We start from the raw sequence: 57,671 nt of genomic DNA on the forward strand, positions 1-57,671 counted from the left end.
TTGCTGAAATGAATAATTCTGAGATGTACTATCCCGAGATGAACCATCCCGAGATGAACAATAGAGAATGGCAAAAGACATCGCGGGTTGTGACCGTTCGTTTTTGTCTGTGGTGGACATCATTTCAAAGGAGGCGGTATCAAATAAAACTTGCCAGACCTGCTGGCCTTCGGGGAGCGTAAACAGGATTGATTCCTTGGTGCGGTTGATCAGGTACAGGATTTCGTCACCGTTATCTTCAATCCCCAAATGCAGCGAAACACGATTGAGTTGGTTCCAGTCGTCCTGTGTCATCAGCGAGCCATCTTCTTTACGCCAGAAAACGCGGTTTGAGTTGCGAGAATCGCCGCTGAATGCCTGGATAAACGGTACCATATATTTTTCTCGGGCGGTGACGAGTTTGCCCAGCCAATTCTGAAACTCTTGTTCATTCTTATCTAACTGCCATTTGAGCCAGCTAATCTCGTTATCCTGACAGTATGCATTGTTATTGCCTTGTTGTGTATGAGATAGCAAGTCGGCAGTCAGGAGGTGCGGGATCCCGAATGAAAACAGAACCGTGGCCATAAAGTTGCGTTTCTGCTGCATCCGGACGTTGTTAATCTCCGCATCTTGGGTCGGGCCTTCAATCCCATAATTTTCAGAGCGGTTATCGCCGTGACCGTCCCGGTTCTGTTCGCCATTCGCTTCATTATGCTTGTGTTTGTATGACACCAAGTCTTGAAGGGTAAAACCGTCATGATAAGTAATGTAATTGACGGTGAGTTTGAAAGGCCAGTTTGCGGCACTGTATAAATCCCGTGACCCCATGATTCGGGTTGCAAATTCTTTGAGGTATCCTTGATCACCACGCCAGAAGCTGCGACTGATATCTCTGAGCTTATCGTTGGTTTCGTTCCAGCCGAACGGGAAGTTACCGACTTGATAACCGTTCGGTCCAATATCCCAAGGTTCTGCGATCAGTTTGATTTGCTTGAGTACGGGGTCTTGAGCAACCGCTTTAAAAAACGGCGCATTCGGACTGAAGGTTTCTCCGGAGCGGCCGAGGGTTGCGGCAAGATCGAAACGGAAGCCATCGATGTGATATTCACTGACCCAATAGCGGAGTGTATCCATAACCAGATTGAGAGACGGCTGATAAGCCAGATCGACGGTGTTGCCACACCCGGTAAAATTGGCATAAGAATTATTATTCGTGATGTAGTATTTGGGATCTAATCCTCTCAGGTTGAAGAGCGGCCCATCAGCGCCACCTTCGGCAGTATGGTTGTATACCACATCCAGAATTACTTCAATACCAGCTTTATGCAGCGTGCGAATTACCGTTTTCAACTCTGTGACCGGGTCATCAATCGCGTAGCGCGGATCGGGAACCATAAATAGATACGGATTGTATCCCCAGTAATTGACCTGTTGCGTCTCTAATAGATGAGATTCATGCATACAAGCGGCGATGGGCAGGAGCTGGAGCGTTTGAATATGCTGCTTTTGATAAAATGCCATCATCGCCGGGTGAATCAGTCCGAGATATTTTCCTCGCAACTTGGGCGGGATATCCGGATGTTGTTGTGTCAAACCTTTCACATGGGTTTCGAATAAAACAGTCTTTTCCCGTGGAATATGGGGGGGCGATGTCATCTGCCAGTCAAAGCGGTCATCGACAACCACACATTTGGGCAGTTGAAAACTTGATTTGATGGTGAATGGCGGGGTATAGCTGAGTGGCCCATCTAGTGATTTCGCATAAGGATCGGAGATATATTGCCACTTTTTTTGTTCTGGCTGTTTGATGAGATAGCCGTATTTTTGACCGGTGCGAATCGCAGGAATATAAGTAGAGCGGATGCCGGCATATTCATCGTCGAGAGGATATGTGTCGTAATGTCCTTGTTCATCGAATAATGCGAGCCGAATAGCCGGATTCCCCGGTGCGTAAATAGAGAAATTGCATCCGTAGGCATCCAGTGTGGCACCTAAAGGATAAGGTTGAGATTGGACCGTATCGTTCACTTTATGCATTTAGTTTTCCACCCGGTTATCCTTGCTCGTGTTGTTTCCACTAAACGGTTCTAGTAAAAAACTTTGTTGTGCATTGGTCAAGTATTCATCACAAAATGTACATAGATCACGCGATTGTCAAAAGATTAACGCAAGCGGAGGTGATGCACGCTATATGTTTTAGTTATATTTTAGTTATATATTTCATATATCACAGGATTTATTTTTTGCTGTGGAAATCGATGAAAGTCCGTCAGAAGTGACAAATCTTCAATATCGATTCTCATCCTTATTTTAGGTGGACATCACTTTGTGGGGAAAATGACTCGCATGATTACATCTGTTGCTGATATTCTTTTTGATATTGGAATCATCAGGCATCAGAGTCTGATTGCTCTGCTTTGCAACCAACCAGAAATAGGCATGAATGAATATTATCGGATTTTTAATGGGACTGGCTGGTCTATCACTGATTTTATTGGTGTCTTGGATGATGGTCCTTTCGGTAAAACAAAAACGGCTGGAGGCTGAACGTCAGGCAAGGGAAGACTTAGGGCGTCGTGCGAGAGAGAAAGCCGTGGCAGAAGACCGGAAAGAGCGCCAGAAAAAAGCTGAAGAGGGCCATGTTCCGACCATTCTTTATTTGGCCAAAGAAGCCGAAAAACGCGATCTGCGGGAAGCATTGCATTGGTATGAGAAGGCGGCATCTCTGGAAAATATTACCGGCATGTATGGCGTCGTGCGGATTTGTCAGCGTTCACGCAAGGATACGGTATTGGAAGAAAAAGCAAAATTCTGGGAAATGTATATTCGTGGTCTGGAAGGGGATTTACATGCACTTTGCGAAACTGCGAAGGCCTATTTCTCCGGTATGGGGATTGCTGTGGATACCGAAAAAGGGGTCCGGATTCTCGAAAAGGTGGCCATGTCAAACTTCATTCCGGCCCAACTGAGTTTAGGAGACTGGTATCTTTCCCGCGACAATCCGGTCCCGAAGCCTGAAGATGCTTGTTACTGGTATTCTAAGGCCGCCAGACTGGATAGTTCGGAAGCAATGATGAAATTAGGCTTGAGTTATCTCAAGGGCAATGGTGTGAGCCAAGATCATCGCAAAGGCTGCTACTGGCTGGAATGTGCCGGAGAAAGAGGCAATGCCGAGGCGATGTATTATGCTGGGAAAGCGTGGATGGATCATGGCGCGTACGGTAATTCGGTGGCTTATATTTGGCTATTTTTATCGGCGAATTGTGGTTATGAACCGGCAAAAGGGATGCGGGATGATGTCGGTAGCCGACTTGGGGTCGACTCAATTGTGTTATTGCAAAGTTTTGCCAAACCATTGTTGAAAAAAATTCAGGCAGGAACGATCGGGAAGCATCTGATTATTCGGGCTTTTAATAAATTATATAAACGCAATGTTCCTATTCCCCAACGTGAATATCCAGATGATGACTTGCCGTCAACCAATGACAGCGATGCGCTGGTTGCAGAAATGGAAGAATTGTTGCCCGTCCCGCATGACAATACAACAAGCGGTGAAGCTCAAGCAGATGCTGAAAAAGGCGGGGGTGAGGAAAAGCATCTCAAACCGGACTTTACCGATAAGCATATGCACTGAGGCTTCGCTCATCAATCGATCCGTATTGATAGGCACCATCCTGCCGAAGGGCAGGATGGTGAAACAAAAGCATCAGACTGTCTTCTGATGTTCTGACTGACAAACTGCTGCGGTGAACACAACGTCTGTTGAACTATTTAGTGCGGTTTCTGCTGAATCTTGAATGACCCCGATAATAAATCCAACCGCAACGACCTGCATCGCCACATCATTGGAGATGCCGAAAAGACCACATGCCAGCGGGATCAGGAGCAGAGAGCCCCCGGCAACACCCGAAGCGCCACATGCCGAAATTGCCGCAATGAAACTAAGCAGTAATGCGCTCATCATATCGACTTCAATGCCCATTGTATTCACTGCCGCCAGTGTCAGAACTGTAATCGTGATCGCAGCCCCCGCCATATTGATTGTCGCGCCGAGAGGAATGGATACGGAGTAAGTATCTTCATCCAATCCGAGTTTGTCACACAAGTTGAGGTTGACCGGAATATTGGCAGCACTCGAACGGGTGAAGAATGCAGTCACACCGCTTTCACGCAGACATTGCAGAACCAGTGGATAAGGGTTGCGACGCGTTTTGACATAAACGATGAGCGGATTGACAACGAGGGCAATAATCAGCATTGATGCCAGCAAGACCGCAAGCAGATGGGTATAACCGACAAGTGCCGAAAATCCGGTTGTCGCAAATGTTGAAGCCACCAGACCAAAGATACCGAACGGAGCGAGGCGAATGACGAAGCGAACAATCATTGCCACACCGTGGCTGAGATCTTCAAGGACGGCTTTGGTTGATGCACTGGCATGATGTAAGGCTAATCCCAAACCGATTGCCCAAGCCAGAATACCGATATAGTTGGCTTGAATAATGGCATTGATTGGATTATCGACAATCTTGAACAGAAGAGTATGAAGCACTTCTGTGATGCCTTGTGGTGGTGTTGCGCCATCGGCACCGGCAACCAGTGTCAATGTGGTTGGAAACATGAAACTTAATACCACTGCAGTGATCGCAGCGGTAAATGTTCCCAGTAAATACAATCCCACGATAGGACGCATAAAGGTATGTTGGTTTCTTTTCTGATTGGCAATAGAAGCCGCAACTAAAACGAAAACGAGAATGGGTGCGACGGCTTTCAGTGCGCTGACAAAAAAGCTGCCCAACAAGCCGGCTTTTGTTGCTGCTTCGGGTGCGAATGTCGCCAGAAGTGCGCCGAAAACAATGCCTGCAATGATTTGCAGCACTAAGTTGCCTCGGGCAAAACGAGCGAAGATGTTGTTGCTTTGCATACTAATTCCTGCGGTTTAGTGATGTAGGGATGTTGATCATCGGGGTTGATTTTTTGCCGGAAAAGGCTTGTCTCTGTCGCTGATCACATCCGGATTCGAATTATAATGTTTCTGAACGGCAGTGAGACTGAAGTCGTGTGCTGTGATTCGTGCCACTATTCGTGTCACTAAAGTCCAGAAAAGTCATATTATAGTGACAGAATGATGTGTCTAGAATTAATTAAATATCAGGTAGGAAAATTGTTAATTAGGCAGAAAAACGTATGATTTTGTTGCAGCTGTTGAATTTTTGTGACTAAAAATTCTGCGGTGTGTTAATTTTTCATAAGTGCATTTGACTGCATATAGTCATGGGGAAGTCATACTTCCCCGAATCGACATGCGTTTGCGATGAGTTATCCTTGTGATGGGCGGGCAAACTTTTCGAGTGCCAGTACCAGGACAATCGCGCTACACATCATCACGATTGCCAGCAACAGTTGCGCGGATTGAGATGTGAGTTGTTCATACGCCATTGGCGACAGATTGTGTTGCACAAGCGGGACTTGCTCGCCATGAGAATTGGTACGCCAAGTCAGCGTTTCTTTCCACGGCCAGATTTTCGGCAATGTGCCGACCATAAGCCCCGTCAGGCCTGACAACGTGATATCCCGGTAATGATTCAGTAACCAAGAGAGTAGATGAGAGAAACTTAATAGCCCTGCCACACACCCGACCAAAAATACCATAAGGATATCGATTTGCATTGTTTTCACTGCATCAAGGATTGGTGTATACATGCCGAGCAGCAGCAGAATAAAACTCCCGGAAATTCCCGGTAGAATCATCGCGCAGATCGCGATACACCCTGCAATAAAAACATTGAGCAGTGAGGGGTCTAAGTTCAGCGGTTGCAAAACCGTGATGGTATAGGCGAATGCTAAACCGGCTCCCCATGCGACGAGGTCTAATAAACGTTTGCGTTCAATTTGTCTGAAAATATGGTAGACGGAAACCAAAATAAGACCGAAGAAGAATGACCAGAGTGGGATCGGGTGGGTGTCCAGTAACCAAGAGATCAGTTTGGCCAGTGTGAGAATACTGACAAAAATGCCACCGAACAGACTGAGCAAAAATAGCGCATTGATATGACGCAATGTATCGGCTGCGCCATGTTGACGCAGGTAGGAAATAAGTCTGGGATTAATGCGACGAACACTTTCCAGTAGTTTGTCATAGATACCGGTAATAAAAGCAATCGTGCCACCGGAAACACCTGGCACGACATCTGCGGCGCCCATGGCGAGGCCTTTTAAGAAAGTGATGAAATAATTCATTGAGTCAATCAGATATAAAGAGTCATTGGGCATTCAGTATATCGAATTCTGCTGGCGATCCCCATAGGCTTTGCAAAATTGGTGTTTGAATTCTGTTTGCTTTTTGCAAGATGAGGATATTTCTTTGCAAAGTGCAATTCATTTATTCGTATGAATGCATTCACTTCTGGGCCATGCTATCTAATTTACTGTATTTTCTGGTTATTTAAAATTGGCATGGGATGTGCACTAATGTTCATGACCCTTAAGCCGAGGGTCACCTAGCCAACTGACGTTGTTAGTGAACCCTGTTGTTCACATTGATTGTGCCAAGTGCGGATTGCACTTGGCTTTTTTTTGCGTGATGTTCTGGTCAGTTGAGGGCTTGCAGGCAACGCAATATCTTCTGTGCATTGCATTGTCCTTGATTTGGCTTTCGAACGGTTACTCTTCGATACAGACTTGGTTACGGCCGTTTGCTTTCGCGCGATAGAGCGCTTTATCCGCGCGATAGAAGGTGCGCTGCGTGTTCTCACCTTCCCGATGTAACGTAATGCCAATACTGACGGTTAATCCTCTTTCTCCCAGAATCTCTTGCCAGTTGAATTGGTATATATTTTCACGGAAGTGTTCACCATGGGCTTGCGATTCTTCCAGCGTTGTTTCTTCGAGAATCACCAAAAATTCCTCACCACCAAAACGTACACAGGAGGCCTGTTGAAAGCTGAAATACTCGCTGAGCAGTCTAGATACATTGACAATGGCTTTGTCTCCGACAAGGTGACTGAGCTCATCATTAATTGATTTGAAATGGTCAATATCGACGACAAGAAAGGCGAAGGGAGTTTCATGGAGCAGTAAATCCTTGAGCTTCGTATCCAGCCAGCGGCGATTATGGAGTTTGGTCAGCGGATCGGTAAATACATCTTGCTGGAGTTGAGCAACGGTGTTCTTTTGATTTTCTGTTGTTTCTTTGAGTTCCCTATTTTCGATCTCTGACAAAATCAGTTTCAACTGAAGTTCAAAGCGAGATAGCCGACGCAGCTGCGTTGTGCCCAAATCGCCGATCGGAATCCGTTTCATCAAATCGACTTCGACCTGAAAAGCGCGCTTTTGACAGTCTAGTGCTTGTTGGTATTTATGTTGGTATTCATAGATATAACTGAGAGTCTGATATAGATCTTTTTTCAATTCCGGATGGGTAAATGACGCGATTTTCTTATTCTGACTAAGGAGCAGCATTTCTGCGAGATGGGCTTTCCCGATTTGGGTGAAGCAAAGCGCCAACTCGATTTTGATTAAGCACGAGAGTGAGATCAGGTAGTTATGTCGTGTGGTATAAGGGACAGAGGCGATAATGTGTAAAGCATCGGAAACATGATTTCTGGCGAGACAGATTTTTGCTTTGTATAACAGGATCTGACCCGTCAGCGTTTTGTCACTGACCAGTATACTGAGTTCCTCACACTCTTTGATGAGCTGTTCTGCATGCTGATAATTTTTAAGGTCGATACAGCAGGCGAGCATCGATATTTTATAGCGAAGACGAAGCACACGACTGGAAAGTGCATGATCAATACTATCGATTTTTTGATAAAAGCGCATTGCTTTAGCTGGATCACCATAGTGATAACAGAGTGAGCCCATCCCGAGGACAGCCTGAGCGTATTCATCGATAAAACCGTACTCAACAGCGAGGTTTGAAATAGAAATATACGCTTGTAAAGCGGTTTGATAATCCCCGATTGTGATAAAACGTTCACTTAAACTGATTTCTATCGATAAGATTTTGTCAGCATCTTGTGGGAATTGCAGTAATGCCCGGGCGGCTTTGAGTTCTTCGATACTTTGCTGAAACTGATTGAGCGATACGCGGTATTCCGCGCTGATAATATAGCACTGGGCTTTTTGCCATGGTGATGAGGCAATGTCATTTTTGACTTGTTCCCAAAAAGTGATGGCTTCTTCTCCACTGACCGCAGTGACATCAAGACCTGCATCTTTTACTTTATCGAGTAAGTCCTGCATTTTACGACCCTTTCAGTGGTAATTCAGTAAGTTGATCTAATGTAAATGGGAAAGAAAGAATATTATGTAGTGATATATCCGGAAGGTCACCTGTCAGACCTTTTCTTCCCCAAGGATAGATCTGAATCATCTGCTGTAAAATATTGAAAATCTGCTGCGCATTGTCACCGGTGTCTGCCAGTAATAGCCCTAGTCGGTCTGAGCTCAGGCGGGAGACCAAATCCTGTTTTGAACAGAGTGAGTGGGTTAACTCGGTACAGGCGTCGATATACCGGGGAGTCTCATGATAGATAATAATGACGGAATAGTTTGCTGATTTCAGTGCGGTTTTAAATAAGACCAGTTGTTCCCACCAGTAGGTTTCCGAAACGACATTGCTCAGGTGCTTTTCCGGATCATATTCATACTGACCCCGGATTCGGTTGATGAGCTTTCTTGCTCTTTGTTCCAACTGTTTCTTCGAGTTACGGACTTGGTCTTTACTTTCCCGCTTATTTTGAATATCGAGCTGCGATGTGGAATAACTGCGGTAGCGTTTAAAAGCCGCTAATGCACTTTGATAATCTTCTTGCTGTTCAGCAACCAAAGACTGTTGAAAATAAACTAACGCTAACAACTCATCATTGGCTGATTCTCGGGCTGCCTGTTCGGCTTTATCGAGCAGTGTGATTGCTTCTGTCATATTCTGACGGAGCATCTCCAAGCGGGCGCGGTTAATGTAGGAGTGTGTTTTTACCCAAGAAAGATTATTGGCCTCAGCCAAATCATGCGCATATTGAGCCGCTTGTTCGGCATCTTCTAAACGCCCTAATCCCAGCAAGGCAAGGGCCCGGAAATCCCAGACTTCCGCAATTTCCTGAAGACAGTTGTTGTCTTCCAGAACTTCAAGCGCGCCATCTAAAACCGTTAACATATCGACATAACGGTTGAGCAGATATAAATCCCAAGCCCATAAAATTCTGGCTCTGCCTTCGAGTGACTCCAGACGGGTATTATTGGAGACTTGGACTGCCAGTTCATGGGTTGCGCAGGCGAGGTGATATTCGTGGGTACTCCGCCAGATATTACCGAGTCCGAGTAGACTTTCGATCAGAATCTGGATGTCTTCTTCAAGCGTTGCCTGTTCTAAAGCATGAATCCAGTGTTGCTGGGCGGTATAAAATTTCCCATCTTCCCACGAATGTAAAGCATGGAGGTGCAGAATTTCCGGCAAATATTCGTCATTGTCGAGCTCATTCTGAGTCGCCAGTGCTTCTTTGGCATAGCGGATGCCCTGTGCGTGTTTTCCGAGGATCAAAGCACATCGACACATGAGCATCAGAGATTGAATTGTCCCTTCAGCGAAGTGAATTTGTTTGGAGCGTATCAGACACTGTTCTGCTTGATGCAGAACATCTGTTGGCGCAATTTCGAGACGGCGCTTGAGTTGCTCTATTTCAATTTCAAGGAGATAAAGGCTTTTTTCCAAACTTAATTATTCCTTTGTTACGTCACTCCGACAAAGTACATTGATGAGCTTAGTTGAAATTATCAATGTGATCGATTTTGGTCATAGTCTTCAGTCAGGGAGCATTTTACAGACTTATCTGATCGTTCAAATGATGTATTTTATTAGCATAAAATATGCCAATAAAAGATAATTGCCGCTAATGAATGCTCCACTTATCTACTTTTTCTTGTATGTACAGTCATTATCATAAGATGATTTTAAAAAGGTGAGAAATTTTTCTGATCGATATTTTGATTGGGGCAGAATTAAACGGTCACACGTAACTTATACATGATTTTTTTTTGTACAATCTGCTATCATTGTTATACATCTGTATTTTTTGTATAACTATTTTTATAACGACAAGTTCTAGAACGATGAGTTGTATGACGATGAGGGCGGAATGATGGAAACGAAAATCCCAGTGGGTGTAAGTAGTTGTGTGACAGGACAACAGGTCCGTTTTGACGGCGGGCATAAGAAAAGCCATTTTGTGATGGGTGAACTGGCACCATTCTGCGAGTTTATTCCGGTTTGCCCAGAAGTCGGCGCTGGCATGGCGACTCCCAGACCAACTATTCGTCAGTACGAGAAACACGGTGTGATCCGATTAGTGGAAACAAAAAACGACACGGCTGATTATACCGAACAAATGGCAGAATTTACCGACAGAGCCCTTCAGGAGCTCGGTCAGTTACAACAACCGTTGTGCGGTTATGTGGTTGCGGCTAAATCACCGACCTGCGGGATGAAGCAAGTCAAGGTTTATCATGACGGTGGTGTGCGTAAAGAGGGCGTCGGTTTATACACACAGAAGCTGATGGCGACGATGCCTTGGTTGCCGGTTGAGGAAGATGGCCGCCTGAATGATGCCAACTTGCGGGAGAACTTTATCTTGCGCGTTTTTTGTCTGCACGACTTGTATCAGTCAGTCGGCCATGACCCGACACCGGCCAATGTGGTTGCATTTCACAGTCGTTATAAATTTACGCTGATGGCGCATAGCCCGGAAGCTTATCGTTCGATCGGTAGAATGGTGGCTCACACGGGAGATAAGACACCCACGGAATTTTTTGAACAGTATCGGCTGGCACTGATGCAAGCACTGGCGAAACCCGCCAGTCGAAAAAATAGTACCAATGTGTTGATGCATCTCCAAGGGTACTTTAAGCGACGACTCGAATCGAATCAAAAAACAGAGCTGACACGCATTATTCATGAGTATCGTCAGGGACTTGTTCCGTTATTGGTGCCGGTTACGCTGATTCAGCACTATCTCACGCTTTATCCGAATCCTTATTTGGCACAACAGCATTATCTAAATCCTTACCCACAAGCATTGAAGTTACGTTATGGACTCTAAAGAAAAACGTTATGCAATTCGTGAAGTCTCTGCGATCACCGGTGTAAAGCCGGTGACGCTCAGAGCATGGCAGCGCCGCTACCATTTAGTCGAGCCGGGCAGAACAGAAAAAGGACACCGATTATATAGTGAACAAGATATCCAGCAGATCCAGCAGATTCAGAGTTGGTTGGCGAAAGGTATTTCGATTGGTCATGTCGCACAACTGCTCCAATCGCCGGACGCGTCGAAATTTGATCTTCCCGGTTCCGAGGGACTGGAAGAGTGTGAGTCATTTCTTTCTGCATTGGCTCAGTTGAATCGCGGTAAGGCAGAAGCTGTCATGGTGGCAGTATTGAAAAACTATCCGTTGGAGATTGTCAGACAACAATTCGTGATGCCGGTCGATGAGGCGCTGTTGCGGATGAAAAGCTCCCAGCAATCGCTTCAGCGAGGGTTGTTCCAATCCATGTTAATCGGACAATCTGCCTGGATGATTACCACTGCGAACCGAGCCAGTCATTTGGGGAAGTGTCTGTGTGTCAGTCTCGATCCGGTGGGTAGTATCTGGGCATGGCTACACGCGTTGCAGATTGCTGAGCAGGGATATTTTACAGCGTTCCTCGATGGTGTTGAGGAGCTGTCCGGACTACTCGAACATGCCAACAAAGGGGCATTTCAGCGCATCGATTTTTTCTCTAATCGAGCGTTGACGGGGAAGCAGCAGCAAGTGATTCGTCAGCTACAGCAGTTGCAAGTGCAGAGGGTAGGTCTACCTGAACAGATACAAGGACAGACACCGTTGGTTGTGACTAGTGATGGTCTATTACAATCATTTGATGCGAAAGCGTGATATCGCTAAATATGGATAGCTTATAAGGGGAATAAGCATGAAGTTGGTTTGGTTCAGACGTGATTTGAGGACAATTGATCACACAGCACTGAATGCGGCAATTCGCAGTGGTGAGCCGGTTTGTGCCATCTTTGTTGCCACACCGGAGCAGTGGCGACAACATGATATGGCACCGATACAGGCTGATTTGATAGCACGGCGTTTGCCGGTAATTCGTGATGAGCTGCGACAATTGAATGTGCCTTTATACTATCGGGAAGTGTGTGATTTTGCTGCGAGTGTCGAGATAGTTGTTGCTTTGGCCCGGCAGCTGCGGGCGGATACGGTTTTGGTCAATATTGAATATGAACTCAATGAGCAGCGGCGCGATCAGCAACTCAAGCAGTGTTTACAACAGCAGGGAATCGCTTATCAGGCATACCATGATAAATGTGTGTTCTCACCCGGACAGGTTTTAACCAAGCAAGGGGAATTTTTTAAAGTTTTTACACCCTTTCGCAAAGCTTGGCAGGCACAGTTCATCGTACCAACGGTGGTCGCGCCATCACCGGTCGCAAGTGCGCCATCACATCATGAACCGACGCTGAAAAACGTCGGTGAGTATTTTTCTTATCCGCGTGAATCCAGCCATGCATGGCCGGTGACATCCCATGAAATTCGCGATCGGCTCCGGGCTTTTTGTCGCGAGCGGGTCGATGCTTACGATCAGCAGCGTGATTTTCCAGCGCTGAGTGCGACCAGTGGATTATCTCCGTATCTGGCCATTGGGGCGTTATCGGTGCGCCAGTGTCTGGCAAGGCTGTATCAATCATCAGAACATGGGCGTTTATCTGCAGGGGCTGAGTCTTGGTTAAATGAACTGATCTGGCGGGAGTTTTATCAACATTTAATCTATTTTCAGCCCTCACTGTGCCAAGGTAAAAGCTTCCACCCTTGGGGAGAGCAACTACACTGGCATGATGCCTCAGAATCACTGGTGCGTTGGCAACAGGGGATGACCGGTTATCCGTTCGTTGATGCGGCAATGAGACAGTTGAATCAGACCGGATGGATGCACAATCGTTTGAGAATGGTGGTTGCAAGCTTCCTGACGAAAGATTTACACCTTGACTGGCGAGAAGGTGAGCGTTACTTCATGAGTCGGTTGATTGACGGTGATTTTGCAGCCAATAACGGTGGCTGGCAGTGGTCTGCATCGACCGGATGTGATGGTCAGCCCTATTTTCGGATTTTTAATCCGGTTTCTCAGGGGAAAAAATTTGATCCGGAAGGGGCGTTTGTGCGCGAATGGGTGCCGGAGCTTGAGTCGGTGTCAAACAAGTGGATTCATGAGCCTTGGCGTGATCCATCTGTGAATTATCTGTCATATCCTCAGCCAATCGTTGATCATCAGGTTGAAAGAAAGCTAACCTTGTCTCTTTATCAAAAAGCAAAGGATAACTGCTGTCATGATTCGTAAGCTGTTGTTGGCGTTTGTGATGTGTTGTCTGACTCTACAGATTCAGGCCAAAACCTATTCTCTTCCTCCTCAGGGAAGCCGTATGGTCGGCAAAATTATTTATCATGAGGTGCAAAAGGGCGAAACAGTTGCGAATATCGCGGATGCTTACAATGTGGGTTTTTTGAATATGATGGAAGCCAACCCCGGTGTGGACCCATTTTTACCGCAAGTCGGGCATGTGATGACCATTCCTGCGCGAACCATTTTGCCGGATGTGCCTTGGCAGGGCATTGTGGTGAATCTGGCGGAACTGAGACTTTATTACTTCGAACCCAAAAAACGTCTGGTTCATATTTTTCCCGTCGGCATTGGTCGGATCGGACGCGATACCCCGGAAATGGAAACGAAAATTAGCCAAAAACGCCCTAACCCGACTTGGACACCGCCTCACTCGATCCGGGCTGAGTATCGTAAGAAAGGGATTGAACTGCCAGCAGTCGTTCCTGCGGGGCCAGATAATCCGCTGGGTTTATTTGCCTTACGGCTTGCCTACGGCGCCGGTGATTATCTGATTCATGGGACAAACAAAGACTTCGGTATCGGACTTCGGGTGAGCTCCGGTTGTATTCGCATGAACCCGCAGGATATCGATTGGTTATTCCACCATGTTGATGTGGGCGAAAAAGTTCGTGTCATTGATGAACCGGTCAAAGTGTCCCTTGAACCGGACCGCTCGGTCTTTGTTGAAGCTCATGAACCACTGACCCGTAGTAACGGCAGTAGGAAATCATTGGTTTTGCCACAGGCGTTAACTTGGTGGATGGCGGAATTTAACCATTCCGATCAGAAAGCCAAAGCGGCATTGATCAGTAAAAACGGTATCCCGATTGAGGTTATTGAAGCGCAGTAGTCAGCTCAGGTCATTCAGTTTCGATGGATAAGATTCAGGGCAACGGATGTTGCCCTGAATTGATATCGAAAAGAGGGGGGTATTATTTAGTGTAAGACTGGGCGATATGATCGATACGTTCATTAGCTCGTTGTGCTTCTTCTCGTACCGCATTGACGGAATCTGAAGTTTGATCGATTTTATCACTCAGCATCATCTGACTGCTTTTTAGGGAAGCGACTTGGTCACTCAATTGGCTGACTTGGTTGCTCAGCTCATCCATTTTTGCCGTAGTTGCACTATCTGTGCTAGAGGCGCACCCGGAAAGAAAAACAACACCTGACGCTGCTACTGCCAAAAATACTTTGTTCATTATGAACTCCTTGATTGTTCTTTCGGATCAAAGTCACTTGCTTTCCATCATTTTGATGATACGACGGCAACAAGCAGTATGTTTTAAGATTGTAGCACTGAAATCAACAATGAAAAGTCAGAGGAAAATAAGAAATATGAAAAACTTATGAGAAAATCCTCTTAGTCCGGCTGATTTTTACCCAAAAGCGTGGATGTCTTTTTCTATTCACCTTCGGGGAATTGCGTTATGATAGCGCGCTTCATTCCGTCCCCCCCTGTTCATGGGGAATGGACATTGATTTAGTCACAAATAATTGGAGATTCCTTTGCAGTTTAAAGATTTAGGCTTAGATAATCGTTTACTGAAAAACGTGAACCATTACGATTTCAAGCAAGCAACGGAAATACAACAGAAAGCGATTCCTCTGACGATTGCCGGCAAGGATTTATTGGCGTCATCGCAAACCGGTTCTGGTAAGACACTTGCCTTTGTACTCCCTATGTTGCACAAGTCATTAAAGAGCAAAGCATTTTCTGCGAAAGATCCGCGTGGATTGATTCTGGCACCAACACGTGAACTGGCAAAGCAGGTATACGGAGAGTTACGTACGATGCTGGGTGGGTTGTTGTACGATGCTGCGTTGATTGTCGGTGGTGAAAACTTCAATGACCAAGTGAAAGCGCTGCGGCGTCATCCGAGATTTATTGTCGCAACACCGGGGCGTTTGGCCGATCACTTGGATCACCGTTCACTGTTTCTCGATGGCTTGGAAACGTTAATTCTGGATGAAGCCGACAGAATGCTGGATTTAGGGTTCGCCCCTCAATTGCGACAGATTCACCGCGCAGCCAAACACCGTCGTCGTCAGACGCTGATGTTTTCTGCCACGCTCGACCATGCTGAAGTCAACGGTATTGCGATGGAAATGCTCAATCAGCCGAAACGCATCGCCGTTGGTCTCTCGAATGAACAGCACCAAGATATTCGTCAGCGTTTTTATCTGTGTGATCACCTTGATCATAAAGAAGCGATTCTTGATCGTGTGCTTGAGTCTGAATCTTATCGGCAGATTATTATTTTCACCGCAACCCGTGCGGATACTGAGCGATTGACGGAAAAAATGAATCAGCGAAAATTAAAGGCGGTGGCCTTAAGTGGTGAGCTGAATCAGACGCAACGTAACACCATTATGAGTCAGTTTGAACGGGGTGTGTTCAAGATTCTGGTGACAACCGATGTTGCTTCCCGGGGTTTGGATATTAGTACCGTGACTCATGTCATCAACTTTGATATGCCAAAGCATACCGAGGAATATGTACACCGAATTGGTCGTACCGGTCGGGCAGGTAGTAAAGGCGATGCTATCTCGCTGGTGGGTCCGAAAGACTGGGATAGTTTCAAACGCGTTGAAGCGTTTTTGGCACAGACCATTCAATTTACAGTCTTTGATGATTTAAAAGGCAAATTTAAAGGGATTAAACCGAAGAAAGTTATCCCGCGTCAATCGACGAAACAGAAAGCCCCGGTTCGTAAAGCGAAGCCATCAGATAAGAAAAAGGCACCGCAACGGGATAAAGGCTTTTATCAGAATGTGCCAGTGGGTGATACGGTCTTTATTCCGCGTAAGAAACCAGCCGCGCAAGATGATAATGATAATACCTGAGCGATTTGATAGATATTGTTAAAAATGAATGCCGTGGCAGAAGTGCCACGGCATTTTTTTCGGGGTCAGAATCGTACGCCTCGGGATAGAACTCACCGCAGGCATGATGATCGATTAGCGCAGTTTAAAGTAACTGAGTTGTTGTGATTGCTGCTCGGCAAGCGAGGAGAGTTCCTGACTGGCTTCTGCTGACTGAATCACACCGGTTACATTTTGCGTCACCAGTTGGTAGATGTTGTTAATATTCTGGCTAATATCCGCAGTTACTGAACGCTGTTCTTCAGAAGAAGATGCCACCTGAGTATTGACGGTCTCCAAATCAGTGATGGACTCTACGATTTGATTGAGTGATATCTGGACTTCTTGAGCCATCGATTGATTCTTATCCAGCATGCCCAGACTGGTGCTCATACTGTCATTCGCGAGCCCTGACTGCTGTTGGAGGGTTTCGATGATTTCTTGAATCTCCTTGGTGGACTCTTGCGTTCTGGCCGCCAACAGACGAACTTCATCCGCAACAACAGAGAAACCACGTCCGCTTTCTCCGGCACGAGCGGCTTCAATTGCGGCATTGAGTGCCAGTAGATTGGTTTGCTCGGAAATGTTTTCGATCACTTCGATCACCGTGCCGATTTGTTCGGACTGCGTCTTCAGTGATGCAACCACTTGGGCTGCTTCTCCGATTTGTCCTGCCATTTGAGTGCTGAGACGACCGGTTTGCTCGAATATATCCAAACTTTTTCTTGCGCGTTCGCTAGCTTGATGTGCGGCAGTATCGGCTGCTTGGGCGAGACTCGTCACGTCGTTGGCGGTCACTTCTAATTGAGACACGGCAGATGCAACTTGTTCAAGATCCGCTTTCTCCTGATCAAAGTTGGCTCTGGATTGTGTCATGACGGTTGCAAGTTCTGTCGCCGCAGATGCTACATCAGTACTGATCGATGTCAGTGTGTCGGTGGTTTGCTTCAACTGCATGACGGTGGTGTTGACATCTTGGGTCAGCGAAGAGAGTTCATTATTTCCCTCCGCTGTGATGTTGACGGTCAAATCGCCTTGAGCAATTCGCCGCATCGCTTCCTGTAACTGATGAATCGGGTTGACAATGACTCCCGCCAATAGCCAGGCCAAGATAGCAATGATCACTAACACCATCAGTAGTCCGATGACCGCATAACTGAGGATTGAATGATGTTCTTGGGCGCGGCTATTGATGTCTTGTAGCGCAGCACGGTTCATCTGTTCTGATAATGTCTGAACGGCTTTCACCATCTTGCGTCCCGTGGCGCGGTAGTTTTCAGAAGCTCGGTGATAACGTTGTTCAAAATCAGCACGTGGCTTTTGAACACTATGCTTTTCATTCATGAGTGGCAGCATCACCTCGATTGAATAACGAACGTAGTCATCCATCGCCTGATGAAGTGCCCGGGCTTCATTTTTGATCGCCGGGAACTGACTGAACTGATCCAGCATTTTCGCATTCATTTGCTGTTTTTCACGTAACGCGGCAGTCAACGTTTGTGCATCTTTCGGTTGAAAAATACTATAGATAGCACGGATCCGCATGGCATAGATATTGTCGATGATTGCAGTCAGATGATCTTTATTCTCAATGATACGTGTTGTTGATGTGGAGACGCCATTAAAGGCCCGACTGAGATGGTTGGTCGCAAATAGGACACCTGTTGTTAATAGGACCAGAGCTATCAGGACCGGAATCATGACTTGGACCTTGATAGAGCATCGACTGATGATCTGGCGCATACTTTTACCTCGAATAATTAATTAGGGTGCCGATTCTAGCCAGTCATCTCAATAATTCAACGTCAAATATGACGTGTTACAGAAGTTATTAATATATTGAATAATTAGGGATTATTGATGTAATGGTTTACAGCTTTGACTTATATAAGTTTTCAGTTGATAACGTTGGAACACGATTGGAAGCGTTGTCACATAAATAATTTCATCATTTGTCATACATGCTTCAACTGATTGAAACACAATTGTCATATTTCCGTCCTAAAGTGACTTTCGTTGAAACAAAACACAAACGGCAATCAAGCCACTTAAGGATATAGTGATGAAAAAAACAGTTATCGGTGCAGTTGCTCTTATCAGTGCATTATCAGTGAACGTTGCTTCAGCGAAGGAAACGATCTCAGCAGTGGGCTCTAGTAGTGTGACACCATTGATGGAAGTATTTGGTGAGACTTATATGAAAAGTCACTCAAATGTTTTTATTGAGGTTCAAGGCCCAGGTTCTTCTGCAGGTATCAAAGCTGCAAAAAATGGTAGTGCAGATATCGGTATGTCTTCTCGTAATCTGAAAGCTTCTGAAAAAGAACCAACATTGATTGAAGAAGTAATTGCTCGTGACGGTATCGCAGTTGTAGTAAACCCAAAAAACCATCTGAAAGGTCTGACTTCTGAGCAGGTTTCTGCAATTTACCGTGGTGAAATCACCAACTGGAAAGATGTTGGCGGTAACAATAAGCCAATCGTAGCAATCACACGTGATACAGCATCTGGTACGCGTGGTGCATTCGAAGAAATCATGGAATTGAAGAAAAAGATTGGCGGTAAGAAAGTTTCTGCTATCTCTCAACGTGCGCAAGTTGCAAATGGTAACGGTGGTCTGAAAACCATGGTTGCATCAAACCCATATGCGATTGGTTACATTTCTTTAGGTTCGGTTGACTCAACAGTTCATCCACTGGCTATTGATGGTGTGGCTGCGAATGTTACGAACGTGAAAAACGGTTCTTACAAAGTAGCGCGTCCGTTCCTTGTGCTTTATCGCGAAGGCAAACCTTCTGCTGCAACCAAGAAATTCCTGAACTGGATGCTGACGAAAGATGCTCAGAAAATCGTAGACCAGAGAGGCTACATTTCTATCCACTAAGTTTGACCCTTATTTGATATATTGCTCAGCCAGCATTGGCTGAGCCTTTTCTATTCACGCGGATTTGTCCGATAAGTGAGAAGAAGATTATGACCATCGCAACAACAAATAGTGACAAGTTTATGAACGATAGCTCCGCTCAAAGCTCTGTTTCTTCACCCCGTAAACTACGGGTTGGAAAGCGCATTGATTGGAAAGAGAGAATCTTCCACGGCCTATTTCTGACCAGTGCGACCATCGGTATCGTTTCACTTTTTATCATTGCTTATTTTATCGTTAAGGAAAGTATTCCTGCATTTGAAGAAGCCGGTGTTCTGGGGATTGTCCTCGGAGAAGACTGGTTACCCCCCGCTTTGTATGGCGTCGCGACGATGATCGTGGCATCGGTCGTTTCGACCTTCGGTGCGGTCATAATTGGGGTACCGATCGGGATATTAACCGCGATCTTTATTGCTGAAATTGCACCGAAACGTCTGGCGAATATTATTCGCCCCGCTGTTGAACTGTTGGCGGGGATTCCTTCAGTCGTTTATGGCTTCTTCGGATTAATCATTATTGTCCCTCTGATTCAACAGATATTTGATGTCCCTGCCGGTAACACGATTCTGGCGGGTATGATTGTTCTGGGCGTGATGATTCTGCCAACGGTTATCACGGTTTCTGAAACATCAATTCGTGCCGTGCCTGCCGCCTATCGAGAAGGCTCTCTGGCGCTCGGCGCATCCAATATCTTCACGATTTTTAAACTGCTTGTTCCGGCTGCCCGCTCAGGGATTATGACCGCGGTTATTTTGGGGATTGGGCGTGCTTTGGGTGAAACCATGGCCATTATTATGGTGATGGGGAATGCCCCTGCAATGCCTCAGGGAATCTTGGATTCAGCCCGGACATTGACCGCGAATATCGCCATTGAGATGTCCTATGCCAGTGGTATCCACGCCAATGCATTGTATGCGACAGGTGTGGTGTTGCTGGTCTTTATCATGATGCTCAATGCAGTCTTGTTATACCTGAACAGAGAAAAGGCGAAATAAGTTATGAATCGCGTAAAACTAAAGCAGTCCCGAGTTGTGAAAGATAACATCCTCAGAGCGTTTATCTGGTTATCTGCCGCGTTTACGGTCGGGTTCTTATTCTGGATTATCTGGTATATTCTTTCCAATGGTCTTCAGCATGTCGATTGGAATTTCATCACCGACAATTATACCCGTACCGGTGACGAGCATGGGATCTTCCCGATGATTGTTGCCACCCTGTATATGGTCATCGCGTCGATTGCCGTCGCGGCACCGATGGGGATCATGACCGCAATTTATTTGACGGAATATGCCAAAGTTGGCAGCCGACTGGTGAAAGTAATTCGATTCTGTACGGAGTCGCTTGCCGGGATCCCGTCAATTATTTTCGGTCTGTTCGGTATGACGTTCTTTGTCGCCATTCTCGGATTCGGATTTTCAATCCTGTCGGGCGCGCTTACCCTGAGTATTTTGATCTTGCCGGTGATTATTCGTACCACCGAAGAAGCTCTCATGGCGGTTCCGCAAACTTATCGCGAAGGGTCATATGGGTTAGGCGCATCGAAAATCTATACGATTTGGCGTTTGATTTTACCCAGTGCTATCCCGGGGATTCTGGCATCTGTCATTCTCAGTATCGGCCGAGTGATTGGTGAGTCTGCACCGGTGTTCCTCACCGCCGGTATGGTTGCACGAATTCCTGATTCGCTGTTTGACTCAGGGCGGACACTGACCGTCCATCTGTATAAGTTGACCACCGAACTATTTTCTGTGGAAGAGTGGAATCAGGCTTACGGCACGGCAACGGTTCTGATTGTGGTGGTATTGCTGATTAACATGGTGACGAAGCTGATTGCTAAGCGATTCAATACGGCAACTTATTAAAATAGCAAGCTTGGTTACAGGTCATAAAGAATTACTTGAGATAGAAGACGATGAATAAATTTGCAATTGAAAATTTAGATTTATATTACGGGGACAATCAAGCTTTAAAAGCGATTAACCTCCCGATCCCACAGCGTCAGGTCACGGCACTGATTGGTCCGTCCGGGTGTGGTAAGTCAACACTCCTACGTTGCCTGAACCGCATGAATGACCTGATCGAAGGGGTGAAAATTACCGGTAAGCTGACGATGGATGGCGAAGATATCTACGGTAATATTGATGTCTCTGACTTGCGTATTAAAGTCGGCATGGTATTTCAAAAACCGAATCCTTTCCCGATGAGCATTTATGAAAACGTGGCTTACGGACTTCGTGCGCAAGGGATTCGCGATAAAAAACATATTGATGAAGTGGTCGAACGTTCACTACGGAGCGCGGCTTTGTGGGATGAAGTGAAAGATCGTCTCAAATCTCACGCGTTTGGTCTGTCAGGCGGGCAACAGCAGCGATTGTGTATTGCACGGACTATCGCGATGGAACCGGATGTGATTCTGATGGATGAACCGACTTCCGCATTGGATCCGATCGCAACGCATAAAATCGAAGAATTGATGGAAGAGCTGAAGAAAAACTATACCATCGTCATTGTGACCCACTCCATGCAACAGGCTCGTCGTATCTCTGACCGGACGGCATTTTTCCTGATGGGAGAACTGGTTGAGCATAACGATACTCAGGTGATTTTCAGCGAACCGCAAGATGACCGGACCCGTGGTTACGTTAATGGTGATTTTGGTTAAGGCTAGACGCCGTAGCTGACCGTGCTATCTGAAAGACACGATATAAACATAGACAGGATTCCCGCTGACAGTTGTCGGTGCGAATGATTTAGTTCATACGATAGAAAAGTTCATATGATAGAAAAGATTCATATAATAATAAGCGATGGTAAATTTTGCCCCTTCATTGAAGGGGCTTTTTTATGCCAGCTTGCTAAAATATCAGATGAGCAATACCGGTGATGACCGGTAGCGTGATCAGGGTACGCAAAATGAAGATGATAAACAGCTCGACAATATTGACCGGAATACGACTACCCAGTAGCAAAGCGCCGACTTCTGACATATAGATGAGCTGTGTGACTGACATGGCGGCGATAATAAAACGGGTCATCTCATTATCAATGCCTGAAGCCAGAATGGCCGGAATAAACATATCGGCAAAACCGACCATGATGGTTTCTGATGCCTGTACTGCTTCAGGGACACCGAGCCATTGTAAAAATGGAATGAAAGGTTGACCTAACATCGCAAACACTGAGGTATGCTCTGCGATAATCAGGGCGAGCGTCCCTAATCCCATCACCACCGGTAATACGCCAAACACCATATCTGCGGCATTGCGGAGCCCTTCTGCTACGATGGCGCGACCTGATTTTACCTGCTGTGCCCGTTGGATTGCTAATTTCATGCCCCAAGACAATGAATGATGTCCGTCCGGAATCGCATCCGCGGCACGATCAGGCTCACTGCCATCAACATACCGATCTTTTTTCAGGCTCAAGGGCGGAATTCTCGGCAACACAATGGCCGCGGCAAGGCCTGCAAGACATATCGTGCCGTAGAATGGTAAGAAAAGGTGTTCGAGCTTGACCTGTGCGATCACCACCAGACTAAAGGTAATCGATACCGCGGAGAAGGTTGTACCGACAACCGCCGCTTCCCGTTGGGTATAAAATTTCTCTTCGTACTGTTTGCTGGTCAGTAAAATCCCGACACTGCCATCTCCCAACCAAGATGCCATACAGTCGATGGCACTGCGTCCCGGTAAGTTGAAAATTGGTCGCATCACTTTACTCAGGAGAGTACCGAATAATTCAAGTAAGCCAAAATTGAGTAATAAAGGCAGGAGTAACCCGGCAAAAATGAACACAGAAAATAGTGTTGGCAGCAGACCTTCCAATACCATACCGCCGGTATTCTCTTCCCAAATCATCGCTGGCCCCCAGTGATATAAACTGGAGAGTGCTGCAATCCCCCCGATGATCCGGACAACCAGCCACAGCAGTGAAGGGGACAAGAGTTGATCTAAAAAGGGTTGCCGACGGATGACTGCGGGCTGATAGCAGCGGTAAAGCAGCGAGGCTCCTGAGATGCCGACAATGATCAGCGTAATCAGCGTCACAATGTATTCGTCGAGGAAGTCGCGCAGCGTCGCGGCAAGAATCGCCACGGGAATCGTTAAATCGCCCTGATAACGTAGTGGGGCCATGAACAGGAAAATACCTGCTAATGATGGGAGCAGAAAGAGCCAGAAATCTCTTCCGAATTCTGAAGGCTGAGCAACGTCAACCGCTTTTGTATTGTCTTGCATTGTTATTCTCAGATATGTCAGTGTCTATGCATGGTGGACACACTCATTCTGAGGTGTGCCCTCTCTGCCTGGCACTGGCAAATATTCAAAAAGTAAGTCATCTGTTCCGGCTCAAATGTTTGAGATAGCCCAGATGATAAGGCGCGAAGAATATCTGTTTTCAGATGTTGTAGCAACACTATTCATCTATAGTATCTATTTATTCACTATTTTTGTGCTGCAAATGATGATTAAGTTAGAGAATTGTATCTTGGTGTTGCGTCAGGGTTACGTTGGGAACTCAAGATGATATGCGCAGATGAAACAGTAAATTTGCGGTTCATAAAATCAGTATCTTATATACTCGGTATGACTGTGTGTTTGTTTGATATTTCATCTATGATTGTAGATGTGTGTGATATTTCTTATGATAGATTGGTCTGGTTGTTTTTTGCTCACATGTAAGGACGGTACTCATTTTCGTCAGCAAATGATCGCGACCAGACTGAAACAAAGATAACAGGCCATATGATTAAACGGAGTTTGCAGATGATTAGTAAGCGTTTTTTTAAAACCAAAGAAGAAGTAGAAGTCACTTTTGAACTGGATGTTCCAGAGACGGCATCCAATGTCGCGATTGTAGCGGAGTTTCTGAATTGGAAACCTGAGCCGATGAAGAGAATCGCCAAATCTTCAACATACAAATACAAAGTGCGTCTCCCGAAATGTCAGGAATACCAGTTTCGCTATCTGTTAGGGGAAGGCCAATGGATCAATGATCCCCATGCTGATAAATATATCCCCAATGCCTTTGGCGGAGAGAATAGTTTAGTTTCTACATATTCATAACATGCGATTATTAATCATAAGTGAATCGATGTTGTAATGAATAATATTCGTGTGATTCACATACCGGGTGTCGAAAAAGGGTACGGTGGTACCCTTTCAACGATGCTTTGACTTTACTCTGATGCTGGTTACGTCATAAAATCCTATGCTGGACGTCTTTGATCGATTTTGCAAGGTGGGGTTGTGGTTAAGTTAATCGTTGAACGAGTGATGTCGTTGTCCAGACGACAACGTGTTTTCATCCTAGGATTACCTTTATTGGTTGTGGTTTCTTTTTATACGTTACTGAACGATCACGCCACTCGCCATAGCCTTGATGTCAGTATTTCTTCAGAGCAACAGCTTGTCGATTCACTGGTTGCCGAACAAGCACAAACTCCCGCTGAAAGCCTGCCTGATTACGAATATGTGATTCGTTCCGGAGATAACCTCAGTAGCATTTTTGAACAACTTGGATTCGGCTATCGTGATTTGTTGAAAATCATGGAAACGGATTTGAACTATTTGGCGCTCGATACGCTTCAACCCGGCGATACTCTGAGATTCTGGCGCACGAAGGACGGCAATGATTTAGCGAAAATGGCGTTGCAATTTAGCTTAGTCAAACAGGTTGTTTATACACGTTTGGATGATGGCAGCTATGAGTATAAAGAGATCAACATTCCCGGGACTTGGAAACAGTTCCCACTGATCGGGGATATTCAAGGATCGTTTTCACAGTCTGCCTATCGACTAGGGCTCAATAGTAATGAAATTGAGCAGATGGTCAGATTACTGAAAGATAAAGTGAACTTCACAAAAGACTTACGTGCTGGCGATCAGCTTGAGATTGTTCAATCGAAGCAGTTTGTCGGGGATAAACTGACGGGCAACAGTGAAATTCAGGCAATCAAAATATTTACCCGTGGCACGGTTGTTTCTGCATATCTGCATACTGACGGACAGTATTATGATCAGGATGGTCATAGTCTGCAAAAGGCATTTCGTCGCTACCCGACCAGTCGTCATTGGCGGATGAGTTCGCCATTTAATCCTTTCCGCCGCCATCCGGTGACGGGGCGAATCATGCCACATAATGGCACTGACTTCGCGACACCAGTCGGAACCCCCGTATTGTCTACCGGTGACGGAACGGTGATTATTGTCCGTAAGCACCCATATGCCGGGAATTATATCGTGATTCGTCATGACAGCACTTACATGACGCGTTATCTGCATCTGAGTAAAATTCTGGTTCATCGAGGACAAAAAGTCTCTCGGGGGCAAAAAATTGCATTATCCGGTCAGTCGGGAAGAGTTACTGGTGCGCATCTGCACTATGAGTTGATTGTAAAAGGGCGTCCGGTTGATGCGATGAAAGCCAAAATTCCGATGGCAACCTCGGTTGCCAAGAAAGAGATGAAGCAGTTTATTGCGCACCGCAACAAAATGAATCAATTGCTTGAACGGCAAGAGTTAGATCTTGCTGCGCGCACAGAAGACAACACCGAACAGAGTTAGATGTATTGGCGCTGAACCCGATGGATGTTTAGCGCTCGATTTTTTGTACTCAATTTATTTTTAGTGCTATCCGTTTGATGCTTTATCAGTTGGATTCCTTCTGCCCGAGTAATTGGTGAATAACCATTTCGGGCTGTAGCGGTGCGGAAAACAGATAGCCTTGAATTTGAGTACAACCCATCTCATATAACCGCGCCAATGATTGTTCCTCTTCAACCCCTTCCGCAACCAAATCCACACCCAATTGATTGGCAAGTTGAATGATTAAACTAACGACTTTCTCGGATGTATCATTGCATAACATATTTTTGATGAATGATGCATCGATCTTGATGCAATCGATCGGATAATTATGGATATAATTCAGGCTAGAGTAACCCGTACCGAAGTCATCCAGAGCAACTTTAAAGCCGGCATCCCGTAGGTTGCTGAGAATATTTCGGGTGACTTGCCGTTGGGATAACAGGGCTGTCTCCGTGATTTCAATGGTGAACTCTCCCGGATAAAAACCATAATGCGTGATCCGTTCTTTCAGCGTCTGAATATAATCGTGCTGTTGGTTTAATTCATAGGCTGAACAGTTAATACTCAGCCGGATTTTCTGGCCCAACGATTGCTCAATTTGTTGCTTGGCAAGACAGGCAAGTTCAATCACACGATAACCGAATTCGATAATCAGGCCAGACTGTTCTGCTGCTGCGATAAACTCGGTCGGAGAGACGTCACCAAGCACCGGACTCTGCCAACGGCAGAGCACTTCAAAGTAGTTCCAGTTGAGTTGATGCTGTCTGACGATCGGTTGCAGTACAGCATAGAGTTCCTGAGGCTCGTCGAGATCTTTGCTCAGTGCGTCTCTGAGTGCATCAATTACTTGATTTTTCCGGTGGTATTCCTCACTCAGATGGGTGTCGTAACAACAAATGTCGGGTTGACAGAGTTTCTTGCTATTTTTGAGTGCCAGACTGGCATTGAGCAGTAATTGATCCGCATTGTTCGATTCTTCCTTATGTCTGGCAATGCCGATACTTGCCGAGATTCTGATGTGATGTGCAACATCTTGATATCCGGCACGAATCCGGGTGAGAATTTCTTGGCAGACCATGTCGGGTTGTGGATCAAAGGTGATGAAAGCAAATTCATCTCCGGCAATTCGAAAGGTCAATTGCTCGTCTTGGACACAGGCTGAAATAGCGTGCGCAACAAATCTCAAAACCTGATCCCCAATATAATTGCCATAGAGATCGTTAATGTATTTGAAGTCGTTGATATCTAACATCCCCAAAGAAAAACTAAACTGGCTTTGGGATGCCGACACGAGCCTTTCCAATGTGTCGGCAAGAAAACTACGGTTCATCAGGTTGGTCAGGTCATCATGGGACACTTCATAATTCAGGCGGTTGAGTAACACATCCGTTCGGTTGGTTTGATGTTGATAACGGCGATATTGCATCACGACCTGAGAGACCAGACGATGCCACTGTATGAGCATGGCAGGTTCGGTAATCGGTGACTGTGTTAATGAAATAAACAGATAAATCCGATCACCGGATGCCGTATGATTCACTAGGGTTCCCAGATAGCCTTCGATCTGATGGTTTACCAGATAAGTAGCATGAGGGTAGCGCTGGTGAACCTGATCCGGGATGAGGTAATACTGGTGTGGCTGATGTTCAAGTTGATACGTAATTAGCGTATCCAGATGCGCACCGATATCTTCATCAAACCGTTCCGTTGAAGATGCGGCGAGCAAACGTCTCTGTTGTTTGACCTTATCAATCTCAAATAGCAAAGCGGCATTCGAATCCGTTGCTTGATGCAGCATATCGGTTGATTTCTGATAGAGAGAACAGTCGATAATCGAAATCAGTTCAGAGATCGATTGCAAATCCACTTCGCTGAACGAAAGTGGTCCTCTTATATTCATACTAAAGCCTACTGACATTGTGATTATATTTTTACCTTATAACTTTGGGCGAAGAGTGACGCTTTTTCCAGTTTTTGGCTCGCCCCGAGCCCATTGTCTGAGGTCTTGGATGGGATTCGTCTTGAGAATAAATGAATTTGTGAGAGTATACGCGGGTTACCCGATGATGTGTTTTCAGCATGGGGATGATTTGAACGCCAGCCAAACAGAGACGGACATATAAATGTTACAGCATGATTTTGAACAGATAGTAAAGCAAGCCTGTCAGACCGGGAGCTTACCGCTCGCTCTTGCCTATTTGAAGCAGGTTGACGAAACCGAAATTGCTTCAGCGGCTGAAGCGTTAAGCGGGCAGTTTATGATTGCAGAGATTGAGGGTGAGCAACGTATTTATCATGTGACCACCCAAGAAGATGAATCGGGCACGCCTGAAGAGTTTGCAGAATACGTGATGACCGAAGGAGATGATGTGATTCGTTTTGTGGCTTGGTTTTTCGATACACAATTCAGTATCAAAGGCAAAGAAACTTATCAGGCAGCCGGAAAAACGTATACGCAGCCAAAGCGTAAATGACAGGATGTACGTTGGCGTTTTCAGATGAGCCGACGGTGACATCTTTTTTCAAATAGCTTTTAAAAATAGCCGCTAAAAAAAAGCCTCCCTGATTAAAGGGAGGCGAAGAACATGAAGTGACCAGTGATTCTGCCATATCACTGTGAAAGAAGCACAAACGCTGCCTGCATTTGCCACTGAATAGATTGCAGAGTTTGTGCCAGTTCATTAATTTGTTTTGAATCAGTTAGTTATTTATCTTGTGGTTATGATGGACTTTGATGCGTGCGTTACAATGGGGCAAGGTTGTGATGAAGTGGTGCAGTAAGTATCATGTCAGTACTGCCTGAACATCAAAAGGTCAGGCATTTCTGCCTGACCAATCGTGGATTATTTGGTTCTATAGATTTGAATTAGAAGTCGTAACGAATACCCGCCTGAAGTTGATCGTCAGTATTCTTCAGCTGTTCAAATTTGTAGCCGGTGTAAACACGTAGATGACCATTGAATTTATGCTCAACTTCCAGTGCAAGATGATCGACCGTATCTTTGTTATCCACTTCCTGAAAGTTGTAGACAGCGATCAGTGACGTTTTGCCAAACTTGTATTTCGCACCCAGTTCATAGTCATCCGCATCAACTTCTTTGCCGCTTGAAACCGCTGTCCCGGTTCCGTATAGGGCGCCAAGCGTTAAGGTATCCAGCTTGAATTGTCCGCCGATATTGAACTGGTCTTCAGAGTTCGAACCATTGTCCTGAGTCACATAGCCAAGACCAACGGTCAGACTGTCAGTGAAGCCATACACAGCAGAGAGACCGAAGCTGTCATTGTCCTTCTTGTCTGAAGCAATGTAGTTCGCCTGAATGCTCAGAGCATCGAATTGACCGGAATAGACAAAGTTGTTGTCACGCTTATCTTTATTACCACCGATGAGGTCAGCGGCTTCTTCATCAAATGTGTTCATCAGGTCAGTAAAGTTGGTCACCTGTACCTGCGCTGAATCTTGTTTACCATAGGAAAACTCACCAATGCTTGTGCCCATACCAGCATAGAAATAACGGTTGGTCAGGTTGTCACCATCGCCGTCTCCTTTACTGTCGCTGTTATTGAGTTCTGCTTCATATTTACCAAAGCCGTACAAATCATCGGATAGAGCCGTTTTTCCGACTAAGTTCACTCGCGCCCGAGACTTGTCTTTAAAGTTGCTTTTTGTTGCAGACTCATTTTCATCGGAAAGATTGAAACGGGCTTCAGCACGTCCCCCCACTTTTAGGGTGGTGCCTTTGCTATCATAGACTGTGGCAGCCATAGAGGAGCCGGATACCAATACTGTGAGAATGGCTGTGGTCAGAACTGCTTTTTTCATCTTGTTTACCTTATTCCATTGTGATTGAGCTTCTGTGCTCTTTTTTGTAATGACTGGAGTAAGTTAGAGGGCAAAGATGAATATTAGATTGCAGAACTCTTACTATTACATGTTGTTTTTATTTGATTTTTTTATAATTTTTATGAAAATAAGCGTATTAATGCGTATTGTTTTTGAATGTGTATTTTTAATACATATTTGAAATGAATGAATTGGGGTTGTTCAATTAAGTTTCAACAAGCGCTGATAAGAATAATCGGTGTGACGGTGCTAGTGAATCATCCCGTTTTGTGGTTTGATGAAATATCCTCAATCACGGTGGTAAAAATTATGAATTTTTTAGCGCACCTACACCTTGCCCAACACTGTCAGTCCAGTTTGTTGGGCAATCTGCTGGGCGATTTCGTTAAAGGTGATCCGCAGGGGCGTTACCCAGAGCCCATCGTCAAGGGGATTCGTTTACACCGCTTTGTCGATGCCTATACCGACCAACATCCCGTGGTACAGGCGTTGAAGTCCTATTTCCCCGGAGAGAGCCGTCGCTTTGCACCCATCGGGCTCGATTTATTCTGGGACCACTGCCTGGCCCGTCGCTGGCATGATTTACATCACCACCCGCTAGCGGTGTTCTGCCAGGATGCTCAAGGGCAAATTGAGCAAGAGTTGACGTTTCCGGCACCCGAACCCTTCATACAAGTTCACCGACGGATGTGGCAAGGACGCTGGCTGGAATCTTATGCTGAATTCGACAATATAGAAGTTGCTTTACAGCGGATGTCGCACCGTTCACCGCGGATGCAGTCGCTCACCAGTTGTATTCCACCGCTGAAGACACATTATCAACATTTATCTGAGAGCTTCGCTCAGCTCTATCCACAAGTCCTAGATGCGGTCAGTGTCGCGTTTTCAGAGATGGAATAATTTTGGATGAAGGGCTCGAAGCATCGTATTTGTTCGAGCCTTAGACCGTCGCTTCTCTGGCTGCTTGTCTTTTGCGAATTTTTTCCGAGAGCATGATAAAAATCAGACAAAATCCCCCCATGCAGAGAACAACCGTCGCCAGATAGATAGTATTGTTATCGGGTAAACGGGCAAAATAGGTTGATGTTAAGCTGACAAGCATCATTTGCAAGCTACTGTAGAGCGCGCTCATTCTGCCACCGGATGTTGCCGGGAATAGTTGTAGTGCTGAAGCAATGGTATTACTGAATATCAGCGCCTGACCGAATGTTGCAACCATGAACGGGATAATCAATACATAGATATTCTGGTATCCATTCAGATTGGCAAAGAACATGACTGCTCCAGCGGTGAGGATAAATATACTCCCGATCATACATGAAAAGTAAATGCCATGTTCAAGGACCATCTTACGGTTCATGGATGCTGCCAAATAATAGGGAACCCCGATAAGAACAGCGAGATATCCATATTCATCCGGAGAAAAGTTGAAATTTTCCTGAACTAAAAATGGCGTCATGACGTTGTAGGAAATCACAATGCAATAGGCAAAAAAGCCACCGAGTACGTTGATCATAAATTGATGGTTGGATATTGCATGAAGATAATCCTTCAGTGTTATTTTGAATAAATTATCCTGCGGTTTTTCTGGCGTTGCCGTTTTGGTTTCCGGAAGATAGAAAAGGCAAAGTATAATGATGAATAAATCAAACAGAGCCAGAAAAATAAAAACGGAGGTCCAGTGGAAGGTCTTGGTCAGCAGACCGCCAATCACGGGGCTTAATCCGAAGCCAAGCGCAAATCCCATCGACAGATAGGATGAAGCACTTGCCAGTTCTTTGCCGGAGAAAACATCTCTGACAATAGAGCGTCCACTCGTCAGTAATCCACCACATCCCAACCCTTCCAGAATTCGGCATAAGATGAATACTTCAAAAGTTGAACTGAATATATTGCCGATAAATCCCACCAATGCCAGTAGTAAGGCTGTCAATAAAACGGGTTTCCTTCCTACACGGTCAGAAATTGGGCCGAAAAACATAGGAGATATACCAAAACCGATGATGAAGCATGTGACGGTTAATTTGGTTTGGAATTCATCAATCACCAGACCGCGACTGATTTCAGGCAACGCTGGCAGATATAACGCAATCGATGCCTGACCCAAAATTGTGATGATCAGGATGAGTTTTTTGATGTGTAATTGCTGGGGGCGGGCGTGGTGCATTTTGAATCCCTGTTTTGAACGGTATGATGGGGGATTGTATTCAAATGTCATCGGATTAATATAAAGATTCTTGCAATACAGCTTTGCGTAAGGTGCAAATTCAGTGAATCATTATCCGAGTTCTGAGCAGCTTTTTTTATTTGCGACGGTTGTTGATCAAGGCAGTTTCTCGAAAGCGGCTGCGCATGTTGGTGTGCATGTCTCAACGGTCACCAGACAGATTGATCAACTGGAACAGTTAATTAAAGCGAAGTTATTGATCCGTTCAAGCCGTTTTTTAGGGTTAACGGAAGCAGGGCGGTATCTGTATGACAAGTCTAAACCGCTGTTAAAGGATATATCGGATACGGTTGAGACGATTCGTACTATCGAACAGTCAACGTCCGGCGTTATCCGCATGAGCTGTCTACCGACATTTGGCAAAATGATTGTGATTCCTTTTCTTGCCCAGTGTCACCAACAAGATATGGGCATTCATGTTCATCTGAATCTCACAGAAAGGCTGGTGGATCCCATTGTGGAACGTCTTGATTTAGCCATCAGAGTTGGGGAGCAGCCGAATAGTAATCTGTATCCGAAAAAAATTGGGGTGCAAACATGGCATATCTGTGCCAGTCCTGCTTTATTGTCACAATATAGTGCTGAGCAGATAGGCCAGTTCAACCATTTGCCGCTCATTGATAAATGCGCGGAGTACAACTCGCTTTGTTGGAAAGGACTGGAGAAATCAAATGTTATCGCCACCAGATGTGATGATTTTCATGCGCAGCTGATGCTGGCAATCGCCGGTCTTGGTGTTTGCTGCCTGCCGAATTGGGTTGTTGCTCCAGCAATTGCCTCTGGGGAGCTTGTCAAAGTGATGGATGACCCGTTTGACCGGTGTGAAGCAATTTATGCGCTCAGGCCATTTCAGAAAGCCAGTGCAAAAGTGAGTTTAGCGATGGAGGGGATTGAAACTGCGCTGACAACCCTCTCTGGGACGATGTCTGCCGACAGTCAATGAGCCTAAAATGGCTCATTGACTGGAAGAAAAAACCAACCGCCGTCATCAGATCATTTTACTGATCCGTAAAGCGGGCAAATTCAGCCGTGTATCGTTCTCCTGCAACACCGAGTTGCGTGCTGACCTCACTGAGCTGACGGACTTCATCGGCTTGTAGATGGAGACTGGCTGCGCCGATATTGTCATCTAAGTGGGCAATTCGCCGACAGCCCGGAATCGGTACAATATCGTCTCCCTGATGGAGTAACCAAGCCAGTGCGATTCTGGCCGGTGTGGTTGCCTTTTCTGTTGCGAGTTGACGGATCGCATCCACCAGACGCAGGTTGGTCGCGTAATTCTCATCACTCAATCGTGGATCGCCCCAAGCGCGAAAATCGTTTTTATCGTATGCGGAAGCGGGTTTGGTGTCACCGCTCAAAAATCCTCGCCCTAAGGGGCTGAAGGGAACTAAGCCAATGCCCAGCTCACGCAACAGTGGCAGTGTTTCGTGTTCCAGACGGCGTTCCCACAGCGAATACTCGCTTTGCAATACAGAAACCGGACATGTTTGGTGGGCTTTACGAATGGTTTCCGGTGCCGCTTCCGATAAACCGAAATAGCGAACCTTTCCCGCATCGATCAATTCAGCTACTGTTCCTGCCACGTCTTCAATCGGCACGTTGGGATCGACTCGGTGTTGATAGAGCACATCAATATAATCGGTCTGAAGCCGTTGCAAAGATGCATCGACGACTTCCCGGATATGTTCCGGGCGACTGTTGAGCCCGGGGAAAGCCCCCTCACGAATATCGAACCCAAATTTTGTCGCAACGACGAGTTCTTGCCGCTGATTTTTCAGCGATTTGAGCCATTGGCCCAATAATGTTTCATTGGTATAAGGCCCGTACATTTCAGCGGTATCGAAAAAATTGATCCCTTGTGCCAGAGCATGATTGAGTGTGGCAAAAGAGGCATTTTCATCATAACCCCCATAAGCGTGACTCATCCCCATACAACCCAATCCTAATGCTGAGACTTGTAGCCCCTGATTTCCTAAGTGACGCTTGATCATTGGTGTATCCTTATTATTGATGAACAGGGTCATTATGCACACATTGACATTGTTTATTAATACTTCAGAATATTCATTAACTATGAAGGATAAGATTGATAATCATCTGAAGTCGTGGTCAGTTAGCGTGAAGCCTGCGCCATATCCAGCACCGATGAAATTATTGGGATCAACCCTATCTGTCTAAACAGCCAGTCCAAGAGCCATATCAATGAAAAGCAGTGAATATACAGAAATGAAAGCGTTCAAAGCGGTGGCTGAACAAGGGAGTTTCTCTGCCGCAGCGAAGGTATTACGAATCACGCCGTCGGCACTGAGTCAGATTATTAAGCGTTTGGAGGACAATCTGGGCAGTCGGCTGTTTAACCGGACAACGCGTAGTGTGGTACTGACGGAAATCGGGTTGCAGTTTTATCGGCGTTTGCGGCCGGCGCTGGATGAAATCGAAGCAGCATTCAATGAAGTACAGACTCAGTCGGGCGCATTGGCTGGCACAGTGCGGTTGCATATCACCACAGCAGCGGCCGATGCGATTTTACAGCCGATTTTGGGGCAGTTTTATCGGGCATATCCCGATATCGTGTTGGATATTCTGGTCGAAGATGCACTCATTGATTTGGTTGCCGATGGTTTTGATGTCGGCATCCGGTTGTGGGAGTTCGTTGAGCAGGACATGATTGCCTACCCGATCGGGCCGGAAGTACGGATGTGTGCGGCGGCTTCTCCTCAATATCTGCAAAAATATGGCAGGCCTGAAACCCCGGCAGACTTGCGTGAGCATCAGTGTATGAACTGGCGACTCTCTGGTGACAGAGCTGTGTATCGGTGGGAGTTTTATCAGCACGGACACTGGTTTTCAATGGCTGTCGACGGGCCACTGATCACCACCAGCAGGGAGCTGGCCGTGACGGCTGCATGTGAGCATCAGGGGATTGTCTTCTGGACGGAAGATAAACTCAGACCTTGGCTGGAAAGAGGTGAGCTGTTGTCTATTCTGGATGAGTTCTGTCCGTTTTTCCCGGGCTGGCATCTGGCCTATCCGCGTCACCGACATACTTCTGGTGCTTTACAAGCCTTTATTCAGTTTATGCGTCAGGCTTATCCGTTACCTGCTGAAAACCCCATTTCTGATAAAAAAATATTGTGAAAAAACCGCCAGTCATGAGGCATCAGGTTCGGGGGAATTGAGATGGGAAAATAGCGTAAATTGCATGGCTCAGAATTCGATCCCCGATTTTTTCCTGATGGCTGATAATGCCTTCCAAAGTCATCCCCAATCGTTCACAAACGGCTCTGCTCGGTCGGTTATCTTCAGCGACTGCGATTTGAACTTTTTCGACATGAAGTGTTTCGAATGCATAAGCAATTAAAAAACGGCAGGCGCGGGTAATAATGCCATTTCCCTGATATTGCTGGCCGAGCCAGTAACCGATTTCGGCTTTTTTTAGTTCATGGTCGATCGTATTAAAACCAATATTTCCGACGAGCTCACCACGAAACTCAATCGCACAATCCAGACCATCACCATCAATATATTTATAACGTGACCCCTGAATAAAGGTTTTAAAATCGTCAGGCGTATGACAAACTCTGGGCCAGTTTAACCATTGTGAGAGGTATTGTTTATTCTCTTGTACGAGTTCAGCATATCGGAGCGCAAATGATTCGTGCAATAGGTATAAAACAATATCCTGATCTATCGTCCATTTCTGCATAAAGTAATTTATTTTCCTCCGCATCGCTTCGCGTGATATTGAGTCACGACATTATCATACTATGGTCAATTTATGTATTTGATTGATTGTGAATATATAATTATCAATAAACACTATCTCTGATCGCGCCGGTGAGTGGTTAATTAACAACGATCTGAAAATTCACCCGATACACATTAAAAGAATCGTTCATTAAACAGCAAACAAAATGCCCTGTTATTTTATCTGCGCTAAAACATTGTGATGCGCTGTCATATTTTTCTTCCGGTTGATCGTATTTTTTACAGTAAAGAAAATTCTCGTGTTATGGTTTGATATGATATATGAATGTATGAGCATATATCGTGCAATACCGTACTGGAATAATGGAGAAACTATGAAATTAAAAAATACGATAGCCGTCGCATTGTGTGCTGTAGCATCTTTTATTTCCGTAAATGCTTTTGCGGTCGATAAAGATGCAATTGCCGCTCGATTGGCATCTCAATTACATGATTCAGTGAACTTGAATCAACAAATTAAACAGATCGAACGGTCACAAACACCGATACGGGTCAATACATTTTTAGCCCCGCAAGGCATACTTTCATCTCGGTCAATCGGTGGCACCACTGAAATGTGGTTATTCCTGCCATCAGATCGGGCATTGAATGATGATATGTCCGATTTGGTGGTTGCGTATCCGCCATCCGGTGATGAAGATTCATGGACTCAAATTGTTGGCTATACACTCAGCGGTGACAAAGTGTCGCTGGCCGTCGATCAAGAGCCTGATGTCCCGGTGTTAGTGGTGGATGACAACGGTTATTACGCCATGAAAGAGAGTGTCAAAAAGCTAAATACTCTGTTACAGGAAAATGGTTTACAGGAGAAAACCGCGCAGGCACCTCGCTTGAGTACGCAAACCGAAGCAACTGGCTTTGATGCTACCAAATTAACCAAAGTGAATGTCAACAATGTCCATGAACCTTGGATTAAAGGCGCGGCCGAAATTTATGGCATTGTCTCTGGTGTTTTGACCAGCAACAAACCGCAAATTCTTGTTGTTGAAATGCCTTATCTGGACAACAAAGAGACCAATTATTATCCCAATCAAATCGTCATTAACTGGTCAGAATATGATTATCGGGTCGTTGATATGTTAATGTATGAGCATGATTCAGGAACCAATTATAAAACTTTGGTTCAGGCCTTAGTGACTGCCGTGGGGGCTGCTGGTTCTCTGGCTGGTTGGCCACCCTCATCAGCGATTGCTGAAATTACCAGTCGTGTGATTGCGGCGATGCCTGATTCAGTGTTTGTTGATGATGATGACTTCGTTGATGCGTGTTATACCCTTGAACGTGGTAAATCTTATGCTGATTTTCACTGTTCTGCGGATAATGCGGTTCTCAGTATGGCGCCGTTTTTTGTAGAATCTAACGTCATGCATTGAATCATCCAATCGCGCCCTTGGATTCCGGAGAGACTCCGGGAGATAAAACATCCGGCCTAAACCACCGGATGTTTTATTTTAAGGCTTAGTCATGGTGTTTTGATGCTTATGTACTTATGTACTTATGTACTTATGTACTTATGTACTTAGGGTCCGTCTTTGCGCGATTCATTGAAACGAGCGATTGAATCGCAATAAACAAAGCGCAATAACGTACAATCTTTTTGATTTGCTATTGGGTATGATAAGACAAAAACGCTAGGGGCTGTTGACCTTTCGTGGTTGAATTTTGTTCAATCTGAACGGGTATTGATCGCGGCGCGGGGCATGCCGCTTAGCTATCCTAAGCAAATGACCTAGTGTCAGTATAGGGAATGACACACAATCCATTTCTGAAAGTCTTCGCTGGTATTGGTTATTTGATTGATGATCATCATCGATTCTCTGTCGAGCGGATATTTGTTTAAGTGAGGAATAATAAAGTCATGACAATAATGACAGAAGCGCATCATGCTTCAGAAACACGGACAAGACTCTTTTTCCGGGGTTCGCTTGCAATGATGCCTTTAAGTGTTGCCGTATTACCCTGGGGGCTATTGGCCGGTTCTTTTGCGGTTGAATCTGGGTTAACCGTGATGGAAAGCCAGGCATTATCTGCGATTTTATTTGCGGGTTCCGCACAGCTGGTCGCCACGGGAATGCTGAAGGCCGGTGCCGGATTATTCTCACTGCTATTGACGGTCTTTTTCATTACCTCGCGTCATTTTCTCTACAGTGTCTCAATGCGTTCAAAAATCAGTCCGATGCCATTGCATTGGCGAGTGTTGCTAGGGTTTTTATTGACGGATGAACTGTTCGCCTTACTCAATCATCAGGATGATGCTCGTTTTAATCGCTGGTATGCATTCGGCGCCGGATTCAGTTTTTATCTGATCTGGAACATTGCTACGCTGGTCGGCATTATTGCCGGTCATGCGATTCCGAACCTGAATTCGTTAGGGCTTGATTTTGCGATTGCAGCCACTTTTATTGCGATTGTCGTTCCGAATATGAAAACCTTACCGGTGAAAATATCGGTACTGGCCGGGCTCGTAATGTCGGTTCTGTTGAATATGTATCAGGTGGAGGGCAGTCTGGTGATCGCCAGTTTATCCGCGATGATTGCAGGTTACGTGACCGAAACCTATATGGAGAGCAAGTCAGCGAATAGCAAGTCGGCGGGGAGCAAGTAACATGATTTTAATCCAGATTGTGATTATGGCTATGGTGGTGTTTCTGAGTCGCTATCTCTTTTTGGAACCGAAACTGCCGCTGCGTTTGGGGCCTCAGCTACACCGGTTTCTCAGCTACTCCGGCCCGGCAATTTTGACTGTGATTTGGGCGCCGATTGTGTTCATGCCAGAACAGTCATTATGGCTCGACTGGCAAAATCCTTATTTGTGGGGCGCGTTGACGGCTGGCGTAATCTCTTGGAAAACCAAAAACGTTTTACTCACCACCGTGCTGAGCATGATGGTATTTTTGGTGTTTCATCTGCTGGTATTTCCATCGTAACTGTCGGGTTACTGAGCGACCCATTCAATTTCGATTAAGATTTGATCTTCACTTTTCAGGCGGGCGAGAAAAGTATCTCCCGCTTGAACAACGCCGACACCTTTGGGGGTTCCTGTCATGACAATATCCCCATCTTCCAGCGTGGTGTAACGTTGCAGCTCCTGCAAGATTGCAGCGGGTGAATACATCATCTGGGTGACCCGACCATGCTGAATCCGGACGCAATTGATCAGTAATTCCAGATTCAGCGTCTCGATATCAATGTCTCTTAAAGCAATAAACTTACTGAAGACGGCCGAACCGCTGAATGCTTTCGCCCGCTCCCAAGGTAAGCCTTGTTTCTTGAGCTGGGATTGAAGGTTTCTTTTAGTCAGATCCAACCCGAGTCCAACGCCATGAAATCGGTTATTTTTGACCAAAAAACAGATCTCAGTTTCATAGTGAAGTGGCTCTTCATGGAAGGCATGCAACTGAGTGGTAATACTGCTGTTGGGTTTATGGAACACCACCATCTGTTCCGGAACGGCGTTATCCAATTCATGAATATGTTCGATATAATTTCTACCGACACAGACCACTTTTGAAGGGGTAATTTTCCGGTTGCCGAAGCGAATAGTGTTCATAATCCTGTCCTTGATAAAGTCTCTCGTGAAGCTCTGAATCTGACTGTCAGAGATGGTCAGAGAATAGTCTATCCGATCTGAAGCCGAATGAATATTAATATATATTCAACAGCTTACTCGTCATCATGTCCGTTTGACTGAACTCAAAATTGAGCGTGATTGAGCCATAGATGCGCCACAATACTGGCGGCATAACCTAACACAATGACGGGCGTCCATCTCAAATGGCTTAAAAAAGTATACTGCCCGTGAGATGCCCCCATCAGCGCCACGCCAGCCGCAGAACCAATCGACAACATACTGCCGCCGACACCGGCAGTCAGCGTAATGAGAAGCCAGTTACCGTCGGACATAACGGGCGCCATGGTGAGGACGGCGTACATGATCGGAATGTTATCGATAATCGCGGAGAGTGCACCCATGAATATGTTCGCCCATTGCGCTCCCCAATGCGGATAGATGGTGCCCGATATCAGGCTGAGGTAGCCCAACAGACTTAGGCCACCGACACTCATGACGATGCCGTAGAAAAACAACAAGGTATCCCATTCTGCATGTGAAATACGTTTAAAAACGTCAAAAGGTACGATTGAGCCCAATCGCTTGAGGGTGGTTTCATCATGATTGGCGAGCGCGAGCGCTTTCTGCCGTGCCAGGAAGCGAGGCAGTGATTTTTGGAGGTAGTAGCCGAAAAACTGGAGATAGGCCAACCCCATCATCATACCAACGACGGGGGGAAATTCGAATAAAGCGTGAAAACTGACAGCCGTGAGAATGGTCAGTAAGAATAATGCCACAATCCTTTTTGCACCTCGTTTGGCATCCACATGGTCTTGAACAAGGTTCGGGCGGCCTTTGGGTAAAAAGCATGACATCAGGAGTGCCGGAAGCATGTAATTGATGGCCGATGGAATGAAGAGGTTAAAAAACTGGAGAAAACTGGTCATCCCTGCCTGCCAGACCATTAATGTGGTAATGTCGCCAAACGGGCTGAATGCCCCCCCGGCATTGGCTGCAATAACAATATTAATGCAACAGAGATTGACGAAGCGCGGGTTATTTTCACTGACTTTCATGACCACCGCACACATTAACAGGGCAGTCGTCAGGTTATCTGCAACCGGAGAAATGAAAAAAGCGAGTAGACCTGTCAGCCAGAACAAAGTCGCGTAGCTGAATCCTTTACTGACCATCCATGATCGTAATGTGTCAAACAAGCGCCGTTCTTCCATAGCGTTAATGTAAGTCATTGCCACCAGAAGGAAGAGCAACAATTCTGCATATTCCAGCAGGTTTTTCTCGAAAGCCGCTTTGGCGACTTCCATTTGATCGATTTGTTGATAGGAGAAACCGATAATGGCCCAGATAATCCCGGCAGCCAGCAGAACCGGCTTCGACTTTTTCAGCTTGATGGTTTCTTCAAAAGTGACGGTGATATAGGCGATGACAAAGAGAATGACACAAGCATAACCAGCCCAAGAGTGCGTCATATCAATTGAAGAGACTGGGCTGGAATGTGTCGATGCGACACTGAGAAAGGGGAATAAACACAGGAGTAAAATCAAAAAGCGTCCGGTTGATCTTGTCGTCATCACGTTATCCTTCTGATGAAAAAGCACATTCAGTGTAGACCGCATTCATCGTGCTGACTGTGAGTCGAATCAAAATCACCCATATTCAACTATGCTCAAAGGTGAGAGAAAAAAAATGGCCCAGTCACCTGATAAGCCGCTCAGATTTATAGGACCATCGGCAGTGTGGACGCCACGAGCAGGAAAGCCATTGCATAGTTAAACCATAGGAGATGAACAGGATTACGCAGGACGTTGCTGATCTGTTTGCCAGCAAAGATCCAAGTGGTTCCGGAAGGTATATTGATGATGATAAAAATGGCAGCGGTCCAGAGCAGCCCCTGCACATTTGCAGACGGATTGTAGAGACTCACAGCGGTGAGTGCCATCGACCAGCCTTTGGGATTGACCCACTGAAACAGGGCTGCGGCATAAAACGTCATGGGCTGATAGTCGCCCGTGGCTATATGTGACTGACTGGTCGCGATCTTGATCGCTAAATAGACCAGATAGGACAGGCATAGCCATTTCAGAATAGGGTGGAGGATCGGGAAGGTATGGAAAATACCGGCAGCACCGATACCCACTAAAAATAACATGACACCGAAGCCCAAAGTGACACCCAGCATATGAGGGAGTGTCCGCATGAACCCGACATTCGCCCCTGAAGTCATGAGCATCATATTGTTTGGCCCGGGTGTAAATGTTGCGGTGAATGCAAATAGGATCAGTGCGGGGAGTTGTTCAAATAGCATGGATGATTCTCTTGTCGTTTCAGGCTGTATCATTGTGAGAAATCATAACGAGAAAGGCGGACAATTTTGTGTTTATATTGCATTAAATTCTGGTTTTAGAACAATTATTCATTTTTTTTGGCTTTTTTGTGACAACAATATTGCGATTGGTTGCTGTAAGACGACTGAAGTGAGATTGGAATGACTTTGCATCAAAACAGCGAAGGGGTGAGCAAGATGGTGATGCACCTCAAAAAATTTCACCTTCTGAGTTTCGTTTGTAATTGTTTTTGTTATATTGACAACATTATTGACATCGATAGTATTTACCAGGCGTGTTACTGATACGCAGGCAAGACCTGGATTGGGCAGTTCAAAATAAACTGTCCAATCCAGGTCTTTTTTTTTACTTTAAAAAGGATAAATAATGAATTACGAAAATATAGCAAAGTCCATTTTAGAGTGTGTGGGTGGAAAAAATAATATATCCAATGCGCTGCATTGTTCAACTCGACTCCGGTTAGAGCTTCATCATACATCAGATGCAGATTTAGAAAAAATTAAAGAAATTCCCGGTATTATGGGTGCTGTGAATAGTGGTGGTCAGTGTCAGGTGATTATTGGTAATGATGTTAGTTTTGTTTTCAATAAATTAACCACCTTGATTGATGATAATGGTAGTGAAGGCATTGCAACTGAAAAAGCGGTGAATAAAAAATTAGATTTGTCTCTGAAAGGATTGTTTGACAAATTCGCAGCGCTTGTCACCGGTATATTTCAGCCAATTATTCCTGCGATTGCTGCTTCAGGTATGCTAAAAGCATTACTTTTGCTCTCCGTTTCTATGGGTTTAACCACGAAAACAAGTCAGTTTTATTTGGTTACCAGCTTTATTGCCGATGCGGCTTTTTACTTTCTTCCGTTGCTTCTGGCTTTTTCCTGTGCTCAGAAATTTAAAACCAATCCTTTTGTTTCGGTTGCTTTAGCAGGTGTATTAGTTCATCCAAAACTCATTGCATTAATGGGATCAGGGACACCGATTGAATATATTGGCATGCATATTCCTTCAGTTTCTTATGCTTCTTCTGTGTTGCCGATTATATTCACAATTTGGTTGATGTCATATATTGAGCCGCTCGCTGATAAAGTCTCTCCCGGGGCGGTTAAAATATTTATGAAGCCGCTATTAGTCTTAGTCATTGTAGCGCCTGTTGCATTGATTATATTAGGGCCAATGGGGACTTACATGGGACAAGGCTTATCCAGTGGCGTTTTTTGGATACAAAGCAAGGTTGGTTGGTTAGCCGTTGCATTGCTATCTATTTTAATGCCATTAATTGTTATGTTTGGTATGCATAAAGTATTCTATCCGATTATATTTGCTGCAATGGCATCACCGGGCTATGAGACATTAATTCATAGTGCCATGTTATCCTCAAATATGGCTCAAGGTGCAGGTGCATTGGCTGTATGGTATCTCACTAAGGATGTACAATTAAAACAAAATGCACTGCCTTCAGGAATTTCAGCGCTATTTGGTATTACTGAACCTGCATTGTATGGTGTTCATTTAAAGTTAAAGCGCTCGTTGCTTGGTTGTATGGTCGGTGCCGGTTGTGCGGGGATCTATGCCGGTGTGGTCACACTTAAAGCATACGCACCAGTTGGCCCGGGATTGGCCTCATTACCTATGTGGATTGGTGAAGGTGATAATTTCTATCATGCACTGATTACACTTGCGATTTCTGTAATTGTTACGCCGATTGCTGTATATTTTATTGGTGTGGATAGTCCGGTAGAAAATAAATAGTGATTTATTAACACTTTGGTAAGTTGAATTATGAAAGTCAGTGAATTTATCCGTGAGATTATATTATATATTGGTGGGGTGAATAATATCCTTGGGATAAATCACTGCTCAACTCGTTTGAGATTTGATATTGATAATTTAGAAGAAGTGGATATAAGTGCGTTAAACAGAATTCCTAAAGTGGTTGAGGCGTTTTATCGGGCAGGACAGGTTCAAATTATTATAGGCGATGATGTTAACGTTATATATAAGGAATTATTAAGAACTTACGATATCCCGGTTGCGTATCAATCAAGAGTTGAATTCAATAATGATGGTTCTTTATTGAAAGGAACCTTAAATAAGTTGATGTCAACTCTGGTTGGTATATTCCAACCCATCGTTCCTGCGATTATCGGTGCAGGTATGATTAAGGCGGGATTGTTGCTTTTTGTTAGCATCCACTTTATGGATAAATCCGATGATGTTTATCAACTATTAAATTTGATCTCTGATTCTATATATTACTTTCTTCCTATACTACTTGCGTTATCATGCTCATATAAATTTAACACAAATTCATTCTTATCTATCTCAATTGCAGGTGTTTTGGTTTATCCAGAACTTTTAAAAATACTATTGACGACCAATGTTATTGAAATTGCCGGGATAGATCTCTCTTCTACCCAATATGCATCATCGATTATTCCTATCATACTCACCATTTGGATGATGTCTTATGTTGAACGACTTTGTGATCATGTGATACCGAGTATGGTTGCAATATTTTTAAAACCAGTTGTTATTTTAATTGTCATTGTCCCAATTTCATTGACTATTTTAGGCCCTGTTGGCAATCATATCGGAGGTATGCTGTCTAATTTCACTGTTTTTGTGCAGAGAGAATTCGGATGGTTTGCGAATGCACTGCTTGCTGCATGTATGCCATTTTTTGTCATGTTTGGTATTCACAAGATATTCTATCCTATAGTGATATCAGCCATGACTAAAACGGGATATGATACTTTGGTTCTTACCGCTATGTTAGCATCAAACGTTGCTCAGGGTGCTGGTGCTTTAACGGTTTGGTTATTCACACAAAGAAAATCGCTAAAGCAAATCGCATTGCCGGCAGGAATAGCCGCTTTATTTGGTATTACAGAAGTGGCGTTATACAGTGTCCATTTGAAAATGAGACAAGCATTCGTCTGTTGTATGATCGGTGCAGCAACTTCTGGGTTGCTTGCTGGTATCCTTGGGCTTAAAGCTTACGCAAATCTAGCCCCCGGATTAGTCACTTTACCAATGTTTATTGATGATGGATTTAATTTTCAATATTCATTGATAGTCATATTTACTTCTATTTTGGTTACATCTGTCTCTATATACCTATGGAACTTGAAGACAGGATTTCTTGCTGCAGTCAGTGAGTCTGATGATATAGAGAAAAAGAATATTGATGATATAGAAAACAGAGATGAAGATAATAGAGATATAAAAGATTCCAATACATTAGCAAATCGGATAGTTATCTTTTCACCAATGTTTGGTGAGTTACGCTCATTGAATGAAGTAAAAAATGATGACTGGATAGACAATAATAACTGGAAAGGTGTCGGTATATTACCCTCTCAAGGAATTGTCAGAGCACCATTTGATGGTATTGTTACTTCAAAATCTGTAAGTAACCACTCAATAAATTTAACTTCAATTGAAGGTGTTGAGCTAATGATATGTATAGGTGTGAATGAGGATCAAACGAGTTCAGACTTATTTTTTTCATATGCCAATGTGAGTGATTATGTAGAGCTTGGCGATAAACTGATTGAATTTAATATTGAAAAAGCGATTGAACATGATATGGATATATTTAGTGTGGTGATTGTTACCAATTCATCCGATTATTTTGATGTTATTTCGAGTGTAGAATCAAATAGCGTAAAACCAAGTAAGCCATTGCTTACAATATTATAATTATATGGTGATATGAATATGAAGATTATAAAGATTTTAAACACAAGTGTTGTTCTTGTGAAAAGAAATGATAATCGAGAAGTAATCGTGTTTGGAAAGGGCATCGGTTTTAAAAGCAAACCGGGTGACCGAATTAATCCTGATGATATTGAAAAAACATACATACTAGAAAGTGACTCAGTAACATTAGAGGTGATTGACTTATTAAGAGATATTCCTGGAGAGTATCTATCTTTGGTGAGTGAGATTGTTGAGCACACTGAATCGGTGTTAAAAGTATCTTTGTATGAACATGTTTATGTTTCACTCATTGATCACTTATATTTCGCAGCCAAGAGACTGAAACAAAACATGCCTATTTCTAATCGGATGCATTGGGAAATACAGAAACTATATCCTATGGAATATAGTTTAGGGAAACATGCATTAACACTGGCTAAGCAATATCTGGATGTGGATTTCCCTGAAGAAGAGGCATCCAATATCGCATTTCATCTGATTAATGCACAGCAGGTCGATCAAAATATGAATCAGGTGATGCTGTTAGCAAGCATTGTGAAAAATATCTTAAATATTGTCAAAATAACATTTGATGTTGAATTTGATACGTTCTCAGTAAATTATTCTCGCTTTGTAAATCATTTGCAATTTTTTGCCCAAAGACTCGTTGGAGACAAAATGCTGAAGAGTGATGATGATGAGTTTCTAATGAGTGCAATACATAAGTACAATGAAGAATATGAGTGTGCTTTATCGATAAATGATTATGTTAAAGCTCGATTTGAACGCTCTATTCCCAATGAAGAGCTTCTGTATTTAATTATTCATATTAATCGAGTTATTGTAAGAGATAAATAAGGAGCTAAAATGTCCGAAGTTATGAGAAAGTTCCCCGATGGATTTTTGTGGGGAGGCGCAATTGCAGCCAATCAGGTCGAAGGGGCTTGGAATCTGGACGGTAAGGGAATATCAACGGCAGATATAGCAACTTATAAAAAGAATCTGTCGAAGGGTGACTACGTAAAGCACAATTCTGTTGATGAACAACAAATTAAAGCTGCGATGGAGTCACTATCTACTGATGAGTATCCGAAACGTAGAGGTATTGATTTTTATCATAGATATAAAGATGATATTACCTTGATGGGACAATTAGGAATTAAAGCACTACGTTTTTCAATTGCATGGACTCGAATTTACCCTCACGGTGATGAAACTCAGCCCAATGAAGCCGGTTTAGAATACTATGACCGTTTAATTGATACATTAATTGAACAGAATATTATCCCTGTGGTCACCTTATCTCATTATGAAATGCCAATGCATTTAGTGAATGAATATGGAGGATGGTCTTCTCGTCAGGTTGTTGGTTTTTTCGAACGTTTATGTGTCACTTTATTTGAACGCTACAAAGAAAAAGTTAAATATTGGATTACATTTAATGAGATTGACAGTATTGTCCGTCATCCATTCAGTAGTGGTGGTATTATTCCACATCGATTTGAAAATGTAGAACAAGCTGTCTATGATGGTCTTCATCATCAATTTATTGCAAGTGCAATTGCGGTTAAACATTGTAAAAAAATCATACCCGATGCACAGATTGGCTGTATGTTAACAAGCCTACTTACTTATCCACATACTTGTAATCCTGATGATGTGTTCGCGGCACATTGGAATAATCAATTCAATTACTTCTTTACCGATGTTCAAGTCAGAGGTGCTTATCCTAAATATATTCAGCGCTACTTTGATGAGAAAGGGATAAAAATAAAGCTAGAAGAAGGTGATGAAGCGTTACTCTATCATAATACTGTAGATTTTATTTCTTTTAGTTATTACAACTCTTTCGTGACAAGTGCGGATAGTGAAGGCTTGGAAACCGTCAGTGGTAATACAATGGGTGGAATCAAGAACCCATACTTGCCCGTATCAGAATGGGGTTGGCAAATTGATCCGCTTGGTCTGAGAATCGCGCTCAATAATTTATATTCGCGCTACCAGAAACCACTCTTTATTGTGGAAAATGGATTGGGTGCATATGACAAAGTTGAAGATGATGGCTCGATTATCGATGACTATCGAATTCAATACTTACGCGCTCATATAGAACAAATGCACGAAGCGATTTTGGATGGTGTTGAACTCATGGGATATACATTGTGGGGGATCATTGATCTGATTAGCTATTCTTCTTCAGAGATGGAGAAGCGATACGGTTTAATTTACGTAGATCAAGATAATGATGGCAATGGGACTTTAGAAAGGAAAGTGAAAAAAAGTTTCTCATGGTACAAAAATGTTATTGAAGACAATGGATTATAGTTAGCCTACCGCACTAAAAGAGCGATGAATACGCTACTTGGAGCATCTTGAATCAGATGGTTTTCCAAGGTATCCATCGCTTATCAAGCCGATCATTTACTGGTGACTAAACGAGTCGCCAGTCGCAGAAATATGATGTCCTAATATCAATTTACCTTCGAAATAAGCGCTCAGTTTGCTGAATATAAATGTGTCGGTGGGTCGGAAAGCAAACTCATGTCAGATCTCAGTGGGTATATTGTGCCAATAAACGCTTCAATGCATCCGGATCTTGCTGTGCAAGCTTATCCAAGGCTTCTTTTGCGGTGTTTCTCATATTTTCTTGGTGCGTTTTTTTCACCGTCTCAATCTTATTCAAAAGTTTGGTCAGTTCTGCAACTTCTTTACTTTTACTATTCTTACTTAACTCAAGAACCACCTTTGCCAGCAAACTGAGCTGAGTACCGTAACTTGCAACATGACTGATCACTTCTTTTTCAATCGCTTGATTGCCGGCAAAATTCAGTTCGATTTGCGGTGATAAAAAATTAGTTCGGGTGTTTATATCTTGCTCAACCGCGCCGCTGAATGGTAAATAGATGTTTTTTAACCAATATGTAAACCATGGATTCATATCTTTAAACCTTAAAAAATATCATGTATTGATATGAAAATAGTCTACCTTTTGTTTTTATGTGTTTAATTGATTATTAAATATGTGTGATTTTCGACTTTTATCACGCATCAGTCCTTTTATTGCATACTGGCTTCAATGTCTAGCTGCCAATAGCCGACTGAAATATAGCGATTAAACTTGAAACCGATGTTGTTAAATTCACCAACGGGTTTGAACCCCAAGGATTCATGTAACCGAACACTGGGTAAATTTGGCAGGGCAATCACTCCCATCACGTTTTTAATCCCTTGCTGTTTCAAGCGTTCTAGAAGCTCGCTATATAACTTACGTCCGAACCCATTTCCTGCTGCAGTCGGTGCTAAGTAAATGGTCAATTCTACAGTGAATCTATATGCAGAGCGGGTATGCCAAGGACTGGCATAAGCATACCCCATGATCTCATCATCCACTTCTAAGACAAGCCACGGTAGGCCCGTGCTTAATGTTTTTTGCAGACGTGCAGACATTTGATCGACGGATAGGGGCTGCTCTTCAAAAGTGATGGTCGTGTCACGAATAAAATGATTGTAAATCGCGGTGATAGCCGCGGAATCATTTAAATGACTATCTCTGATCTTCATACGTCCTCCCTGACGTTCTTGTTCTTAATTGACACTCAACGTCTGATTATGCCCCAACCCATTTACTGATACCAATCGCTTCCATGACAAATTCAACCGATAGAGCAGCAAGAATCATCCCCATAATCCGGGTGAGAAGAGAGGCGCCGCCAATGCCGATGATTCTGATAATCCCACCTGAAAAAATGAGTAATATCAGTGTAACGGTTAAAACGGAAAGCATCGTTAATGATGTGATGGCCTGATCTTGAATCGTATAAACATTGTTATCGGTAATGAGGATCACTGCCAAAATAGCACCGGGTGACGCAGTGGCGGGAATGGCGAGTGGAAATACCGCAATATCATGCAGCGGTTCTCTTGCCTTTTCTTGATTATCATTAGAGAAGATCATTTGTAGCCCGAACAGGAACAGAATAACCCCTCCGGCGACCTGAAAAGAAATCAGGCTGATGCCCATTGCACCCAGTAGTAGCTGCCCGACAATAATCGCACCGATTAAGATGAGCGCGGCATAAAAAATAGTCTTGTATGCGGTTTTTCTGCGTTCTTTGGCTGAAAATTTGACCGTCATACCCGCAAATAAGGCCATTGTTCCAATGGGATCAATCGTTGCCCAAATGATGAGAAAATCGTGGATTACTTTGTCTATCACTCGTTTTTTAGTCCTCAGTTATCACATATTACATAGTCAGGAGACGCTATATCCTAATCGACTGATGAACGTTTATCGTCCATAGAGAGTCCCCACAATGACATTTTTTAGAAAGAGATGGTCATGATCCTATATCTTATACTCGTAGATGAGAGCATGCGGTACTTAAATATGACGAAAAATTAACGATTGACGCCAGATTTGTTTTGTTAGTTTTTGTTGCGAGTGATTCAATCAAGTACCGGAGAGCACTAAAAAGGTCGCGAGAGTGCAATAAATTGTACTAAAAATATAGTACACAATATGCGTTAAGGTGAAAGGTCGCCATGCGGCTGCAAACGAAATTTTGGCGTCGTTCGCAAGGAGAGGGCAGAGATTAAAAAGTGAGAAGACAATGAATCGAATCATCACATCGGCACTTTTGTCATTATCTATGATGCTGAGCATCGGGGCCTGTCAGGCTAACCCACAATCTCATTCATCACATGAGATGACCCGGTGGTCTGTTCCGGTCGGGGTGAAGTCCTGCGCGAGTTGTCCAGAACCTGCTTTTACGGGTGTCCTGCCCGAAAAAGCTTCATCATTCTTCCTTGAATGATTTTCTTTGTTTAGTGGTTCATGAGTGCGTTTATATTCTCGATGGTGTGGCCGATTATCCAAAATTAAATAAACGTATTTATCGTCAGAAAGACATGCCGTGGAATCTTGTCGATATTGATAATATTGGAGAGCCAAGTGTAGGTAAAAAGGCATAAAAAGGCGCTGATATGGACGCAATTCGTGCTTGTATTCTCTGTGTGGGGTTTGCGCCTCAGGTATTTAGGAGGGCTATATAGCTTATTTGTTCGCTGTCCTGTGTTCGTGATCACTCAGCAGGGAATTTTTGTTTTTGGTGTAGTACGCGCATAACATGGACGATATCACCTTCAACCCAGTACGAGACGATCATTGATATCTCAGAAATGCTCAGAAGTCGTCCCCGAATGCCATCACGCTGTACCCCCATAAGAGGTTGTTCCAAAAGGTTTTCGACTTTGGCCTCGATAAGTTCATCGGTTTTCTCGGCAGCGTCTGGGTTAAAATCGTAAAGAAACTCGAAGATCTTTTCGCGATCATTGAGAGATTCTTCCTCCCATAAAATCATAGTTTGCCTCGGTTGCGAATCTTAGCCTTACGTTCAGTCATTCGAGATTTCGCAGCGTTATGGTCAGTGAAAACAGCTTTTCCTGAGTCAAACTTCTCAAAAGCTAGGTTGACTTGGTCAGTAAGCCATGCATCATGAGATAACGTTTTTCGTTGTTGCTCAGCGAGTTGTTCGGTAAGTTCACGGCAAGCGTCGCTTAAGGTTCGACCTTGGCTTTCAGCCATTTGTTGGGCTAAACGCTTTGTTTCCTCATCAACACGAAATTGAATTCTAGTGTCCATGATTTGCTCCTGATTTGGTGTGTGTACAAATGTTAGCACTGGGTGTGAGAAGCGGCAACTAACAATCGGCTCAACGGGACAGAAAACCGCACGATTTTTGGCTTGGTTTGCTTTTGAGGTTTCGGCTGGTTAAATTGAGTGCATAGGGTATTGTTTTTGCCCATTAGCCTTAGTGGTTGATTGACCTTTATACAAAGACAAATTGACAACTGAGCGCCTTTATATAAAAGTGGGTGTATGAAATCTAATCAAGTTCAACTTAACAATCGAATTATCATCATTCCTTAGGAATGGTGGGATTTTGGTATACTTTGTATAAATCTGACCCACCCTAGAAGGTGGGTTTTCTTTTTCTACCTTTTGGGAACTGGTCTCTTGGAGGGATTCAAATGAAAAAGGTAGCCGTTTTTGGAAAACCGGGTAGCGGAAAATCAACAGTAAGCAAAGCATTAGCGTTAGCGAGCGGTTTGCCGCTTCACCAACTCGATTCAATGGTCTACAAACCAAATGGTGAGTTTGTAGCGCGAGAAGAATTTGATGCTGCTTACAACGAGATACTGCGTTCAGACTCATGGGTCATTGACGGCCTTGGTCCCATCAATTCCTTTTATGAGCGTTTAGCTGCGGCAGATACTCTTGTTTATATCGACCTACCATACTCAGTCAGTTACTGGTTCGTAACCAAGCGCTTGCTGAAAGGGTTATTTGTAAAACCTGAGGGTTGGCCTGATGGCTGCTCCATATTAAAAGGTTCTCTGAATAGCTATAAGACTTTGAAGTTATGCCCTAGGTTCTGGAATGATGATTTTTTGTCTAAGTTAATGGCGTACTCTGGAAGCAAAGATGTCTACATCATCAAAACCGTGTCAGAGCTGAATGATTTTGCTTTCGTACATGCTAAATAACACGTATATAAACGAGTATAAAAATACGTTAATTTGAATGGAGTAATACGTTGATTTCAGGATTAAATCATATCACGCTCGCAGTCAGTGATTTGGAGCATTCACTTAACTTTTATCTCAATATTCTGGGTTTTACTGGACATGTGAAGTGGGAAAGTGGCGCATACCTCTCTATCGGAGGTGTGTGGTTTTGATATGAAAAACTCGGCGCGCTTGGTCGGTTTGACGTTGGCGCGCCTAACTGTCAGCGTTGCCTTGTGAGCAGAGATTGTTTACCTCTCCCAGCCCCAAAATATTAAATCGCAATAAGAGACTTTACGATTCCGCTTTGATCGGTCATATTGCGGCACTGGCTCAAAATAACTGATGATTGAAACACCTTGGATGTCGATACGAAAAATGACCACCTCTCTGACTCATAAAGATTATTTAAAGATTGCGATTCCTTTTGTTATTTCAACATTGACGCAGCCGTTACTGGGGGCGGTGGATACCGCGGTTATCGGTCAGCTTGGGTCGGCAGCGCTGATTGGTGGTGTGGCGGTCGGGACGGTGATTATGAACACCCTGTACTGGCTGTTCGGGTTTTTCCGAGTCAGTACCACAGGGCAGAGTGCGATTGCGTTAGGCAAAAACAGTGAGCAAGCGAAGGCTCGCAGTTTACTCCATCCTTTTGTGATGGCGGCAATCGTCGGGGTGATGTTTATTCTGGCTCAGGGCCTGATTTGGCGTGGTGCAGAGTGGATCATTCAGCCGGAACCGGATGTCGCAGCGCAGACCAAGCAATACTTTTTCATCCTCATTTGGGGCGCGCCATTTGTACTGCTCAACTATACCTTGATTGGCTGGTTGATGGGGCAGGCTAAAGTGAAAGAGACACTGGTGACTCAAATCTTCGGCAATGTGCTGAATATCGTATTGGATATTTTGTTCGTCGTCGGCTTGAATATGGGCGTTGCCGGGGTGGCGATTGCAACACTGGCCGCGCAGGTTGCTACGTTTGTGATTGGTCTTTATTTGGTGCGGCGGGCGGCGGGGTTCTCATTTGTCCCTTACCTTGGTTTGGCGAAAATGGGGGGGCAGGAGCTCAAAACCATTATCTCTGCCAATACGGATCTGATGTTGCGAACGGTCTGTTTGCTGGTGATGTTTAATTGTATGGCGCGCTTCGGCTCGGCTTTGGGGGCTGATACATTAGCCGCCAATGCAATTATGATGCAAATGACTTTTCTGATGAGCTATATGTTTGAGGGCATTGCCAATGCCTCAAGTGTGTTCAGTGGCAAATCGGTCGGCGAAAAATCATTGGATCTCTTCAAACATGTGCTCAAAATGAATTTTCAGTGGACGAGCTGGCTGGTTGTGTTACTGGCGGTGGTGATGGTGATCTCGCATCGCCAACAGGTGTTACTGTTTACCCAAATTCCCAGCGTTGTTGAGCAGTACCATCAGGTCAGCGCATGGCTGATTGCTTTTCCATTAGTGGCCGGGTTTGGCCTGACTGTCTACGGTATTTTTACCGGGAGCGGCACCACCCGACCGGTCAGAAATTCAACCTTTATGGCCCTGTTGGTTTTTCTGCTGGCGATTTATCTCACGATTGATGTCTGGGGAAATCAGGGGTTGTGGCTGGCATTTACGCTGTTTTATGTCGGACGTTTCGCTTTTCTCTATCCGTATATCGATCGGGTGCGGCAACGGTGCGTTGAAGCATCATTCTGATCACGTAAGTCGTCTCAAGTTGATAAGGGCGGTATTCGGGTGTCAAACGACGTGATAGATTAAAACCCAATGGACGGTTCAATATTGATTTATTAAGGATTCATCACATATGGCATTTTCAGCGTGGTTATCACTATTTACGATTTGCTTACTGGGAGCGATGTCACCGGGGCCGAGTCTGGCAATGGTGACCAAGCACACGCTGGCCGGGGGGCGGCTGAACGGTATTGCCACCGCGTGGGCCCATGCATTGGGGATCGGGACGTATGCTTTCTTGACGATCATTGGTCTTTCTATTGTTTTACAAAAAGCGCAGTGGTTGTTTCAGGCGATTAGTCTGGTGGGGGCGGTTTATCTGGCTTATCTGGGCTGGAAAGCGTTGCGCTCTCAGGGCGGCGTGGCTACAAATGTCGCGACCGGAATGCGTATTTCGGTATGGCAATCCGCCAAAGAGGGGCTGATGATTTCAATATTGAATCCGAAAATTGCCCTATTTTTTACTGCGTTATTCAGCCAGTTCATCACCCTGAGTCATGACGTCACAAGCCGCACGATTGTGGTGATGACTCCCCTGATCGTTGATGGGTTGTGGTATACCTTACTCACGTTATTGTTTTCCAGTGCGGCTGTTTTGACCCGTTTAAAGCGTAAAGCGGTACTGATTGATCGGATCTCCGGTGTGGTTTTGATTGCACTGGCTTGTCGAATTGTCGTAAATATTTGATTTAAATCAATTTTTAATAAGTGTCATTTTGACTCGAATGTGTCTTTATGAACGAAATGAGCGTGTTAAAATGACTTACATATTGTAAGGTTGTTATTTTAAATCAATGAAAATTATATAATTTTTAGATGGCATGGTTTATGCCATTTAAGCTCCGGAATGAAAATGAATTTATACAACAATATCTGGAGCAAGCCTATGTTTTGTATTCAATGTGAACAGACGATTCAAACCCCGGTAGGAAAAGGTTGTGCCTATGCTCAGGGCATGTGTGGTAAAACTGCTGAAGTATCTGATCTTCAAGATGTCTTGGTCTATTCACTTCAGGGGGTCTCTTTCTGGGCAGATCTCGGTCGGCGTTGTGGGGTGATTGACCCGGTCATTGACCAATGGGCACCGAGAGCATTTTTCTCAACCTTAACCAATGTGAATTTTGATCCGGAGCGCATTGTCGAGCTGGCAATTGAATCGAATCAGTATCGTCGTTCTCTGGCTGAACGGGTCCGAGCCGCAGCGGTATTGCACAATATTGAACTCCCAACCCCTTACACCGCGGCACTGGTTGATTTGCCGGAAAGCCGTGACGCATTGTTGTCGTTGGCCCCCGATGCCGCCGTGAATCGCGGTCAGAACACATTACACGAAGATATTATCGGTTTAAGACTTTTGTGTCTGTACGGTTTGAAAGGGGCAGCGGCCTATCTGGAACATGCCCGTGTTCTGGGTCAGACGGATGCAGAGATGTTCGCGCAATATCACAAGATTATGTCTTGGTTGGGAAGTGATCCGGAAGAGGCAAAATCTTTGCTCGATACCTCAATGGAAATCGGTCTGATGAACTTTAAGATCATGGAAATGCTCGATAAAGGGGAAACCGACACCTTTGGTCATCCGGAGCCAACAACCGTTAATGTGAAAACGGTGAAGGGGAAATGTATTTTAGTCTCCGGGCATGACTTGCATGATCTGGAAAAAATCCTTCAACAGACTGAAGGATTGGGGATCAACGTTTATACCAATGGTGAAATGTTGCCCGCCCATGCCTACCCGGAACTGAAAAAATACCCGCATTTGGTCGGTAACTATGGCAGTGCGTGGCAGAATCAACAGAAAGAATTTGCCAACTTCCCCGGTGCGATTGTCATGACCTCTAACTGCTTGTTGAATCCGAATGTCGGTCAGTATGCGGATCGGATCTTTACCCGCAGTATTGTCGGCTGGCCGGGTGTTCAGCATATTGAAGGGGATGATTTTAGTGATGTGATTGCGTGCGCCCTTGGTCAAGACGGTTTCCGTCATGATGAAATCGAACATTTCATTACGATTGGATTTGGTCGCAATGCGTTGATGCAAGCTGCCCCGGCGGTGATTGATCAAATCAAACAGGGCAATATCAAACACTTCTTCCTGGTCGGCGGGTGTGACGGTGATAAAGCCGAAAGAAGTTACTATACCGAGTTTACCGAGAAAGCCCCGCAAGATAGTGTGATCCTGACGCTCGCATGCGGTAAATACCGTTTCAACAAAAATGACTTCGGCGATATTAACGGGATCCCACGGTTATTGGATGTCGGCCAATGTAACGACGCCTATTCCGCGATTCAACTTGCGTTGGCACTGGCGAATGAGTTCGACTGTGGTGTGAATGATTTACCGTTAACATTGGTGTTGTCTTGGTTCGAACAAAAAGCCATTGTGATTTTGTTGACACTGTTGGCCTTGGGTGTGAAAGGGATTTATACCGGCCCGTCTGCACCGGCATTCCTGACGCCGAATTTGATGGCGATTTTGCAAAGCGAATTCGATATGCGCAGTATTACAACTGTCGATAATGATCTGAATACCATCCTTGCTGCATGATTTGGCATTACGCCAGTGATGTCGATGGCTGCGGATTGGCTTGCACGCGAGGGCGTCGATATCGTCTTTATTCATATCGCCCGTGATGTGCGCCATACCATTTACTATGAAGAGCTGTTACATCTGAATACGGTTCATCCATCATTTCATTTGAAGTTATTGCTCAAACAAGCCGGCGATAGCGAGCATATGCAAGGGCGGTTCGATCAAGATTATTTGCTGAAACTGTGCCCGGATATCCTTGAAAGAACAGTCTATCTGTGTGGGCCCGAACGCTTTATGCAAGATGTCACCACTTATCTCGATCAGATTGGATTTCAGATGGCGGACTGTTATCAGGAACGGTTCAGTGCTGCCGCGATGGGAATGGACTCACCTCCGTCTGATCCTCAATCCGGTGACGCGTCGGTGACGGTAGCAGTGCCCGGTTTTGGCGTAGCGGTTGAAGCTCAGGCAGGAGATGGCTTGTTAGACGTTTTGGAATCGGCAGGTGTATCGGTGATTGCTGCCTGTCGCAGTGGTATCTGTGGATCATGTAAATGCCGGGTTGAACAGGGGCAGGTTGAGTTTTCCAGCCAAGAGACACTGAGCGAAGAAGAGATTCGATCAGGCTATGTGCTCGCCTGTTCAAGCCGGGTCCGTTCGAACCTAAAAGTGTCACTATGACGGTTTGATATAACGGTTTGATTAGAAATGAGAGTTGATTAAACACTCACATTGATTCGCAGCATCAGCGCTGGTTAGAGACGCGGATTCGTTGCTTGACGGCCGCGTTAGTCACCTCAACACCGTATTAAAATGTGAATGACAGTGCCAGAGTGAAAATATGGCTGTCATTCTCAATCGGTGCCGTTTGTACCTGAGTAAAATGTCCACTGAGGGGGATCTGCGGGCTGCGAATATATTCCCATTCCGCATTGATCACTACCCGTGGCGTGAGCGGATAACGTACCCCAAGCAGATAAGTTTGGTTCGCATGGCCGCGCAACTGCCCGTACTGCACATAAGGGAGCCAATTGCCCATATCCCGGGAAATACCGATGTACCAGTCTGCGAAGAGCCCCGAGTCATACAGCGTTTCCAGCGCAATATTGTAGCCTTGATATAAATAGTTGAATCCGACTGACAACATATCCATGTCATAATGAAAAACCGTGTTCCCGTTCTGTTTCTGATCCGAGTCCACCGACAAATAGGACAGGTGGAGTTGATGATCGTCCTGCAACAGATCCACAGTCAAACCATAAGCGCCGTCACTATCGAGCGTGAAAGGTTTGCCGAAAAATTGATAATCATTTTCTTCTGCTGCGGCAATATAAGGGGAGATTTTGAGTTGTAATTGCTCCGTCGGCCAATATTGCCACTCATATGCCACCCCATTGTAATGAGTTACCCCGGCAAAACTGTCGTATATATCATGGGGCGGACGAATCCACGGATAGGCGGCCGAGACATAATAATATTCCGACAATAAGAACATCGGGATTCTGAGTCGGCCGAGTTTCAGGGTTGAATTGCCTTGCGTATAAGCCAGATAAGCCCATTCTAGTTCTGGGGCTGAATAATCGTCTTG

51 protein-coding genes and 1 pseudogene (2 of these 52 only partly in view) are annotated in these 57,671 nt (G+C 44.7%); 30 read left to right on the forward strand and 22 right to left on the reverse strand.

Annotated features, from left to right (window positions below):
* Nucleotides 1-2,019: the 5' portion of a glycogen debranching protein GlgX gene (glgX, locus tag MKS89_RS16645; protein WP_083571248.1), read on the reverse strand. Its footprint begins 15 nt before the window's first position; the window shows 2,019 of its 2,034 coding nt (coding positions 1-2,019); the start codon lies at nt 2,017-2,019; its stop codon lies off the left edge, out of view.
* Nucleotides 2,020-2,328: 309 nt separating this feature from the next.
* On the opposite strand from glgX, the gene MKS89_RS16650 reads away from it, so the two are divergent.
* Both MKS89_RS16650 and MKS89_RS16655 read left to right on the forward strand, forming a co-directional pair.
* The gene (locus MKS89_RS16650; RefSeq protein WP_165614803.1) at nt 2,329-2,529 is read left to right on the forward strand and encodes a hypothetical protein; all 201 of its coding nucleotides are present in this window, start codon (nt 2,329-2,331) and stop codon (nt 2,527-2,529) included.
* Nucleotides 2,489-3,616, forward strand: a complete 1,128-nt coding sequence (locus MKS89_RS16655) for a tetratricopeptide repeat protein (protein ID WP_165614804.1) — start codon at nt 2,489-2,491, stop codon at nt 3,614-3,616. The genes MKS89_RS16650 and MKS89_RS16655 overlap by 41 nt, the downstream gene beginning before the upstream one ends.
* Nucleotides 3,617-3,688: 72 nt before the next feature.
* On the opposite strand, the gene sstT is transcribed toward MKS89_RS16655, so the two are convergent.
* The 4 genes from sstT to MKS89_RS16675 all read right to left on the reverse strand — a co-directional run bounded on the left by sstT (nt 3,689) and on the right by MKS89_RS16675 (nt 9,697).
* Nucleotides 3,689-4,906 (reverse strand): serine/threonine transporter SstT, encoded by a 1,218-nt coding sequence (sstT, locus tag MKS89_RS16660; protein ID WP_072954527.1) that lies wholly within the window; start codon nt 4,904-4,906, stop codon nt 3,689-3,691.
* Nucleotides 4,907-5,301: 395 nt separating this feature from the next.
* On the reverse strand, nt 5,302-6,222 hold the full coding sequence (locus MKS89_RS16665; protein ID WP_072955087.1) for a polyprenyl-phosphate transporter: 921 nt from the start codon (nt 6,220-6,222) through the stop codon (nt 5,302-5,304).
* Between the two features lie 423 nt (nt 6,223-6,645).
* Nucleotides 6,646-8,229: a GGDEF domain-containing protein gene (locus MKS89_RS16670; RefSeq protein WP_072954529.1), complete on the reverse strand. Its 1,584-nt coding sequence runs from the start codon at nt 8,227-8,229 to the stop codon at nt 6,646-6,648.
* Nucleotide 8,230: 1 nt separating this feature from the next.
* A complete protein-coding gene (locus MKS89_RS16675) occupies nt 8,231-9,697 on the reverse strand; it encodes a tetratricopeptide repeat protein (RefSeq protein WP_072954531.1) in 1,467 nt (488 codons plus the stop codon).
* 424 nt (nt 9,698-10,121) lie between these two features.
* Here MKS89_RS16675 and MKS89_RS16680 point away from each other — a divergent pair, with 424 nt between their 5' ends.
* Genes MKS89_RS16680 through MKS89_RS16695 form a run of 4 tightly spaced genes read left to right on the forward strand, consistent with a single transcriptional unit; the run spans nt 10,122 to nt 14,264 of the window.
* Nucleotides 10,122-11,081 carry a YbgA family protein gene (locus MKS89_RS16680; RefSeq protein ID WP_072954534.1) on the forward strand — a complete coding sequence of 320 codons (960 nt, stop codon included), beginning with the start codon at nt 10,122-10,124 and terminating at the stop codon, nt 11,079-11,081.
* Entirely contained in the window at nt 11,071-11,913 is an 843-nt protein-coding gene (locus MKS89_RS16685) for a MerR family transcriptional regulator (protein ID WP_072954536.1), read from the forward strand. Before MKS89_RS16680 ends, MKS89_RS16685 begins: the two co-directional genes overlap by 11 nt.
* 37 nt (nt 11,914-11,950) lie before the next feature.
* On the forward strand, nt 11,951-13,372 hold the full coding sequence (phrB, locus tag MKS89_RS16690; RefSeq protein WP_072954538.1) for a deoxyribodipyrimidine photo-lyase: 1,422 nt from the start codon (nt 11,951-11,953) through the stop codon (nt 13,370-13,372).
* Nucleotides 13,362-14,264 (forward strand): L,D-transpeptidase family protein, encoded by a 903-nt coding sequence (locus tag MKS89_RS16695; protein WP_072954541.1) that lies wholly within the window; start codon nt 13,362-13,364, stop codon nt 14,262-14,264. The genes phrB and MKS89_RS16695 overlap by 11 nt, the downstream gene beginning before the upstream one ends.
* Before the next feature lie 82 nt (nt 14,265-14,346).
* Here MKS89_RS16695 and MKS89_RS16700 read toward each other — a convergent pair whose 3' ends face one another.
* Nucleotides 14,347-14,616 carry an Lpp/OprI family alanine-zipper lipoprotein gene (locus MKS89_RS16700; protein ID WP_072954543.1) on the reverse strand — a complete coding sequence of 90 codons (270 nt, stop codon included), beginning with the start codon at nt 14,614-14,616 and terminating at the stop codon, nt 14,347-14,349.
* A gap of 295 nt (nt 14,617-14,911) precedes the next feature.
* Between MKS89_RS16700 and MKS89_RS16705 the strand changes: the two genes are divergently transcribed.
* The gene (locus MKS89_RS16705) at nt 14,912-16,261 is read left to right on the forward strand and encodes a DEAD/DEAH box helicase (protein ID WP_072954546.1); all 1,350 of its coding nucleotides are present in this window, start codon (nt 14,912-14,914) and stop codon (nt 16,259-16,261) included.
* A 114-nt stretch (nt 16,262-16,375) separates the two neighbouring features.
* On the opposite strand, the gene MKS89_RS16710 is transcribed toward MKS89_RS16705, so the two are convergent.
* On the reverse strand, nt 16,376-18,022 hold the full coding sequence (locus tag MKS89_RS16710; RefSeq protein ID WP_072954549.1) for a methyl-accepting chemotaxis protein: 1,647 nt from the start codon (nt 18,020-18,022) through the stop codon (nt 16,376-16,378).
* A 319-nt stretch (nt 18,023-18,341) separates the two neighbouring features.
* Between MKS89_RS16710 and MKS89_RS16715 the strand changes: the two genes are divergently transcribed.
* The 4 genes from MKS89_RS16715 to pstB all read left to right on the forward strand — a co-directional run bounded on the left by MKS89_RS16715 (nt 18,342) and on the right by pstB (nt 21,864).
* Nucleotides 18,342-19,163 carry a phosphate ABC transporter substrate-binding protein gene (locus tag MKS89_RS16715; protein ID WP_072954551.1) on the forward strand — a complete coding sequence of 274 codons (822 nt, stop codon included), beginning with the start codon at nt 18,342-18,344 and terminating at the stop codon, nt 19,161-19,163.
* An 89-nt stretch (nt 19,164-19,252) separates the two neighbouring features.
* On the forward strand, nt 19,253-20,197 hold the full coding sequence (gene pstC, locus MKS89_RS16720; protein ID WP_072954554.1) for a phosphate ABC transporter permease subunit PstC: 945 nt from the start codon (nt 19,253-19,255) through the stop codon (nt 20,195-20,197).
* A gap of 3 nt (nt 20,198-20,200) precedes the next feature.
* Nucleotides 20,201-21,064 (forward strand): phosphate ABC transporter permease PstA, encoded by an 864-nt coding sequence (gene pstA, locus MKS89_RS16725; protein WP_072954557.1) that lies wholly within the window; start codon nt 20,201-20,203, stop codon nt 21,062-21,064.
* Between the two features lie 50 nt (nt 21,065-21,114).
* Nucleotides 21,115-21,864, forward strand: a complete 750-nt coding sequence (pstB, locus tag MKS89_RS16730; protein WP_021021518.1) for a phosphate ABC transporter ATP-binding protein PstB — start codon at nt 21,115-21,117, stop codon at nt 21,862-21,864.
* 193 nt (nt 21,865-22,057) lie between these two features.
* Here the strand turns inward: pstB and MKS89_RS16735 are convergent, their stop codons facing one another.
* A complete protein-coding gene (locus MKS89_RS16735) occupies nt 22,058-23,437 on the reverse strand; it encodes a YjiH family protein (RefSeq protein WP_072954559.1) in 1,380 nt (459 codons plus the stop codon).
* A 528-nt stretch (nt 23,438-23,965) separates the two neighbouring features.
* Between MKS89_RS16735 and MKS89_RS16740 the strand changes: the two genes are divergently transcribed.
* Nucleotides 23,966-24,265: an isoamylase early set domain-containing protein gene (locus MKS89_RS16740; RefSeq protein WP_072954562.1), complete on the forward strand. Its 300-nt coding sequence runs from the start codon at nt 23,966-23,968 to the stop codon at nt 24,263-24,265.
* 183 nt (nt 24,266-24,448) lie between these two features.
* Complete coding sequence (gene shyA, locus MKS89_RS16745) at nt 24,449-25,765, forward strand: peptidoglycan DD-endopeptidase ShyA (RefSeq protein WP_493186805.1); 1,317 nt, start codon at nt 24,449-24,451, stop codon at nt 25,763-25,765.
* An 85-nt stretch (nt 25,766-25,850) separates the two neighbouring features.
* On the opposite strand, the gene MKS89_RS16750 is transcribed toward shyA, so the two are convergent.
* Nucleotides 25,851-27,689: a putative bifunctional diguanylate cyclase/phosphodiesterase gene (locus tag MKS89_RS16750; RefSeq protein WP_072954564.1), complete on the reverse strand. Its 1,839-nt coding sequence runs from the start codon at nt 27,687-27,689 to the stop codon at nt 25,851-25,853.
* Between the two features lie 223 nt (nt 27,690-27,912).
* On the opposite strand from MKS89_RS16750, the gene MKS89_RS16755 reads away from it, so the two are divergent.
* Nucleotides 27,913-28,263: a hypothetical protein gene (locus tag MKS89_RS16755; RefSeq protein WP_072954566.1), complete on the forward strand. Its 351-nt coding sequence runs from the start codon at nt 27,913-27,915 to the stop codon at nt 28,261-28,263.
* Between the two features lie 392 nt (nt 28,264-28,655).
* On the opposite strand, the gene MKS89_RS16760 is transcribed toward MKS89_RS16755, so the two are convergent.
* Complete coding sequence (locus MKS89_RS16760; protein ID WP_072954569.1) at nt 28,656-29,609, reverse strand: porin; 954 nt, start codon at nt 29,607-29,609, stop codon at nt 28,656-28,658.
* 330 nt (nt 29,610-29,939) lie between these two features.
* On the opposite strand from MKS89_RS16760, the gene MKS89_RS16765 reads away from it, so the two are divergent.
* Nucleotides 29,940-30,530: an acyl carrier protein phosphodiesterase gene (locus MKS89_RS16765; RefSeq protein WP_072955091.1), complete on the forward strand. Its 591-nt coding sequence runs from the start codon at nt 29,940-29,942 to the stop codon at nt 30,528-30,530.
* A 40-nt stretch (nt 30,531-30,570) separates the two neighbouring features.
* Here MKS89_RS16765 and MKS89_RS16770 read toward each other — a convergent pair whose 3' ends face one another.
* Nucleotides 30,571-31,797 (reverse strand): multidrug effflux MFS transporter, encoded by a 1,227-nt coding sequence (locus MKS89_RS16770; RefSeq protein WP_072954572.1) that lies wholly within the window; start codon nt 31,795-31,797, stop codon nt 30,571-30,573.
* 103 nt (nt 31,798-31,900) lie between these two features.
* Here MKS89_RS16770 and MKS89_RS16775 point away from each other — a divergent pair, with 103 nt between their 5' ends.
* Entirely contained in the window at nt 31,901-32,800 is a 900-nt protein-coding gene (locus tag MKS89_RS16775) for a LysR family transcriptional regulator (protein WP_072954574.1), read from the forward strand.
* Between the two features lie 55 nt (nt 32,801-32,855).
* Here MKS89_RS16775 and MKS89_RS16780 read toward each other — a convergent pair whose 3' ends face one another.
* Entirely contained in the window at nt 32,856-33,851 is a 996-nt protein-coding gene (locus tag MKS89_RS16780) for an aldo/keto reductase (protein ID WP_072954576.1), read from the reverse strand.
* A 211-nt stretch (nt 33,852-34,062) separates the two neighbouring features.
* On the opposite strand from MKS89_RS16780, the gene MKS89_RS16785 reads away from it, so the two are divergent.
* Nucleotides 34,063-34,998: a LysR substrate-binding domain-containing protein gene (locus MKS89_RS16785; RefSeq protein ID WP_072954579.1), complete on the forward strand. Its 936-nt coding sequence runs from the start codon at nt 34,063-34,065 to the stop codon at nt 34,996-34,998.
* 22 nt (nt 34,999-35,020) lie between these two features.
* Here MKS89_RS16785 and MKS89_RS16790 read toward each other — a convergent pair whose 3' ends face one another.
* Nucleotides 35,021-35,566 (reverse strand): GNAT family N-acetyltransferase, encoded by a 546-nt coding sequence (locus MKS89_RS16790; RefSeq protein ID WP_072954582.1) that lies wholly within the window; start codon nt 35,564-35,566, stop codon nt 35,021-35,023.
* Nucleotides 35,567-35,942: 376 nt separating this feature from the next.
* On the opposite strand from MKS89_RS16790, the gene MKS89_RS16795 reads away from it, so the two are divergent.
* The 3 genes from MKS89_RS16795 to MKS89_RS16805 all read left to right on the forward strand — a co-directional run bounded on the left by MKS89_RS16795 (nt 35,943) and on the right by MKS89_RS16805 (nt 38,555).
* Nucleotides 35,943-37,001, forward strand: a complete 1,059-nt coding sequence (locus MKS89_RS16795; protein ID WP_072954585.1) for a DUF3103 family protein — start codon at nt 35,943-35,945, stop codon at nt 36,999-37,001.
* 485 nt (nt 37,002-37,486) lie between these two features.
* Complete coding sequence (locus MKS89_RS16800) at nt 37,487-38,233, forward strand: AzlC family ABC transporter permease (RefSeq protein WP_072954587.1); 747 nt, start codon at nt 37,487-37,489, stop codon at nt 38,231-38,233.
* A gap of 1 nt (nt 38,234) precedes the next feature.
* A complete protein-coding gene (locus MKS89_RS16805; RefSeq protein WP_021021500.1) occupies nt 38,235-38,555 on the forward strand; it encodes an AzlD domain-containing protein in 321 nt (106 codons plus the stop codon).
* 8 nt (nt 38,556-38,563) lie between these two features.
* On the opposite strand, the gene MKS89_RS16810 is transcribed toward MKS89_RS16805, so the two are convergent.
* From MKS89_RS16810 to MKS89_RS16820, 3 genes are all read right to left on the reverse strand, one after another.
* Nucleotides 38,564-39,178: a fumarylacetoacetate hydrolase family protein gene (locus MKS89_RS16810; protein ID WP_072954589.1), complete on the reverse strand. Its 615-nt coding sequence runs from the start codon at nt 39,176-39,178 to the stop codon at nt 38,564-38,566.
* A gap of 143 nt (nt 39,179-39,321) precedes the next feature.
* Nucleotides 39,322-40,770 carry a sodium:proton antiporter NhaD gene (gene nhaD, locus MKS89_RS16815; protein WP_072954591.1) on the reverse strand — a complete coding sequence of 483 codons (1,449 nt, stop codon included), beginning with the start codon at nt 40,768-40,770 and terminating at the stop codon, nt 39,322-39,324.
* A gap of 146 nt (nt 40,771-40,916) precedes the next feature.
* The gene (locus tag MKS89_RS16820; protein WP_072954593.1) at nt 40,917-41,504 is read right to left on the reverse strand and encodes a LysE family translocator; all 588 of its coding nucleotides are present in this window, start codon (nt 41,502-41,504) and stop codon (nt 40,917-40,919) included.
* 406 nt (nt 41,505-41,910) lie between these two features.
* Between MKS89_RS16820 and MKS89_RS16825 the strand changes: the two genes are divergently transcribed.
* The 4 genes from MKS89_RS16825 to MKS89_RS16840 are packed head-to-tail and all read left to right on the forward strand — an operon-like array spanning nt 41,911 to nt 47,571.
* Nucleotides 41,911-43,293 carry a PTS transporter subunit EIIC gene (locus MKS89_RS16825; RefSeq protein ID WP_072954597.1) on the forward strand — a complete coding sequence of 461 codons (1,383 nt, stop codon included), beginning with the start codon at nt 41,911-41,913 and terminating at the stop codon, nt 43,291-43,293.
* Nucleotides 43,294-43,323: 30 nt separating this feature from the next.
* A complete protein-coding gene (locus MKS89_RS16830) occupies nt 43,324-45,246 on the forward strand; it encodes a PTS transporter subunit EIIC (protein ID WP_072954600.1) in 1,923 nt (640 codons plus the stop codon).
* 18 nt (nt 45,247-45,264) lie between these two features.
* Complete coding sequence (gene licT / locus MKS89_RS16835; RefSeq protein WP_072954602.1) at nt 45,265-46,104, forward strand: BglG family transcription antiterminator LicT; 840 nt, start codon at nt 45,265-45,267, stop codon at nt 46,102-46,104.
* Between the two features lie 9 nt (nt 46,105-46,113).
* Entirely contained in the window at nt 46,114-47,571 is a 1,458-nt protein-coding gene (locus tag MKS89_RS16840; protein WP_072954604.1) for a glycoside hydrolase family 1 protein, read from the forward strand.
* Between the two features lie 226 nt (nt 47,572-47,797).
* On the opposite strand, the gene MKS89_RS16845 is transcribed toward MKS89_RS16840, so the two are convergent.
* The 5 genes from MKS89_RS16845 to MKS89_RS16865 form a co-directional block, all read right to left on the reverse strand.
* Nucleotides 47,798-48,184, reverse strand: a complete 387-nt coding sequence (locus MKS89_RS16845) for a DUF5405 family protein (RefSeq protein WP_072954607.1) — start codon at nt 48,182-48,184, stop codon at nt 47,798-47,800.
* Between the two features lie 119 nt (nt 48,185-48,303).
* Nucleotides 48,304-48,807 (reverse strand): GNAT family N-acetyltransferase, encoded by a 504-nt coding sequence (locus MKS89_RS16850; RefSeq protein WP_072954610.1) that lies wholly within the window; start codon nt 48,805-48,807, stop codon nt 48,304-48,306.
* 46 nt (nt 48,808-48,853) lie between these two features.
* Nucleotides 48,854-49,462: a MarC family protein gene (locus MKS89_RS16855; protein WP_072954612.1), complete on the reverse strand. Its 609-nt coding sequence runs from the start codon at nt 49,460-49,462 to the stop codon at nt 48,854-48,856.
* An 865-nt stretch (nt 49,463-50,327) separates the two neighbouring features.
* A complete protein-coding gene (locus MKS89_RS16860) occupies nt 50,328-50,606 on the reverse strand; it encodes a type II toxin-antitoxin system RelE/ParE family toxin (RefSeq protein WP_072954617.1) in 279 nt (92 codons plus the stop codon).
* Nucleotides 50,603-50,887, reverse strand: coding sequence for a type II toxin-antitoxin system TacA family antitoxin (locus MKS89_RS16865; protein WP_072954620.1), 285 nt, complete (start codon nt 50,885-50,887; stop codon nt 50,603-50,605). The genes MKS89_RS16860 and MKS89_RS16865 overlap by 4 nt, the downstream gene beginning before the upstream one ends.
* A gap of 389 nt (nt 50,888-51,276) precedes the next feature.
* On the opposite strand from MKS89_RS16865, the gene MKS89_RS16870 reads away from it, so the two are divergent.
* The 6 genes and pseudogenes from MKS89_RS16870 to MKS89_RS16895 all read left to right on the forward strand — a co-directional run bounded on the left by MKS89_RS16870 (nt 51,277) and on the right by MKS89_RS16895 (nt 56,764).
* Nucleotides 51,277-51,792, forward strand: a complete 516-nt coding sequence (locus MKS89_RS16870) for a P-loop NTPase family protein (RefSeq protein WP_072954622.1) — start codon at nt 51,277-51,279, stop codon at nt 51,790-51,792.
* A 50-nt stretch (nt 51,793-51,842) separates the two neighbouring features.
* A pseudogene (locus MKS89_RS16875) lies at nt 51,843-51,983 on the forward strand (VOC family protein); the annotation flags it as partial.
* Between the two features lie 193 nt (nt 51,984-52,176).
* Nucleotides 52,177-53,514 carry an MATE family efflux transporter gene (locus MKS89_RS16880; RefSeq protein WP_235862461.1) on the forward strand — a complete coding sequence of 446 codons (1,338 nt, stop codon included), beginning with the start codon at nt 52,177-52,179 and terminating at the stop codon, nt 53,512-53,514.
* 109 nt (nt 53,515-53,623) lie between these two features.
* A complete protein-coding gene (locus MKS89_RS16885; protein ID WP_072954624.1) occupies nt 53,624-54,238 on the forward strand; it encodes a LysE family translocator in 615 nt (204 codons plus the stop codon).
* A gap of 198 nt (nt 54,239-54,436) precedes the next feature.
* Complete coding sequence (gene hcp, locus MKS89_RS16890; RefSeq protein WP_072954627.1) at nt 54,437-56,098, forward strand: hydroxylamine reductase; 1,662 nt, start codon at nt 54,437-54,439, stop codon at nt 56,096-56,098.
* Between the two features lie 15 nt (nt 56,099-56,113).
* Complete coding sequence (locus MKS89_RS16895; protein WP_131814836.1) at nt 56,114-56,764, forward strand: 2Fe-2S iron-sulfur cluster-binding protein; 651 nt, start codon at nt 56,114-56,116, stop codon at nt 56,762-56,764.
* A gap of 127 nt (nt 56,765-56,891) precedes the next feature.
* Here MKS89_RS16895 and MKS89_RS16900 read toward each other — a convergent pair whose 3' ends face one another.
* A protein-coding gene (locus MKS89_RS16900) for a porin family protein (protein ID WP_072954632.1) crosses the window boundary here: on the reverse strand, nt 56,892-57,671 show its 3' portion. 261 nt of this gene lie beyond the right edge of the window; only the last 780 of its 1,041 coding nucleotides appear in the window; the start codon falls outside the window, past its right edge; its stop codon occupies nt 56,892-56,894.

The organism is Vibrio gazogenes (assembly GCF_023920225.1).
Classification (GTDB): Bacteria; Pseudomonadota; Gammaproteobacteria; order Enterobacterales; family Vibrionaceae; genus Vibrio; species Vibrio gazogenes.

Bases quoted from the DNA above. Each gene is read 5' to 3' on its own strand.
- MKS89_RS16740 (WP_072954562.1), top strand. From the start codon at position 23,966: ATGATTAGTAAGCGTTTTTTTAAAACCAAAGAAGAAGTAGAAGTCACT.
- nhaD (WP_072954591.1), bottom strand. From the start codon at position 40,770: ATGACGACAAGATCAACCGGACGCTTTTTGATTTTACTCCTGTGTTTA.
- MKS89_RS16860 (WP_072954617.1), bottom strand. From the start codon at position 50,606: ATGATTTTATGGGAGGAAGAATCTCTCAATGATCGCGAAAAGATCTTC.
- MKS89_RS16880 (WP_235862461.1), top strand. From the start codon at position 52,177: ATGTCGATACGAAAAATGACCACCTCTCTGACTCATAAAGATTATTTA.
- MKS89_RS16765 (WP_072955091.1), top strand. From the start codon at position 29,940: ATGAATTTTTTAGCGCACCTACACCTTGCCCAACACTGTCAGTCCAGT.
- MKS89_RS16825 (WP_072954597.1), top strand. From the start codon at position 41,911: ATGAATTACGAAAATATAGCAAAGTCCATTTTAGAGTGTGTGGGTGGA.
- pstA (WP_072954557.1), top strand. From the start codon at position 20,201: ATGAATCGCGTAAAACTAAAGCAGTCCCGAGTTGTGAAAGATAACATC.
- MKS89_RS16665 (WP_072955087.1), bottom strand. From the start codon at position 6,222: ATGAATTATTTCATCACTTTCTTAAAAGGCCTCGCCATGGGCGCCGCA.
- MKS89_RS16790 (WP_072954582.1), bottom strand. From the start codon at position 35,566: ATGCAGAAATGGACGATAGATCAGGATATTGTTTTATACCTATTGCAC.
- MKS89_RS16785 (WP_072954579.1), top strand. From the start codon at position 34,063: ATGAAAAGCAGTGAATATACAGAAATGAAAGCGTTCAAAGCGGTGGCT.
- MKS89_RS16810 (WP_072954589.1), bottom strand. From the start codon at position 39,178: ATGAACACTATTCGCTTCGGCAACCGGAAAATTACCCCTTCAAAAGTG.
- pstC (WP_072954554.1), top strand. From the start codon at position 19,253: ATGACCATCGCAACAACAAATAGTGACAAGTTTATGAACGATAGCTCC.
- MKS89_RS16655 (WP_165614804.1), top strand. From the start codon at position 2,489: ATGATGGTCCTTTCGGTAAAACAAAAACGGCTGGAGGCTGAACGTCAG.
- MKS89_RS16870 (WP_072954622.1), top strand. From the start codon at position 51,277: ATGAAAAAGGTAGCCGTTTTTGGAAAACCGGGTAGCGGAAAATCAACA.
- licT (WP_072954602.1), top strand. From the start codon at position 45,265: ATGAAGATTATAAAGATTTTAAACACAAGTGTTGTTCTTGTGAAAAGA.
- MKS89_RS16710 (WP_072954549.1), bottom strand. From the start codon at position 18,022: ATGCGCCAGATCATCAGTCGATGCTCTATCAAGGTCCAAGTCATGATT.
- MKS89_RS16885 (WP_072954624.1), top strand. From the start codon at position 53,624: ATGGCATTTTCAGCGTGGTTATCACTATTTACGATTTGCTTACTGGGA.
- MKS89_RS16715 (WP_072954551.1), top strand. From the start codon at position 18,342: ATGAAAAAAACAGTTATCGGTGCAGTTGCTCTTATCAGTGCATTATCA.
- MKS89_RS16840 (WP_072954604.1), top strand. From the start codon at position 46,114: ATGTCCGAAGTTATGAGAAAGTTCCCCGATGGATTTTTGTGGGGAGGC.
- MKS89_RS16760 (WP_072954569.1), bottom strand. From the start codon at position 29,609: ATGAAAAAAGCAGTTCTGACCACAGCCATTCTCACAGTATTGGTATCC.
- MKS89_RS16770 (WP_072954572.1), bottom strand. From the start codon at position 31,797: ATGCACCACGCCCGCCCCCAGCAATTACACATCAAAAAACTCATCCTG.
- MKS89_RS16750 (WP_072954564.1), bottom strand. From the start codon at position 27,689: ATGAATATAAGAGGACCACTTTCGTTCAGCGAAGTGGATTTGCAATCG.
- MKS89_RS16820 (WP_072954593.1), bottom strand. From the start codon at position 41,504: ATGCTATTTGAACAACTCCCCGCACTGATCCTATTTGCATTCACCGCA.
- MKS89_RS16795 (WP_072954585.1), top strand. From the start codon at position 35,943: ATGAAATTAAAAAATACGATAGCCGTCGCATTGTGTGCTGTAGCATCT.
- MKS89_RS16755 (WP_072954566.1), top strand. From the start codon at position 27,913: ATGTTACAGCATGATTTTGAACAGATAGTAAAGCAAGCCTGTCAGACC.
- MKS89_RS16680 (WP_072954534.1), top strand. From the start codon at position 10,122: ATGATGGAAACGAAAATCCCAGTGGGTGTAAGTAGTTGTGTGACAGGA.
- phrB (WP_072954538.1), top strand. From the start codon at position 11,951: ATGAAGTTGGTTTGGTTCAGACGTGATTTGAGGACAATTGATCACACA.
- MKS89_RS16845 (WP_072954607.1), bottom strand. From the start codon at position 48,184: ATGAATCCATGGTTTACATATTGGTTAAAAAACATCTATTTACCATTC.
- MKS89_RS16865 (WP_072954620.1), bottom strand. From the start codon at position 50,887: ATGGACACTAGAATTCAATTTCGTGTTGATGAGGAAACAAAGCGTTTA.
- hcp (WP_072954627.1), top strand. From the start codon at position 54,437: ATGTTTTGTATTCAATGTGAACAGACGATTCAAACCCCGGTAGGAAAA.
- MKS89_RS16670 (WP_072954529.1), bottom strand. From the start codon at position 8,229: ATGCAGGACTTACTCGATAAAGTAAAAGATGCAGGTCTTGATGTCACT.
- MKS89_RS16735 (WP_072954559.1), bottom strand. From the start codon at position 23,437: ATGCAAGACAATACAAAAGCGGTTGACGTTGCTCAGCCTTCAGAATTC.
- MKS89_RS16700 (WP_072954543.1), bottom strand. From the start codon at position 14,616: ATGAACAAAGTATTTTTGGCAGTAGCAGCGTCAGGTGTTGTTTTTCTT.
- MKS89_RS16800 (WP_072954587.1), top strand. From the start codon at position 37,487: ATGACAATAATGACAGAAGCGCATCATGCTTCAGAAACACGGACAAGA.
- pstB (WP_021021518.1), top strand. From the start codon at position 21,115: ATGAATAAATTTGCAATTGAAAATTTAGATTTATATTACGGGGACAAT.
- MKS89_RS16650 (WP_165614803.1), top strand. From the start codon at position 2,329: ATGATTACATCTGTTGCTGATATTCTTTTTGATATTGGAATCATCAGG.
- sstT (WP_072954527.1), bottom strand. From the start codon at position 4,906: ATGCAAAGCAACAACATCTTCGCTCGTTTTGCCCGAGGCAACTTAGTG.
- MKS89_RS16805 (WP_021021500.1), top strand. From the start codon at position 38,235: ATGATTTTAATCCAGATTGTGATTATGGCTATGGTGGTGTTTCTGAGT.
- MKS89_RS16695 (WP_072954541.1), top strand. From the start codon at position 13,362: ATGATTCGTAAGCTGTTGTTGGCGTTTGTGATGTGTTGTCTGACTCTA.
- MKS89_RS16850 (WP_072954610.1), bottom strand. From the start codon at position 48,807: ATGAAGATCAGAGATAGTCATTTAAATGATTCCGCGGCTATCACCGCG.
- MKS89_RS16685 (WP_072954536.1), top strand. From the start codon at position 11,071: ATGGACTCTAAAGAAAAACGTTATGCAATTCGTGAAGTCTCTGCGATC.
- MKS89_RS16830 (WP_072954600.1), top strand. From the start codon at position 43,324: ATGAAAGTCAGTGAATTTATCCGTGAGATTATATTATATATTGGTGGG.
- MKS89_RS16780 (WP_072954576.1), bottom strand. From the start codon at position 33,851: ATGATCAAGCGTCACTTAGGAAATCAGGGGCTACAAGTCTCAGCATTA.